The organism is uncultured Shewanella sp. (assembly GCF_947495455.1).
Taxonomy (GTDB): domain Bacteria; phylum Pseudomonadota; class Gammaproteobacteria; order Enterobacterales; family Shewanellaceae; genus Shewanella.
Window position 1 is genome coordinate 1 of the sequence record NZ_CANLZC010000006.1, and the last position, 57671, is coordinate 57671.

Annotated in this window: 62 protein-coding genes, 1 pseudogene and 1 other annotated feature (1 of these 64 running past the window's edge); of the genes and pseudogenes, 50 read left to right on the forward strand and 13 right to left on the reverse strand. The window is 39.8% G+C overall.

What is annotated here, in order from left to right:
- Positions 1–50 precede the first annotated feature (50 nt).
- From Q0791_RS03010 to gltB, 5 genes and pseudogenes are all read right to left on the reverse strand, one after another.
- Positions 51–317: pseudogene (locus tag Q0791_RS03010) on the reverse strand (DUF2721 domain-containing protein); the annotation flags it as partial.
- An 80-nt stretch (positions 318–397) separates the two neighbouring features.
- Positions 398–1390, reverse strand: coding sequence for a cobalamin biosynthesis protein (locus Q0791_RS03015; protein WP_299002708.1), 993 nt, complete (start codon positions 1388–1390; stop codon positions 398–400).
- On the reverse strand, positions 1390–2088 hold the full coding sequence (locus Q0791_RS03020) for a 5'-methylthioadenosine/adenosylhomocysteine nucleosidase (protein WP_299002583.1): 699 nt from the start codon (positions 2086–2088) through the stop codon (positions 1390–1392). The genes Q0791_RS03015 and Q0791_RS03020 overlap by 1 nt, the downstream gene beginning before the upstream one ends.
- A gap of 187 nt (positions 2089–2275) precedes the next feature.
- Positions 2276–3685 carry an FAD-dependent oxidoreductase gene (locus Q0791_RS03025; protein ID WP_299002585.1) on the reverse strand — a complete coding sequence of 470 codons (1410 nt, stop codon included), beginning with the start codon at positions 3683–3685 and terminating at the stop codon, positions 2276–2278.
- Between the two features lie 6 nt (positions 3686–3691).
- Complete coding sequence (gene gltB, locus Q0791_RS03030) at positions 3692–8140, reverse strand: glutamate synthase large subunit (RefSeq protein WP_299002588.1); 4449 nt, start codon at positions 8138–8140, stop codon at positions 3692–3694.
- 1091 nt (positions 8141–9231) lie between these two features.
- Between gltB and Q0791_RS03035 the strand changes: the two genes are divergently transcribed.
- Positions 9232–9597 carry an Hpt domain-containing protein gene (locus Q0791_RS03035; RefSeq protein WP_299002590.1) on the forward strand — a complete coding sequence of 122 codons (366 nt, stop codon included), beginning with the start codon at positions 9232–9234 and terminating at the stop codon, positions 9595–9597.
- Positions 9598–9899: 302 nt separating this feature from the next.
- Complete coding sequence (gene oxyR, locus Q0791_RS03040) at positions 9900–10814, forward strand: hydrogen peroxide-inducible genes transcriptional activator OxyR (RefSeq protein WP_299002592.1); 915 nt, start codon at positions 9900–9902, stop codon at positions 10812–10814.
- 25 nt (positions 10815–10839) lie between these two features.
- On the opposite strand, the gene Q0791_RS03045 is transcribed toward oxyR, so the two are convergent.
- Together Q0791_RS03045 and mutH are read right to left on the reverse strand one after the other, a co-directional pair.
- The gene (locus tag Q0791_RS03045) at positions 10840–11904 is read right to left on the reverse strand and encodes an adenylate/guanylate cyclase domain-containing protein (protein ID WP_299002593.1); all 1065 of its coding nucleotides are present in this window, start codon (positions 11902–11904) and stop codon (positions 10840–10842) included.
- A 112-nt stretch (positions 11905–12016) separates the two neighbouring features.
- Complete coding sequence (gene mutH / locus Q0791_RS03050) at positions 12017–12688, reverse strand: DNA mismatch repair endonuclease MutH (protein WP_299002594.1); 672 nt, start codon at positions 12686–12688, stop codon at positions 12017–12019.
- 677 nt (positions 12689–13365) lie between these two features.
- On the opposite strand from mutH, the gene rppH reads away from it, so the two are divergent.
- The 10 genes from rppH to Q0791_RS03100 all read left to right on the forward strand — a co-directional run bounded on the left by rppH (position 13366) and on the right by Q0791_RS03100 (position 22163).
- On the forward strand, positions 13366–13905 hold the full coding sequence (gene rppH, locus Q0791_RS03055; protein ID WP_299002595.1) for an RNA pyrophosphohydrolase: 540 nt from the start codon (positions 13366–13368) through the stop codon (positions 13903–13905).
- A 5-nt stretch (positions 13906–13910) separates the two neighbouring features.
- Positions 13911–16148, forward strand: coding sequence for a phosphoenolpyruvate--protein phosphotransferase (gene ptsP, locus Q0791_RS03060; protein ID WP_299002596.1), 2238 nt, complete (start codon positions 13911–13913; stop codon positions 16146–16148).
- A gap of 45 nt (positions 16149–16193) precedes the next feature.
- On the forward strand, positions 16194–16997 hold the full coding sequence (locus Q0791_RS03065) for a sulfite exporter TauE/SafE family protein (protein WP_299002597.1): 804 nt from the start codon (positions 16194–16196) through the stop codon (positions 16995–16997).
- Positions 16998–17033: 36 nt separating this feature from the next.
- Positions 17034–17855, forward strand: a complete 822-nt coding sequence (lgt, locus tag Q0791_RS03070; RefSeq protein ID WP_299002598.1) for a prolipoprotein diacylglyceryl transferase — start codon at positions 17034–17036, stop codon at positions 17853–17855.
- Positions 17855–18706 carry a thymidylate synthase gene (locus tag Q0791_RS03075; RefSeq protein WP_299002599.1) on the forward strand — a complete coding sequence of 284 codons (852 nt, stop codon included), beginning with the start codon at positions 17855–17857 and terminating at the stop codon, positions 18704–18706. The genes lgt and Q0791_RS03075 overlap by 1 nt, the downstream gene beginning before the upstream one ends.
- Positions 18707–18909: 203 nt before the next feature.
- A complete protein-coding gene (gene nhaA / locus Q0791_RS03080) occupies positions 18910–20079 on the forward strand; it encodes a Na+/H+ antiporter NhaA (RefSeq protein ID WP_299002601.1) in 1170 nt (389 codons plus the stop codon).
- 2 nt (positions 20080–20081) lie between these two features.
- A complete protein-coding gene (locus Q0791_RS03085) occupies positions 20082–20465 on the forward strand; it encodes a hypothetical protein (RefSeq protein WP_299002602.1) in 384 nt (127 codons plus the stop codon).
- A 57-nt stretch (positions 20466–20522) separates the two neighbouring features.
- Entirely contained in the window at positions 20523–21416 is an 894-nt protein-coding gene (gene nhaR, locus Q0791_RS03090; protein ID WP_299002603.1) for a transcriptional activator NhaR, read from the forward strand.
- A 113-nt stretch (positions 21417–21529) separates the two neighbouring features.
- Positions 21530–21769: a succinate dehydrogenase assembly factor 2 gene (locus tag Q0791_RS03095; RefSeq protein WP_299002709.1), complete on the forward strand. Its 240-nt coding sequence runs from the start codon at positions 21530–21532 to the stop codon at positions 21767–21769.
- Entirely contained in the window at positions 21750–22163 is a 414-nt protein-coding gene (locus tag Q0791_RS03100; RefSeq protein WP_299002604.1) for a protein YgfX, read from the forward strand. The genes Q0791_RS03095 and Q0791_RS03100 overlap by 20 nt, the downstream gene beginning before the upstream one ends.
- Positions 22164–22171: 8 nt before the next feature.
- Here Q0791_RS03100 and nadB read toward each other — a convergent pair whose 3' ends face one another.
- Complete coding sequence (gene nadB / locus Q0791_RS03105) at positions 22172–23794, reverse strand: L-aspartate oxidase (RefSeq protein ID WP_299002606.1); 1623 nt, start codon at positions 23792–23794, stop codon at positions 22172–22174.
- 198 nt (positions 23795–23992) lie between these two features.
- Here nadB and rpoE point away from each other — a divergent pair, with 198 nt between their 5' ends.
- From rpoE to Q0791_RS03170, 13 genes are all read left to right on the forward strand, one after another.
- Positions 23993–24571, forward strand: a complete 579-nt coding sequence (gene rpoE / locus Q0791_RS03110) for an RNA polymerase sigma factor RpoE (RefSeq protein WP_299002607.1) — start codon at positions 23993–23995, stop codon at positions 24569–24571.
- Between the two features lie 25 nt (positions 24572–24596).
- Positions 24597–25226 carry an RseA family anti-sigma factor gene (locus tag Q0791_RS03115; RefSeq protein ID WP_299002609.1) on the forward strand — a complete coding sequence of 210 codons (630 nt, stop codon included), beginning with the start codon at positions 24597–24599 and terminating at the stop codon, positions 25224–25226.
- A gap of 33 nt (positions 25227–25259) precedes the next feature.
- Positions 25260–26198, forward strand: a complete 939-nt coding sequence (locus tag Q0791_RS03120) for a MucB/RseB C-terminal domain-containing protein (RefSeq protein WP_299002710.1) — start codon at positions 25260–25262, stop codon at positions 26196–26198.
- Positions 26199–26208: 10 nt separating this feature from the next.
- Positions 26209–26652, forward strand: a complete 444-nt coding sequence (locus tag Q0791_RS03125) for a SoxR reducing system RseC family protein (RefSeq protein WP_299002610.1) — start codon at positions 26209–26211, stop codon at positions 26650–26652.
- Positions 26653–26857: 205 nt separating this feature from the next.
- Positions 26858–28648, forward strand: a complete 1791-nt coding sequence (gene lepA / locus Q0791_RS03130; protein WP_299002612.1) for a translation elongation factor 4 — start codon at positions 26858–26860, stop codon at positions 28646–28648.
- Positions 28649–28933: 285 nt separating this feature from the next.
- Positions 28934–29851, forward strand: coding sequence for a signal peptidase I (gene lepB, locus Q0791_RS03135; protein WP_299002613.1), 918 nt, complete (start codon positions 28934–28936; stop codon positions 29849–29851).
- 2 nt (positions 29852–29853) lie between these two features.
- Positions 29854–30531: a ribonuclease III gene (rnc, locus tag Q0791_RS03140; RefSeq protein WP_299002614.1), complete on the forward strand. Its 678-nt coding sequence runs from the start codon at positions 29854–29856 to the stop codon at positions 30529–30531.
- Positions 30528–31523, forward strand: a complete 996-nt coding sequence (gene era, locus Q0791_RS03145; protein ID WP_299002616.1) for a GTPase Era — start codon at positions 30528–30530, stop codon at positions 31521–31523. The genes rnc and era overlap by 4 nt, the downstream gene beginning before the upstream one ends.
- Before the next feature lie 46 nt (positions 31524–31569).
- Entirely contained in the window at positions 31570–32268 is a 699-nt protein-coding gene (gene recO, locus Q0791_RS03150) for a DNA repair protein RecO (RefSeq protein ID WP_299002617.1), read from the forward strand.
- Between the two features lie 76 nt (positions 32269–32344).
- On the forward strand, positions 32345–33082 hold the full coding sequence (gene pdxJ, locus Q0791_RS03155) for a pyridoxine 5'-phosphate synthase (protein ID WP_299002618.1): 738 nt from the start codon (positions 32345–32347) through the stop codon (positions 33080–33082).
- A 43-nt stretch (positions 33083–33125) separates the two neighbouring features.
- Positions 33126–33506: a holo-ACP synthase gene (acpS, locus tag Q0791_RS03160; protein ID WP_299002620.1), complete on the forward strand. Its 381-nt coding sequence runs from the start codon at positions 33126–33128 to the stop codon at positions 33504–33506.
- Between the two features lie 162 nt (positions 33507–33668).
- Positions 33669–34190, forward strand: coding sequence for an Mpo1-like protein (locus Q0791_RS03165; RefSeq protein ID WP_299002622.1), 522 nt, complete (start codon positions 33669–33671; stop codon positions 34188–34190).
- A 172-nt stretch (positions 34191–34362) separates the two neighbouring features.
- A complete protein-coding gene (locus tag Q0791_RS03170; protein WP_299002624.1) occupies positions 34363–34713 on the forward strand; it encodes a RidA family protein in 351 nt (116 codons plus the stop codon).
- Positions 34714–34761: 48 nt separating this feature from the next.
- On the opposite strand, the gene Q0791_RS03175 is transcribed toward Q0791_RS03170, so the two are convergent.
- Positions 34762–35478 (reverse strand): phytochelatin synthase family protein, encoded by a 717-nt coding sequence (locus Q0791_RS03175; RefSeq protein ID WP_299002626.1) that lies wholly within the window; start codon positions 35476–35478, stop codon positions 34762–34764.
- A gap of 451 nt (positions 35479–35929) precedes the next feature.
- Between Q0791_RS03175 and Q0791_RS03180 the strand changes: the two genes are divergently transcribed.
- The 15 genes from Q0791_RS03180 to Q0791_RS03250 all read left to right on the forward strand — a co-directional run bounded on the left by Q0791_RS03180 (position 35930) and on the right by Q0791_RS03250 (position 43152).
- A complete protein-coding gene (locus tag Q0791_RS03180) occupies positions 35930–36370 on the forward strand; it encodes a hypothetical protein (RefSeq protein WP_299002627.1) in 441 nt (146 codons plus the stop codon).
- A 196-nt stretch (positions 36371–36566) separates the two neighbouring features.
- The gene (locus tag Q0791_RS03185) at positions 36567–36983 is read left to right on the forward strand and encodes a hypothetical protein (protein WP_299002629.1); all 417 of its coding nucleotides are present in this window, start codon (positions 36567–36569) and stop codon (positions 36981–36983) included.
- Positions 36984–37045: 62 nt separating this feature from the next.
- A complete protein-coding gene (locus tag Q0791_RS03190; RefSeq protein ID WP_299002631.1) occupies positions 37046–37480 on the forward strand; it encodes a hypothetical protein in 435 nt (144 codons plus the stop codon).
- Positions 37481–37532: 52 nt separating this feature from the next.
- Positions 37533–37976 (forward strand): hypothetical protein, encoded by a 444-nt coding sequence (locus Q0791_RS03195; RefSeq protein ID WP_299002633.1) that lies wholly within the window; start codon positions 37533–37535, stop codon positions 37974–37976.
- A gap of 23 nt (positions 37977–37999) precedes the next feature.
- The gene (locus tag Q0791_RS03200) at positions 38000–38428 is read left to right on the forward strand and encodes a hypothetical protein (protein WP_299002634.1); all 429 of its coding nucleotides are present in this window, start codon (positions 38000–38002) and stop codon (positions 38426–38428) included.
- The gene (locus Q0791_RS03205) at positions 38421–38867 is read left to right on the forward strand and encodes a hypothetical protein (protein ID WP_299002635.1); all 447 of its coding nucleotides are present in this window, start codon (positions 38421–38423) and stop codon (positions 38865–38867) included. The genes Q0791_RS03200 and Q0791_RS03205 overlap by 8 nt, the downstream gene beginning before the upstream one ends.
- A gap of 70 nt (positions 38868–38937) precedes the next feature.
- Positions 38938–39330: a hypothetical protein gene (locus tag Q0791_RS03210; protein WP_299002636.1), complete on the forward strand. Its 393-nt coding sequence runs from the start codon at positions 38938–38940 to the stop codon at positions 39328–39330.
- 53 nt (positions 39331–39383) lie between these two features.
- A complete protein-coding gene (locus Q0791_RS03215) occupies positions 39384–39818 on the forward strand; it encodes a hypothetical protein (RefSeq protein WP_299002638.1) in 435 nt (144 codons plus the stop codon).
- 49 nt (positions 39819–39867) lie between these two features.
- Positions 39868–40293, forward strand: coding sequence for a hypothetical protein (locus tag Q0791_RS03220; protein WP_299002639.1), 426 nt, complete (start codon positions 39868–39870; stop codon positions 40291–40293).
- A 73-nt stretch (positions 40294–40366) separates the two neighbouring features.
- A complete protein-coding gene (locus Q0791_RS03225) occupies positions 40367–40828 on the forward strand; it encodes a hypothetical protein (RefSeq protein WP_299002641.1) in 462 nt (153 codons plus the stop codon).
- A complete protein-coding gene (locus tag Q0791_RS03230) occupies positions 40825–41241 on the forward strand; it encodes a hypothetical protein (protein WP_299002643.1) in 417 nt (138 codons plus the stop codon). The genes Q0791_RS03225 and Q0791_RS03230 overlap by 4 nt, the downstream gene beginning before the upstream one ends.
- A 13-nt stretch (positions 41242–41254) precedes the next feature.
- A complete protein-coding gene (locus tag Q0791_RS03235) occupies positions 41255–41698 on the forward strand; it encodes a hypothetical protein (RefSeq protein ID WP_299002645.1) in 444 nt (147 codons plus the stop codon).
- Between the two features lie 103 nt (positions 41699–41801).
- Positions 41802–42218, forward strand: a complete 417-nt coding sequence (locus tag Q0791_RS03240; protein WP_299002646.1) for a hypothetical protein — start codon at positions 41802–41804, stop codon at positions 42216–42218.
- Between the two features lie 2 nt (positions 42219–42220).
- Entirely contained in the window at positions 42221–42682 is a 462-nt protein-coding gene (locus tag Q0791_RS03245) for a hypothetical protein (protein ID WP_299002648.1), read from the forward strand.
- Between the two features lie 26 nt (positions 42683–42708).
- Positions 42709–43152, forward strand: coding sequence for a hypothetical protein (locus tag Q0791_RS03250; RefSeq protein WP_299002650.1), 444 nt, complete (start codon positions 42709–42711; stop codon positions 43150–43152).
- Positions 43153–43174: 22 nt separating this feature from the next.
- Here Q0791_RS03250 and Q0791_RS03255 read toward each other — a convergent pair whose 3' ends face one another.
- Together Q0791_RS03255 and ccsA are read right to left on the reverse strand one after the other, a co-directional pair.
- On the reverse strand, positions 43175–44443 hold the full coding sequence (locus Q0791_RS03255) for a CNNM domain-containing protein (protein WP_299002652.1): 1269 nt from the start codon (positions 44441–44443) through the stop codon (positions 43175–43177).
- Positions 44444–44560: 117 nt separating this feature from the next.
- A complete protein-coding gene (ccsA, locus tag Q0791_RS03260; protein ID WP_299002654.1) occupies positions 44561–45349 on the reverse strand; it encodes a cytochrome c biogenesis protein CcsA in 789 nt (262 codons plus the stop codon).
- Positions 45350–45690: 341 nt separating this feature from the next.
- On the opposite strand from ccsA, the gene ffh reads away from it, so the two are divergent.
- From ffh to Q0791_RS03305, 9 genes are all read left to right on the forward strand, one after another.
- Complete coding sequence (gene ffh / locus Q0791_RS03265) at positions 45691–47064, forward strand: signal recognition particle protein (RefSeq protein ID WP_299002656.1); 1374 nt, start codon at positions 45691–45693, stop codon at positions 47062–47064.
- A 608-nt stretch (positions 47065–47672) separates the two neighbouring features.
- Positions 47673–47924 (forward strand): 30S ribosomal protein S16, encoded by a 252-nt coding sequence (gene rpsP / locus Q0791_RS03270; protein ID WP_248938369.1) that lies wholly within the window; start codon positions 47673–47675, stop codon positions 47922–47924.
- Positions 47925–47943: 19 nt separating this feature from the next.
- Positions 47944–48474, forward strand: a complete 531-nt coding sequence (rimM, locus tag Q0791_RS03275; protein WP_299002713.1) for a ribosome maturation factor RimM — start codon at positions 47944–47946, stop codon at positions 48472–48474.
- A 15-nt stretch (positions 48475–48489) separates the two neighbouring features.
- The gene (gene trmD, locus Q0791_RS03280; RefSeq protein ID WP_299002658.1) at positions 48490–49236 is read left to right on the forward strand and encodes a tRNA (guanosine(37)-N1)-methyltransferase TrmD; all 747 of its coding nucleotides are present in this window, start codon (positions 48490–48492) and stop codon (positions 49234–49236) included.
- 33 nt (positions 49237–49269) lie between these two features.
- The gene (rplS, locus tag Q0791_RS03285) at positions 49270–49623 is read left to right on the forward strand and encodes a 50S ribosomal protein L19 (RefSeq protein WP_299002660.1); all 354 of its coding nucleotides are present in this window, start codon (positions 49270–49272) and stop codon (positions 49621–49623) included.
- Positions 49624–49836: 213 nt separating this feature from the next.
- Positions 49837–50913 (forward strand): 3-deoxy-7-phosphoheptulonate synthase, encoded by a 1077-nt coding sequence (locus tag Q0791_RS03290; protein WP_299002661.1) that lies wholly within the window; start codon positions 49837–49839, stop codon positions 50911–50913.
- Positions 50914–50935: 22 nt separating this feature from the next.
- A complete protein-coding gene (tyrA, locus tag Q0791_RS03295) occupies positions 50936–52075 on the forward strand; it encodes a bifunctional chorismate mutase/prephenate dehydrogenase (RefSeq protein WP_299002663.1) in 1140 nt (379 codons plus the stop codon).
- A 200-nt stretch (positions 52076–52275) separates the two neighbouring features.
- The gene (locus Q0791_RS03300) at positions 52276–52626 is read left to right on the forward strand and encodes a hypothetical protein (RefSeq protein WP_299002665.1); all 351 of its coding nucleotides are present in this window, start codon (positions 52276–52278) and stop codon (positions 52624–52626) included.
- 469 nt (positions 52627–53095) lie between these two features.
- Positions 53096–54055 carry a hypothetical protein gene (locus Q0791_RS03305; RefSeq protein ID WP_299002667.1) on the forward strand — a complete coding sequence of 320 codons (960 nt, stop codon included), beginning with the start codon at positions 53096–53098 and terminating at the stop codon, positions 54053–54055.
- Positions 54056–54255: 200 nt separating this feature from the next.
- Here Q0791_RS03305 and Q0791_RS03310 read toward each other — a convergent pair whose 3' ends face one another.
- Complete coding sequence (locus Q0791_RS03310) at positions 54256–56232, reverse strand: chorismate mutase (protein ID WP_299002668.1); 1977 nt, start codon at positions 56230–56232, stop codon at positions 54256–54258.
- 36 nt (positions 56233–56268) lie between these two features.
- Positions 56269–56390: a sequence feature (Phe leader region), on the reverse strand.
- Between the two features lie 121 nt (positions 56391–56511).
- Positions 56512–56874, reverse strand: a complete 363-nt coding sequence (raiA, locus tag Q0791_RS03315) for a ribosome-associated translation inhibitor RaiA (protein WP_299002670.1) — start codon at positions 56872–56874, stop codon at positions 56512–56514.
- 299 nt (positions 56875–57173) lie between these two features.
- On the opposite strand from raiA, the gene Q0791_RS03320 reads away from it, so the two are divergent.
- Positions 57174–57671, forward strand: partial view of a cytochrome b/b6 domain-containing protein gene (locus Q0791_RS03320; RefSeq protein WP_299002672.1) — the 5' portion only. It continues 174 nt past the right edge of the window; the window shows 498 of its 672 coding nt (coding positions 1–498); it begins with the start codon at positions 57174–57176; its stop codon lies beyond the right edge, outside the window.

The following is a 57671-nucleotide window of genomic DNA, read 5'->3' on the forward strand; positions in this document are numbered from 1 at the left end:
CGTTATATGAAGAACCATCTTATTTATCGCAATGTCTTCGGGATTATTTAGAATAAAAATATGAGGGGATCTTTAAGGCATAAAACACAAAAAGCAAAACTCAGTACTCCTGCTTCTTGCATTCTTCTGATAATACTAATGCGACGATGTAAATTCTTTAATTGTTGACCATTAACGGGCGTGACTTCGCTACTTAGTGTTCGTATGAGTGCGGCTAATGCGAAAAAACGATTAGTGTATGCAAGGAGTAATAATGATATTGCTGGAAATAATAATGCAGGTGTTGTTAACGATATTTGGATATTGTCGAGGGCCATATTAACATTTGGATGGCTACTGATGAGTGTCTTTGATAATAACAAGTCCTTGGAAGATGTTCAAAATAAATTATTGTCGGTTATCGTAAATAGAGAATTAATGCCCAAATACTTGGAATGATAAATAAGCTTAATATCCAAAAGGTGAATGCTGTTGAAGTGAGTAAGATAGCTTTTTTAATATCGTGGTGATCAGGCGTAGGGCCGTACTTTATTTTAGGTAAGGCGATGCAGTTATCGCCAAATGTCATCGGGCCACTGAGTTCTATACGGAGGACTTTTGCGCCAATTTCACAAACATAAATATAACCTCGTGGAACCCCTTTTACTCGTGGCCTGAGAAAGGTTAACAAACTTTGAGGCCCGCCTTGTATGGCGAGACTAAAACTCCATAGCAAAGTCGGGATGAAAAAGATAATATTGCTTACTAAGTAACTCGATCTGCCAAAATATTGATATTTAGGATTAAAGCAGGGCCAAGAGAGTTCAAGTTGTTTAATCATTCGAGCAAGTAATACCAATGGGGCACCGCCTAAGCTGTAAAAAACAATGGTGCCAACAACACCATAAACAGGGGCGGTAATGAGTTTTTCGATTGTCGCCTTGCTCAGGCTGCTAAATGATAATACGAAGGTATTACGTGTTAACCAAGGGTGCAGTAAAGCACGAGCTCTTAATTTATCTTGCTGGGCGATAGAGACACAGACTTCTTCGGCAACGAGTTTGAAATTGGCATCATTTAGACAAATATAGAGAATGATAAACTCAAAAATCCAAGGAAAGATAGTACTGTGAGTGAAAAAGAAAGCGACTCCAAACAAGGGAAGCAACAAGGCTAAACTGGATATGAGCCCCATAATAGCCTGTCTAAAAGGACGATGATGAGTGTTATTGGCGTATTTACTGAGCTTTTTAGCAAGCAGCCCAAACCAAACAATAGGCTGCATGTTTCTAGGGAGTGGTGCAATTCTGGCTAATAACAGTGAGATGATTAATATTACTGCTCCTTGAAATATACCTCTATCGAGATTCAAAGAGGAAATGAGTTCTGGAGTAATAATATCAAAGTTCATCACAATGATAACGTCTTCAACAAGGCGATGACCATCAGAGCTGAATGGTGTCCTGCTTTGACCAGGTAAGTATCAAAATCAACAGGTGAATCATTATTCGCATTGTCAGATAAAGAGCGGATCACAACAAAGGGGATAGCAAACTGATGACAGACTTGGCCGATAGCTGCGCCTTCCATTTCACAGGCAGCCATGGATGGAAAATGAGAGAGCATTTGCTTTGTTCGAATAGGATCGCAGATAAAACTGTCTCCTGTGCAGATAAGTCCTTCAATAGCGTTGACTTCGCCTATTTGTGAAATCGCTTTTTTTGCCGCATCGACAAGCTGACTATCACAAATAAAAGCAGCGGGTTGCTGTGCCATTTGACCAATTTCATAACCAAATGCTGTGACATCGACATCGTGGTGACGTACTTCTGAAGCAATGACAATATCACCTATTTTCAGCTCAGGAGAAAATCCACCTGCTGAGCCCGTATTAATAATGGCATCTGGCGCATACTTTTCAATTAAAAGCGTGGTTGCCATACTGGCTGCAACTTTACCAATACCTGAGCGGGTCACAATAATGTCTTTATCCGCTAATTGACCGGAGACGAATTCGATACCTGCAATTGTTTGTGATGTTTTTGAGCTCATAGACTCAATGAGGTGAGCAACTTCTGGCTCCATTGCACCGATAATACCGACTTTCATGAAATAACCTTATTCGTATGAATGATAAATACGTTGCTAATATAGCATAATGCAATGCATTTGGCGTTAAGTTAGCGGGTGAAGCGACGCGGTATGTGAAGAAAGACTGAAGAGTGTAATAAAGAGGTATATAAGAAGTTGAAAAAGTCAATAAGTGCCTCTTGTTTGAAAGGCACTTATGTGGCGTTTATTGCGCTAAATAATTTAAAATGCCAAGGGCTGCATCACGTCCTTCAGCTATGGCTGTGACAACCAGATCTGAGCCTCTGACCATATCACCTCCCGCAAAAACTTTGGGATTACTGGTTTGAAAAGGGTTCTCTGCTGTTTTAGTGGCTTTAACTCGACCTTTTTCGTCAATATCAATTTGGTGTTGATTAAACCAAGAGGCAGGACTCGGCTGGAACCCAAAGGCAATAATAATGGCATCGGCTTCGAACACATGCTCACTATTTTCAATGGGGATAGCGACTTGACGGTCGCGGCAATCACTATTGCTCATTTTAGTGGTTATACATTCAATGCCGACCACTTGTTCATTGTGTGTCTTGATGGCAATGGGTTGCTGATTAAAAATGAATTTAACACCTTCTTCTTTGGCATTTTGCACTTCTTTACGAGAACCTGGCATATTCGCTTCATCACGGCGATATAAACAGCTTACCGATTGGGCTTGTTGCCGAATGGCGGTGCGAACACAATCCATGGCGGTGTCTCCACCTCCGAGTACAATGACGCGTTTATTCTTCAAATTAAGGTAGGGAATATCAGCTTGCTCTGTTCCCATAATATGGTGGGTATTACCAATGAGATAAGGTAGGGCCTGATATACGCCTTGTGCGGTTTCGCCTTCAATTCCAGCTTTAATTGCGGTATAAGTGCCCATGCCAAGAAAAACAGCATCATAGTCACCCAGTAGTGATTCAAAGCTAATATCATCTCCAATGGTGATCCCAAGTTTGAATTCAATCCCCATTTCTTCCATTACGGCTCTCCTTGTTGCCATGACGGATTTTTCTAGTTTAAATGCTGGAATACCATAGGTGAGTAAACCGCCTATTTGAGGATTTTTATCATAAACCACGGCTTTAATGCCATTTCGGCTCAAAATATCTGCACACCCTAAACCAGCAGGCCCAGCGCCAACGATGGCGACGCGCTCCGAGCGTGGCTTGACTTGACTCAGATCTGGACGCCAGCCTTGGGCTATGGCCGTATCTGTGATGTATTTTTCGATATTGCCAATGGTTACCGCTTCAAAATCATCATTAAGGGTACATGCACCTTCACATAACCTGTCTTGAGGGCAAACTCGACCACAAATTTCAGGTAAAGTATTGGTTTCATGAACTAATGTTGCTGCTTCCATTATGCGACCTTGCTTGGCTAAATTAAGCCAATTAGGAATGTAATTATGTAATGGGCACTTCCATTCGCAATAAGGATTGCCACAGTCAAGACAGCGATCAGCTTGTTGGTTAACAGCTTCTTGTTCAAAGGGTTGATAAATCTCGATAAACAGTGTTTTACGAGTCTTTTTGTTTACTTTCTTGGGATCTTGCCTACCCAGATCAATAAATTTAAAGTCATTGCTCATGGTTTTTTACCCCGCTCTGACTGCGAGTGCAGGTTCAGTTTGTTCTAATTTGAGAAGATCGTCCACTTTGACATTTTTGGGTTTGACTAATACAAAGCAATCTAACCAATTCTCAAAGTCATTTAAAATCATTTTGGCATGTTCACTGCCTGTTTCAGTAACATGTTCTTCAATTAATGAGCGTAAGTGTTGCTGATGGATAGGAAGCGTTAGCTTCTGCGTATTGACCATTTCAGGGTTCACACGACGATTGAAGTGACCGTATTGATCAAAGATATAAGCAAAGCCGCCTGTCATCCCTGCACCAAAGTTAACCCCCGTTCTGCCTAGGACTAACACTATCCCGCCTGTCATATATTCACAGCCGTTATCGCCCACACCTTCAACAACAGCGATAGCGCCAGAATTTCTGACAGCAAAGCGTTCCCCGGCTTTACCTGCAGCGAAAAGTTTACCGCCTGTCGCGCCATATAAGCAGGTATTGCCTATGATAGAAGAACGTTCCGATTTAAAAGAGCTTCCTATGGGAGGATGAATGGTGATTTTACCGCCGGACATGCCTTTGGCTACATAGTCATTGGCATCACCGGTTAATGTCAGGTGAACACCTGGAACATTCCATACACCAAAGCTTTGCCCTGCGCTGCCACTAAAGGTTAATGATATGGGGGACTCGAGTCCTGTATTACCGTATTGCTTAGCAATATAACCCGCTAAACTGGCGCCAATAGAACGGTCGGTATTGTTGATGTTCATATTGAGGTGATGAGCTTGCTTTGTATCAATGGCTTCTTGACACTGCATTAATAGTGTTTGGTTGAGTGTTCCTTGGTCAGCGGATTGATTAGTCTCTTTCCAAGTGAGAGCGGATCTTTTAGGCACAGTGGGAGTGAAGAGAATGGGGCTTAAATCCAGTTGAGCTTGTTTTTCTGTTTGTCCTTCTATCGTTGTTAACCATTCACTGTGGCCCACTAAGTCATCAAAGCGAGCAACCCCCAATTTTGCCATGTATTCACGTATTTCTTGCGCCATAAATTCGAAGTAAGTGATCACTCTCTCTGGTAATCCATGGTAATGCTTATCACGTAAAAGAGGGTTTTGTGTCGCAACACCGGTAGCGCAATTATTCAAGTGACAAATGCGTAAGTATTTACAGCCTAGCGCAATCATAGGAACAGTACCAAAACCGAAACTTTCAGCACCTAATAATGCGGCCTTGATGACATCTTTTGCTGTTTTCAAACCGCCATCGACTTGTAAACGAATTTTATGCCGTAAGCCATTTTTCACAAGCGCTTGATGCACTTCGGCTAAACCGAGTTCCCAGGGACTGCCCGCATATTTAACCGAGGTAATGGGACTTGCACCTGTGCCGCCATCATAGCCAGATATGGTGATCATATCAGCATACGCTTTAGCGACTCCGGTTGCGATGGTCCCGACGCCAGGTTCAGAGACTAATTTCACCGACACCAGTGCGTTGGGGTTAATTTGTTTCAGATCAAAGATGAGTTGGGCAAGATCTTCAATGGAATAGATATCATGGTGTGGAGGAGGAGAAATTAAGGTCACACCAGCTTTTGCATGGCGTAAAACGGCAATTTCAGCACTGACTTTGTGTCCCGGTAGTTGACCGCCTTCGCCAGGTTTGGCGCCTTGGGCCACTTTTATTTGTAAGACATCTGCATTAACAAGGTAGTGGGCGGTGACACCGAATCGGCCTGAGGCTATTTGCTTAATGGCTGAATTGCGATTTGATTTAAAACGTCTGGGATCTTCTCCACCTTCTCCAGAGTTTGATCGACCACCGATCTGGTTCATGGCGATAGCTAACGCTTCATGTGCTTCAGGACTCAATGCACCAATACTCATTGCGGCGCTGTCAAAGCGAGGAAATAATTCCTTTGCTTCTTCGACATGCTGAATAGAAATAGGTGCGAGAGGTGAATCAATAGCGATAAGATCCCGCAAGGTTGCAACAGGTCTACTATCAACTAATTCAGTAAATTGCTGATAAATTCTGTAATCTTTTTCCCTAAGAGAAGTTTGCAGTGTGTTGACGACATCGGGGTTAAAGCAATGGTATTCGCCATTCTGAACATATTTCAATAATCCGCCTTGCGGTAAGGGGAGATGAGGTCGAAATGCCGCTTGATGTAATATGGCTTGATCTTGCTCAATGAGGTGGAAGTTCGCACCTTGCAGACGGCTTATTACACCATTAAAACAGAGTGATATGACTTCTTCGTTGAGCCCGATGGCTTCAAATTGTTGGCTACAACGATATGATCCAATGGTGCTTATGCCCATTTTTGACATGATTTTTCTAAGGCCTTTATCAATGCCTTGTCTAAAATTAAGCAATAAAGGACGATGATCGTCTATTTGAAATTGTTTCGCTAAGGCAGAAATACACTCATAGGCCAAATAGGGGTAGATAGCGGTTGCGCCAAAACCCAACAATACTGCGAAGTGATGTGGATCTCGCGCAGAAGCCGTTTCAACAATGATATTTGTGTCACAGCGGAGGTTATTGTTAACCAATACTTGTTGAACAGCCCCTACTGCCATTGCAGCAGGAATAATATATTTTTCTTCTGCAGTCGCTCTATCGGATAAAATTAAGAGTGTTGTGCCTGTTTGCGCCAATTGTATGGCTTGTTCACAAATACGATCTAATGCCGCTTTCAACCCTTCTTCTTGAAGATAGTTTAAACATATTGTATCGGCTTGGTAATACTCTTGATCGAGTGCGAGGAGCTGCATTAGATCCGTATAAAGTAGAATGGGGGAATTGAACATGACACGATAGGCTTGCCCCGTTGTTTCATTAAATAGATTCTGTTCACGTCCAACACAGGTGGCCAAGGACATGACATGCTTTTCTCTTAATGGATCAATAGGGGGATTGGTTACCTGGGCAAACTTTTGTCTAAAATAATCATAAAGACTGCGAGATTTTTTCGACAATACTGCCATAGGCGTATCATCACCCATAGAGCCTGTGGCTTCTTCACCTTTTTGGGCTAATACCCAAATAATTTGCTCCAGCTCTTCTCGTGTATAGCCGAATAGTTTTTGGTATTTCAATAGTGTGGAAGCATCAAATTCATTATTCCCTTGCTCTGTCAGTTCAAAGCTTTCTGCGGGTAATAAAGTAGTGCTGTTTTTAGCCATCCATGCTTTGTAGGGGTGGCGTCTTTTCAAGTCATTATCAATGGCAAAAGAAGAGAATAACTTTCCATTTAACGTATCTAATACTAATAATTCTCCAGGGCCGACTCGACCTTTTTCTGTCACCTCATCGGCTGAGTAATCCCAAATACCGATTTCAGAAGCGAGTGTGAGTATGCGATCTTTAGTGATGACATACCTTGAAGGCCTTAAACCATTTCTATCAACAGCACAGGCTGCGTAACGACCATTGCTCATGACGATACCTGCGGGTCCATCCCATGGTTCCATATGCATTGAATTAAAGTCATAAAATGCCTTGAGTTCATCATCCATTTCAGGATTACTTTGCCATGCAGGTGGAATAAGCAAGCGCATTGCGCGATATAAATCCATTCCTCCGGCAAGTAACATTTCAAGCATATTATCTAAGGCCGACGAGTCAGAACCTGTTTCGTTGACAAAAGGCGCTGCTTGTTGAAGGTCAGCTAATAAAGGTGCGTTAAATTTGTACGCTCTTGCACGAGCCCATTGGCGATTTCCTGTTATGGTATTGATTTCACCATTATGAGCTAAATACCTAAAAGGCTGAGCAAGTGGCCATTTCGGTGAAGTATTGGTTGAGAATCGTTGGTGGAATAAACAGATTGAACTTTGTAATCTGATATCAGCGAGATCAGAATAGAACTTGGGGAGATCGGCGGGCATTAATAAGCCCTTATACACTATGACTTGGCCGGAAAGACTGGAAATGTAGAATTCATCATCGTGGATTAATTGTTGTTCAACACGCCTGCGTGCCATGTAAAGACGTCGCTCTAGATCTTTTTCTCGCCAGCCAATGGGGGCGTTGATTAACACTTGGTATATCTGAGGTTGGCAAGCTTTACCTATAGGGCCTAACACATTTGAATTTGTGGGAACGGCTCTCCAGCCCGCAACACTTAATGTTTCTTTTTCTAATTCTTTTGTTAAGCAAGCTCTGGCGGCATTTGCTAAGTCTTCATTTTGACTTAGAAATAGCATTCCAACAGCAAATTTACGGCTTAAGTGCCATTCATTTTCTAGTGCGATGGCATTAAAAAAAGTGGTAGGTAGTTGCATTAATAAACCACAGCCATCACCGGTTTTACCGTCGGCTGCAATGCCACCCCGATGTTTCATTCTGTCTAGTCCGTGTATAGCGGTTCGAATAATTTTATGGCTTGCTTCACCGTCCATTTGGGCGATAAGTCCGAATCCACAGTTATCACGTTCAAAACTTGGATGATATAAGCTCATTTAAACACTCCCTCAATCGCTTTAAATACAGCTCGAGCACATCATTTTTATTGTTATATATATGCACTCGAACCAACCAACCTAACGCGAGAATCTACAAAGGTCAAATCAAAAATTATGTGTCTCGATAGTGAATAAGTGAATATTTTTAATACAAAAAAATTTCTTACCTTAACGTAAACTGCAGATCTCTTTGTATAATACTATGAATAAATGGGATTTTAACTTTATGAGAATATAATTAAACTCATTTCATACATTTTCATAAAAATGAGGTTCGAATGATTTTTTTTCATAAAAAGGTTAACTGATGAGTATTTTAAATTGATTATTTATGCACTTTTAGTGATTTTGATTCTGTTGGCTATTATTTTAATTTGTCCTTTTATATAGTGTTAATTGAGTGTCACATTGTATCAGTGAAGTGAGCGCATGTTCTATTTAGTGGAGTGGAAATCATTTTAGACCTTACTTTTTAAAAGTGTATGGCGAATGAAATTAATACCAATTCTATTATATAGATGATTAATTCAGAGCTTCTCAGGCTTTTCAATTCAAGGCGCATTTATGCTGTAATGGTGATTCCCTTTCAAATGTATGCAAAGCTGAAGTGGAATGTCTGAGAAGCTCACTGTGTGTGGGTTTCAACATACTTTATGTGACTTAGCTGCTTTCGATATACGACCTCATGGATGAGGGAGGTAGAGCGACGTTTGAACCCAAGCCGAGAATAACTATTAGCTTCAATCATCTGCGACTGCCATGGATGGTGGGACTGTCTGTTAATGCAGGAGCAATTAACGACCTTGCCTACAGCATGTTGAATTCCCGCTGAAAGATCACTTATATAATGGAATTGGTATAATTATGGGTAGAGAGTCTTTCGCACTTTTTTACTTGTATTTCTTGTTATAATAATGTTTTGTTGAAATGCTTTTTAGTACATTTATTGATATTTGGTTAATCAATGGTTATTTCTCATTGGTTTTAACAATGAAGTGCTGCTAGATGTTGCGTAAGCAGTAAGAGTGAGTATTATGTATTAGGTTAGTCTTTTTATACATTTGGCAATATTTGAGAGGTGCCTAAATATGGCAACAGCCGAATTAGAATCAATTTTAGATCTAAATACACTTGAGCAATACTGCCAAGCTATTGGTGCAGGAACATTATTAAAAAGTGTTGTTTTATTTGAACAGCTGATGCCAGAGTATGTTGGTAATCTTGTCAGTGCTGATAAAGCAAATGATAAAGCGACCTTGTGTTCTGAAGCGCATAAGTTTAAAGGTGCTGCTGGATCCGTTGGTTTAAAACGTATTCAACAATATGCTCAGCAGCTGCAACATGGTGAGGAAGCGGCTTGGGCAACAGGGCATTCTGCTTGGTTACAAGGGATTGTGACGCATAGCGAAGGCGATCTGAGCCGGTTAAAAGAATATCTTGAATCTAAGGTATAAGCTTATCGCTTAAGTTAAACTTGTTTATTCTTGAGTCTTAGTGTCAATAAAAGTGAGTAGGATCTTAGTGATCTATACCAAACTTAGTTGATAAGCCATATTAACAGTTCATTTTATATGAGCTGTTTTTTTTACTTAATTAACGCTTAAATATGGTAGAAGTTGATTGTAACTTACTCTATTTCATTGTTATTTTATTATTTATTATGTTCTAACTAAAAGGGGGAATAACTCGATACTCCTTGGGAAAGGAGTATGCTAGACTCTAAAAATTATTGACATCCTTATTCGGCCATGTATTTATGAAGCATCTCCCTAGTTTGAAAAACTTATTTTATTTAGTGAACCTGCATCAAGAGCAAAACTTTAATCGTGCCGCTAAATTGTGTCACGTGAGTCAATCAACATTATCCAGTGGAATACAGAACCTAGAGCAACAATTGGGGCACCAGTTAATCGAACGGGATCATAAGTCATTTATTTTTACAGCGGTAGGTGAAGAAGTGGTTCATCGGGCTGAAGAGATCCTGACCGATGTTGATGAATTGGTCGAGCTGGTTAAAAACCAAGGCGAGCCAATGAGCGGCGAATTGCGTATTGGCTGTATTCCAACCATTGCGCCTTTTTTGTTAAGCCGAGTCGTTCAGCATTGTAAAACCGTTTATCCAAAATTGAATTTATTTTTAAAAGAAGAAACGACAGATAGGTTATTGAGTGCATTAGGGAAAGGAGAATTAGATTTGTTATTGCTCGCTCTTCCTGTTGACACCAGTGGCTATCACAGTATGAAAGTGGGAATCGATCCTTTCAAAATGGTGCTTCATAAAGATTTGTCCCATCAGTTCCATGAGCCTATTGATTATCATAGGTTACCAGATGAAAGTATCTTTTTATTAGAAGCGGAGCATTGTATTACTGGTCATGCTATCAGTGCTTGCCAATTGGAAGAAAGTACCAAAATTAACCCCTTTTCTGCGACGAGCTTACATACATTAGTGCAAATGGTGAACTGTAAACTTGGCACGACTTTTTTGCCTCAAATGGCAATTGATGCTGGTATTTTGGATAATACCGATTTGGTCAGTATGCTGCCATCGGGTGAAAGCCCTTATCGCGATATAGGTTTGGTCTGGCGTCAAACATCAAGTCGACTATTGACGTTCCGGAACTTAGGCTTAGAGATCCAAAAATTACTCAAACAAGACATTGAGAAGTGAACTTGAGTGCTTAAACTGGTTGATATTACTTAGGGCTAACACTGAAAACTTCTATCGAGTGTTGTTTACCTTTTAACTTTATTGGCCCTAAATTATTGATTTGATAACAAGGTGATAAATTTAAACGTGATGCTAATTCACCTGAGATAAGCATTTTTTGTTTTAGCGGGTTGCATTGATCTTGCAGTCTTGCAAGGGTATTTAATACATCGCTAAAAAAACCTATTTCTTGCTTGTGTACTCCAACAACGGCCGCAACAACTTGTCCACAGTGGGCAGCGGCTTTAAATTGTGGCACAAAACCATATTGCTCAATAAAATAATGTCGTTGCCAATTAAGTGATTGAGCAAATTCATGATAAATATTTAAGCATCTATCATTGATGATACCATCTTTTAATGGCCAATGAATAATGACAGCATCGCCAACATAACGATAGATCTCTGCTTCATTATTACTGACAGGATCGGCAAGTAAACTAAAGCTATCTTGGATAAGTCGACTAAATTGGTAGTCACCTAGTGATTCGGCATGAGCGGTAGACGATGCCATGTCTAAATATAAAAATAAACGTTGTTCATATCGGGGTTTATGGTATTTACCTAAACCAATATTCATGAGGACTCTAGGGCCGACGAGTAAGGCCATTTGTTCAATAAAAGCAAGACTGACACGGACAACAACGAGATAAACAATTAATGCTTGAAAAGAAGGGCTGTATAAAATATGTGCGGTCAGCATTTGCCTTAATGTGGTCATGTGGTTTTCGATTGCCCACATATTTAAGTATTGTGTCACATACGCTAAGGTGATGGTGCCAAGCAATAAAAATAGACCTTTAAAGATAACTGAGCATAAATAAGGCAATCTTTGTATGCCGCTAATTTCTGCAATGAGATTTGACATCCAATGTAAGCTGCCAAAAATGATCCCCATGTAAATCGAGAGCGTCGCGAGATCCGCTGATCCAATAGCCCATTGAGGTAAATTAGGGGCTTGGGCGTAGCGAAAAAAAACAAAAGATGCCATTGCAATAGTCCAAGCAAAAATGGCGAACATCAATTTTTTTGCTTGTATAGCGGCTTTCACTGTATTCGTTGTGTCCTAGTGTAACAAGTTCAGGAGGCGCTAGTTTATAGATAATCGCCCTATCATTTCCAGTAATATTTGTGATCTTGATCAAATCAAGTGTATTACAGAGTCAAATAAGTTGAGAGAGGATTTGATGTGTGAAAGCGATTTTTAAGTAAAATCCCCTTGGATTGGTTAATGTTAACCTCCCTTTTTCACCAATACATTGGGTTAATATTTTACTGTTAGCTGCTTTCGGTCTTAATTGTAATACTTCTCCGTGCCTTGCGGTAATACTATCAACTTTGCCCAAGGCAATCAGCTCCATTATTTCTTCCCAGTCTTGTTTTAATAGCTGCATTTCTTTTTTATTAGGCCGCCATAAAATAGGTGTGCCTATTCGCCTATCGGCGACGGGAATATGGCGTTCTCCTTGAACGGGGATCCAGAGTACTTGCCGCAGTTTATGATAAACAACACTGTTTTCCCAGGTGAGTCCTAGAATATTTTGTAAGGGAGCCACAGTGACATAAGTGGTTTCCATAGGCTTACCTTGATGGTTAATCGGGATCGTTTTAAGTTCAATGCCGAGATTGGCAAAGTCTGGTTCAGGTTTTGAACCAGCTATTGCTCCGAGTTCGTGTTCGATTAATTGTCCGACCCAGCCTTTATCTCGCTTAAGGTTTTTTGGCACAGTTATATTGTGAGAATGAGCCAGTAGGCCTAAACTTAACCCAGCCATTGTATTTGCACGTTTCATCAATTCGCAAAGACTTTGTGGTGGTAGTGGTATTGTTTTCATCTGTCAGTTTGAATTGGTTTGGAATATATGGGTGGTCAAAAAATAATCGCATGGGTTAAATGCAGAAAATAATATGATTGGTTTACGGGCAACTTGTTGTTTTATATTTATTAGATAGAAAAAAATTACATCTAGTTCTTAAAGAAATACAGTAATAAGTCGATTTGCGTGGGTTTAACACACACTTATCCACAGATTTATTGGATAAGTATTTAAGCCATTTTTATAATCAATTATTGAAGATTTGTCAATGATACAGCGTCTTAGAATATGGTTTTTTTCCTGTTTCAATGCTTAATTTCACGAAGGAGTGTGTGTATTGACTATAATATAGGTATTACCTTGATACGGTTATTAAATCGCCTAATTTTTTCTTTGAGGGTGAGTATGATATCAAATATAGCTATTTGTCTGTTTTATATATCTTTAATGCCGCGTTCATGAGTGTGCTAAAATGAATATTGAGCATGTATAGGGTGATGAATGGCCTTGGCATAGAGTTTCGAACAGAGATATCCACAGAATTTGTGGATATCTTGTATTGTTTTAAGCTTTTTGTTGATAAATGAATAAATAGGCGGATGTTATCCAATATATGCTTTAATCATATGGATTGCTGCAAGGCTTGGTTTGTGAAACAATCGAGCTATTAAATAGCGAATAAGTTCGGAGTCCATGTGATTGATAGTGACGGCTTTCGGGCAAATGTAGGCATCATTATTTGTAATCGTTTTGGGCAGGTTATGTGGGCACGCCGATTTGGCCAACATTCCTGGCAATTTCCTCAAGGCGGTGTTGATGAGGGTGAATCGATAGATGAAGCTATGTATAGAGAGTTATATGAGGAAGTAGGTTTAAAACCTGAACATGTGAAGTTATTGACGTCTACACGTTCTTGGTTGCGCTATCGACTGCCAAAAAGGCTGATCAGGCAAGATAGTAAACCCGTTTGTATTGGTCAGAAACAAAAATGGTTTTTATTACAGTTAACTTGTAGTGAAAACGTCATTAATCTGAACGCTAGCGGTCATCCTGAATTTGATGATTGGCGTTGGGTCAGCTATTGGTATCCCGTACGCCAAGTTGTTTCTTTTAAGCGTGATGTTTATCGAAAAGTGATGAAGGAATTTGCTTCGACAGCTTTATCATTGCAATTAAAAGAATCAAATCATAAGAGAAAAGGGAGACGTCGTAGTTCGTTTCTTAAGGGAGTTTGAGCCCAGTGCTAAAAACGCTCAGGGATATAACACAAGCCGTTGCTGCGGCTAATGACCTACAATCGGCTTTAGATGTTTTGGTATCGCAAACTAAAGCCATTATGGCAACGGATTCTTGTTCTATTTATTTGGTTGAGCAAGATGTACTGCAATTTTCCGCAACTGATGGGCTAGACAGGCAAGCTGTTGGAAAAGTGCGTATGCCTTTAACGCAAGGCTTAGTGGGGTTAGTGGCTCAAAGAGAGGAGCCCATTAATTTAGCTGATGCCCATATTCATCCACGTTTTAAATTATTACCTGAAGTGGCTGAAGAAGCATATCGTGCTTTTTTAGCCGCTCCCATTATTTATCAAAAGGTGGTTGTTGGGGTTATTGTCATACAGCAAATAGAGCCCAGGCAATTTAGTGAAGGCGAAGAAGCCTTTTTAATGACATTGGCTGCTCAGCTCGCTGTTGCAATAAAAAGCTTAAGGAATAAAGCAACAAGCACTAGTAACATCAGCCAGCAATATTACACAGGAAAAATAGCTGTCAATGGTGTGGCTATTGCTAATGCCTTAGTGTTAGGTGGGCATATCGCTTTATCATTTCCTGATGAAAAAAGTCGAGATTTGCCCGCAGAAGAAGCACGTTTAAAATTAGCGATGATGCGAACAAAGGATTTACTTTCGGCTCTTTCGCAGCGTTTTGATTCAGAGAAGAATGAAGAAGTTGTGTCTATTTTTTCAGCTTTACTGCTCTTGCTGGATAATGCAAGTTTGGGGGGAGAATACATTAAGGAAGTGAGGCAAGGTTGGAGTGCTGAATCGGCTGTATGTCGAGTTTCATTGCGATATATTAAACAATTTACCGAAATGAAAGATCTCTATTTGAAGGAGCGTGCAGGTGATATTCGTGATTTAGGGCAAAGAGTATTAAGGCAGTTAGTTGAACCTGGGCGCATAGAGTTTGAACCTGACACTCCGGTGATTTTAATTGCTAAAGAAGCGAATGCAACCTTGGTTGCTGAGTTTCCCAGACAAAAACTAGCTGGCATTGTGACTGAATTAGGGGGGGTGAACTCCCATGCAGCGATTTTAGCTCGCGCTTTAGGTGTTCCTGCACTCATCGGGGTTTCTAATATTCTCAATGAGGATATAGATAAAAAATTGGTCATTTTAAATGCCAGTCGTGGTCAGTTGCTTGTTTCTCCTCGGCCCAGTGTCATCACTGAGTTTAGAAGTTTGATGTCAATGGGTAAAGCGTTGCAAGAACGCTATACACAAGATTTATCTTTGCCGACGATTACCACTGATGGTATCAGAATTTCGTTGAAATTGAATGCAGGATTGCTCGCAAGTTTAGAATCTGATATTGCCACAGGTGCTGATGGCGTTGGGCTTTATCGCACCGAAATCCCTTTTATGTTACAAAATCGCTTTCCCAGTGAATCTGAGCAAATTAAAGTTTATAAACAGGTTCTTGAGGCTGCTGCAGGTAAACCTGTTGTCATGAGAACGTTAGATGTGGGTGGGGATAAACCCCTAACCTATTTCCCAATCAATGAAGAGAATCCTTTTTTAGGCTGGCGAGGGATCCGCTTATCACTGGATCACCCTGAATTGTTTTTAGTCCAATTAAGGGCAATGTTACAGGCAGGAGAAGGGAGTGAACAGCTCAGTATTTTATTGCCAATGGTTAGCTGTATCGATGAAATAGATCAAGCGATCGCTTATTTAGATCAAGCTTATTTTGAGCTCAGCACTGAAATGGGCATGGATATTGTTAAGCCTAAAGTGGGTATTATGCTTGAAGTACCTGTGCTGCTCTATCAATTACCTGACGTCGTTCGACGAGTGGACTTTATTTCAGTAGGCTCAAATGATTTAACGCAATATTTACTTGCAGTCGATAGGAACAACCCTAGAGTGAGTTCGCTTTATGACTGTTATCATCCTGGAATTTTACGTGCTTTAAAAAAGGTGTGTGAAGATTGCAAAGCGCATAATTTACCTGTAAGTGTGTGTGGTGAACTTGCTGGAGAGCCTATAGGTGTTTTATTGCTCGTTTCTATGGGGTACACCCATCTTAGTATGAACCAAGGGAGTTTAGGGCGAATAAATTATTTATTACGGCGAGTTTCTTTTTCCGATCTTAATCATTTATTGGATAAAGTATTACGCTTAGGCAGTGGCCAAGAAGTCAGAGTCTTATTAGCCGAATATCTAGAAACGATAGGCTTGGTAGAGCTATTGAGTTTATAACAAACAATCATTTGCTACATTTTAAAAGACATTCGTGAGTGTGTTATGGATTCGATTTTTCAAGTGGTTAGTGTCTGTTTGTTGTTAGGGGCTTTAATTGGTTTTTTAGCCGGTTTATTAGGGATTGGTGGTGGCTTGCTAGCCGTGCCTGCTTTATTGAGTATTTTACCTATAGTGGGCTTCCCCCATGATTTTCTACCCCATGTTGCTATTGCTACGTCACTTGCAGCTATTATATTGACTGGCCTTTCTTCAGCAAGATCTCATCAAAAACGCGAAAATATTCCTTGGTTTTTATTTAAACCTATGTTGCCTGGTTTTGTTATTGGTGCTTTGTGTTCAGGCTTTATTTCTGAAAAAATCAGTGCCGATGCTTTAAAACACACTTTTGCCATTTTTGTGTTATTAATGGCAGCTAAAATGGCCTTTCCATTTGACACGGAATCCCAGAGAAAATTACCCCACTTTTTTGTTTTATTGTTTGCAGCTATTTTGGTGTCGATTATTGCAGGACTAATGGGAATAGGGGGGAGTGTACTGCTGGTGCCATTTTTAACTTTTTTTGGACTTCAAATGCGCTATGCAATTGGGTTTTCTGCTGCAAGTGGGCTAGTCATTGCGCTCTTTGGTAGTGTAGGGTATGTTTTAGCGGGGTGGGATGTGTATGGATTACCACAATTCACCTTGGGTTATATTTACATCCCAGCATTGCTTGGTATAGTAAGCACCTCTGTGTTGTTTGCTCCTTTGGGAGCAAAGGCTGCAAGTACATGGCGAACAGATATTTTAAAAAGACTTTTTGCACTGCTATTGGTTATTATCGGGCTGAAACTCGTGCTCGTTGGATAACTGTTGTTATCACATTAAATTGTTATTGGAAGAAATATGGCGTTAAATTTTCCACATATTGATCCTATTATTGTGTCATTTGGCCCATTTCACCTCTTTGGGCAAACATTTGAACCTGCTCTAAGATGGTATGGATTTATGTATTTATTGGGCTTTATAGCCGCAATGTTTTTACTTAATCGTCAAGCTGACCGTTCTAAAGGGTTATGGAATAGAGAAGAAGTCTCGGATTTGCTTTTTTATAGTTTCTTAGGGGTGATATTAGGTGGACGAGTTGGCTATGTGATTTTTTATCACTTTGACTTATTTTTAGCAAACCCCCTGTATTTATTTAAAATAACAGAAGGTGGAATGTCTTTTCATGGCGGATTAATGGGGGTGATTTTAGCCATGCTTTATATTGCTCGAAAGCAGAAAAGAACTTTTTTTGCGGTTGCAGATATGGTAGCTCCAGTTGTGCCTATTGGCCTTGGTGCTGGGCGTATCGGTAATTTTATTAATGGTGAGCTTTGGGGAAGAGTCACCGATGTGCCTTGGGGAATGGTATTTCCAGGTGCAGGGCCTTTACCTCGTCATCCATCTCAACTCTATCAATTTGCGCTTGAAGGTGTTGCACTCTTTTTATTACTGTTTTGGTTTAGTCGTAAAACGAATAAAAGCGGCGCCGTTTCAGGCATGTTCTTATTAGGGTACGGCTGTTTTAGAGTGATTGTTGAAACGGTTCGTCAGCCCGATGCACAGTTAGGACTTTATTTTGGTTTTATGACAATGGGACAAATATTATCCATTCCAATGATATTGTTTGGTTTATATCTATTATTACGCCAAGCTCCGAATAATGGGAAAGGAAAGAAGTAATGCAGCAGTATTTAGATTTATGTCAGCGTATTATTAATGACGGTACTTGGGTTGAAAACGAGCGGACGGGAAAACGCTGTTTAACCGTTATTAATGCTGACCTTGTTTATGATGTGCAAAATAATCAGTTTCCTTTGATCACGACCAGAAAAAGTTTCTGGAAGGCTGCGATAGCCGAATTACTGGGTTATATTCGTGGTTACGATAATGCTGCTGATTTTCGTGCTCTGGGGGCGAAAACTTGGGATGCAAATGCTAACGAGAATAAAGAGTGGCTTGAAAATCCTTATCGTAAAGGCCCCGATGATATGGGGCGGGTTTATGGTGTTCAAGGTCGCAGTTGGAGTCAACCTGATGGCGGAAATATAGATCAATTAGCGAAAATTATTGATGATCTATCCCGAGGTGTGGACGATAGGGGGGAAATTTTAAGTTTTTATAATCCTGGAGAGTTCCATATGGGGTGTTTACGACCTTGTATGCATACTCATAACTTCTCTTTATTAGGCGATACGCTGCATTTAACCAGTTTTCAACGCTCTTGTGATGTGCCTTTAGGGCTTAATTTTAATCAAGTTCAAGTTTTTACATTGTTGGCTCTTGTTGCTCAAATTACCGGTAAAAAGCCTGGAATGGCTTATCATAAAATAGTTAATGCACATATTTATGAAGATCAATTACCGTTAATGCGAGATGTTCAGTTAAAACGTCAGCCTTTTGATTCACCACAACTTGTGATTAATCCAAAAATTAACTCATTGAAAGATTTAGAAACTTGGGTAACATTAGCTGACTTTGATGTTGTCGGTTATGAGCATCATGACGCCATTCAGTATCCTTTTTCTGTTTAATTATTAAAGGGACTTTACGCTAGAAAAACCCTTACGCTTGTCGTTAAGGGTTTTTTTGTATTGGTTAAAATGAAGTTTCAATTCTTGTTTATTATATTATAACTCGAAAATATCGAGCTTTAACATTGAATCAATCGATTATTCATACTATATTCATTGAGCTACACTGAAAATCTCGTGTAAGGGCTTAAAAAGGAAGAAATATGGAACGAGTGATTAAAAATTTTCTCAATAAGGGTTCCGCTGGCGGTATTTTATTAATGTTGGCAGTGATCTTGGCGCTTCTTCTGGCTAATTCTCCTCTCTCATGGCTATACCAAGGTTTCTTGCATACAGAGATGCAAATTCGTGTTGGTAGTCTTGATTTAGACAAGTCATTGTTACATTGGATTAATGATGGTTTGATGGCCATTTTCTTTCTATTAATTGGATTAGAGGTTAAGCGTGAGTTGCTAGAGGGCGCATTGTCGACGCCTGCTCAAGCTTCATTACCCACTTTTGCAGCCATTGGTGGAATGATCTTTCCGGCAGCCATTTATTTATTATTTAATTTTTCCGATCCTATTGCGCAGTCGGCTTGGGCGATCCCTGCGGCAACGGATATTGCGTTTGCATTAGGTATTATTGCCTTGCTAGGTAGTCGAGTCCCTGTATCATTAAAAGTCTTTTTATTAGCCTTGGCGATTATTGATGATTTAGGTGTCGTGATTATTATTGCGATTTTCTACAGTACAGATTTATCTATGCTCAGCATGATCATTGCCGCTTTTGCGATTATGGGGCTGGTTAGCTTAAACCTTAAAGGGGTGACGGCATTGGCGCCCTATGCTGTCATTGGGGGGATTTTGTGGATTGCGGTTTTAAAATCGGGCGTCCATGCAACATTGGCTGGTGTGATTATTGCTTTTTGTATTCCATTAAGGGCAAAAGATGGAAGTTCACCGTCTGAAAAATTAGAGCATGATTTACATCCTTGGAGTACCTTCTTGATTTTACCCGTGTTTGCTTTTGCCAATGCCGGTGTTGATTTATCAGGCATGAGTATGAGTTACTTAGTGTCACCATTACCGATTGGTATTGCGCTTGGGTTATTTTTAGGTAAGCCCATTGGCGTCATGTTATTCAGTTACCTTGCGGTAAAATTAAAATTTGCAGTCTTGCCTGATGGAATTGGTTGGAAACAGATTGCGCCAGTGGCTGTGATGTGTGGTATAGGTTTTACCATGTCAATGTTTATTAGCTCATTAGCCTTTATTGGTGTTGATCCACTTTATGGGGATTTAGCACGCTTAGGGATTTTAATGGGGTCGATTGCCTCCGCCATAGTCGGTTATTTCTGGTTATCTAGTGTATTAGATAAAAAGGGAGAATAAAGATGAAAACAAAGCTATTTATCGGCTTGTTGTCCATCCTAGTTGCGGGCCAAGCAAGCGCAACTCAAATTGCCGCTTGTAATAAAAATGTCAGTAGTGCAGCTTGCCAAGATTATTTACAAGGTGTGGTCGATGGTGCACTCATGCATCGAATGGACAGTTCACAGCAAGATATTGTGCCTGATTCTTATGCAAAAAGGGCATTAAAATATCGAACTGGTCAGCGCTTCAAAGAAGCGAATCGTATGTATTGTCAGGGAAGGGTTCCTGATAGAGAGTCATTAGTTTCAGGGCTTGGAGAGGCATTTATCACCAGTGAGATTAATGATGTGACAGCATTAAAAGGCGTCATGCTCAATTTAATGGATTGTAATCGACATCAATAATGCATAATTAACGTATTGTCATTGACAGAACCTCAGTGAAATAGAGATGTAAACTGAATGATTAATTTGAATTATAACCATCTGTATTATTTTTGGATGATCCAAAAGAAAGGTTCTGTTGCCAAAGCGGCTGAAACATTATGCCTGACGCCACAAACCATTACGGGGCAAATTAAGGTACTTGAAGCGCGTTTAAATGGTCGGCTGTTTATTCGTGAAGGGAGACAGTTAGCGCCAACAGAATTGGGTAAGTTGGTTTATCGTTATGCTGATAAAATGTTTAGCTTAAGCTATGAAATGCTTGATATTATTAATTATCAGAAAGATAAAAAAACACTCTTTGAAGTGGGGATTGCTGATGTATTATCCAAGGAGTTAGTCGGTGATATTTTATTATCTGTGATGTCAGATGACGATAGTTTGCACTTGGCTTGTTTTGAATCGACCCATGATGACTTAATGGCGAGATTGCGCGATCATAAATTGGATATTATTTTGTCTGATTGTGCTGGCGGCTCACTTAAATATCCTGAAATTTTATCAAAAAAATTAGGGGAGAGTGGCGTGGCTTTTTTTTCGCATAAGCCACTTTCAAATGCTTTTCCTTTATGTCTTGAAGAAGAAAAGTTGCTTATTCCAGGCAGGCATACTTCGTTAGGGCAGCAGCTAGTGCATTGGTTTGATGAAAAATTACTTAAAATCAAGGTATTAGGTGAGTTTGATGATTCAGCCATGATGAGTGCGTTTGGCTTTTCAGAACAAGGTATTTTTGTTGCGCCCAGTATTTATAAACAATCAGTGATGAAACGTGGTATGTATTTACTTGGGGAAACTACTGAAGTAAAAGAGTATTATCATATGATGTTTGCTGAACGCATGATCCAGCATCCAGCAGTAAAGCGTTTACTTGAGATGGATTTTACCGCATTTTTTTCTCCTAAGACTGAGTGAGTAGGATAAGGGGGAAAGGGATGTCGACACTGAGCGCCAAGGACTGATAAACTAGTGATTAAAGCATGTGTGGACGATGAACCTATTCGAGGAGCAAGAGCTTGTCTGAGCCAATGAAGATCGCAAGAGTAAGGTGGGCGTGCCGTAGAGGTATGTTAGAGCTGGATGTGTTGTTTCAGCCATTTGTAGAAAAGCATTATGAACAACTGAGTAATGAAGATAAATTAACTTTTGTTCGATTGTTGGAGTGTGAAGATCCTGAGTTATTTGCTTGGTTTATGGGGCATAAAACTTGCGAAGTTCCCGAACTTGCTGACATGATAGTAAAAGTGCGTGGCCGATCAGCACCTTAGTTTTTCACTCACATCCTCTTTTGACCAGCGTTTAACTCTGGTCATATCGTATCTGGTTTTTCTTTCCTCTTTTTTGTTTTGGCCTCAAAGCAATAGCAGCATTATTTTATGGATTAAAATAGGCTTGTTGAGCGCACTGACAGTCTTTTTTATTTGGCAGGGATGGCGCTTAAGTCATTGGCAATGTGAGTTTCGTTTATCGACGTCGGGCTCCGGCTCTTTTTCAAATGGGCAAGGATTTATACTGGTAAAAAAAGCGTTTATTAGTGCTTTTGTTGTGGTCTTTTACTATCAGTGTGTCAATGACAATAAAAGTAAAATGATGGTTGTTTGGAGCGATATGTTAACCGACACAAATTATCGGCATTTGTGTCGGTTATTATGCCAGCAATAAAAGTGCTTTTATATTGTTGATTCCGGACGAAGAACCGTTGGGCCTGCATGTGGCAATTTTTGCGGATGATCAATGTTATAGTGTAAACCTCGGCTTTCTTCTCTATCCATTGCACAACGTATGATGAGTTCGGCAACTTGGACTAAATTTCTGAGTTCTAATAAGTGATTGGATACTCTAAAGTGTTGATAATACTCTTCAATTTCTTGTTGCAGTAATAAGCAGCGTCTTAATGCTCTTTCTAAACGTTTATCTGAACGGACAATACCGACATAATCCCACATGAAGAGTCTCAGTTCATGCCAGTTATGTGCGATGACGACTTCTTCATCGGAATTTGACACTTGACTATCATCCCAAGGGGGAATGTCATTGGGCATACGGACCTTGTTAAGTTGGTTTTCGATATCTTCGCTAGCTGCTCGAGCAAAGACTAGACACTCTAACAAGGAATTACTTGCTAGGCGATTGGCACCGTGCAAACCGGTATAAGCCACTTCGCCGATAGCATAGAGTCCATTGATGTCAGTTTGTCCGTGTAAGTCGGCCATGACCCCCCCACAAGTGTAATGCGCTGCTGGCACAACTGGAATAGGATCTTTTGTAATATTAATACCCAGTTCAAGACATCGCTGATAAATGGTGGGAAAGTGTTTAATGATAAAGTCTGCCGGTTTATGGGTAATATCTAAATAGACACAGTCCGCTCCGAGCCTTTTCATTTCAAAGTCAATGGCTCGAGCAACAATATCCCGAGGCGCTAATTCGGCGCGTTCATCAAAATCAGGCATAAAACGGCTGCCATCAGGCCGACGTAGATAGGCTCCTTCTCCTCGTAAGGCTTCAGTAAGCAAGAAATTACGTGCGTCGGCATGATAGAGGCAAGTGGGATGAAATTGATTAAATTCCATATTGGCGACTCGGCAGCCAGCGCGCCAAGCCATTGCAATGCCATCACCAGACGCGACATCTGGATTTGACGTATATTGGTATACTTTTGAACTGCCACCAGTGGCAAGGGCAACAAAGCGAGCTTTGATGGTTTCAACTTGTTCTATTTGTCTGTTCCAAACATAAGCGCCTTGTACACGGTTGCCTGGACGATTCAACTTGCGTGTGGTGATAAGATCAATGGCGTTGTATTTTTCAAAAACACGTATATTAGGGTGTTTTTTTACACATTCTTGTAAAGTCACTTGGACTTCTTTACCTGTAGCGTCGGCAGCATGTAAAATGCGTCTGTGGCTGTGACCACCCTCACGGGTTAAATGATAAGCTGCGTCAGCAGGAATGTGACCGTCTTCGTTTTCTTCTTTATCAAAGGCTACTCCACATTGAATGAGCCAGCGAATGGCAGATTGCGCATTTTCAGCTGTAAAGTTTACCACGCTGGGGTCGCAAAGGCCGGCACCTGCGATCAGTGTATCGGATACATGGGACTCAATGGTATCGTCTTCGTCAAATACTGACGCGATGCCACCTTGGGCATAATAAGTGGATCCTTCACTTAGAGGACCTTTTGAAAGTAAAATAACCTTTGACTTTTCAGCAAGGTGTAATGCTAAAGTAAGGCCAGCTGCGCCGCTGCCAATAACCAAAATGTCAGATTGGTGTTCAACTACTTGTTTCATCGGGTATCATAGTATCTTCTGTGGGTCTGGTTATAGTAAACTAAGATGGATATTATGGATACAGGCTGATTGCATGTAGAGTCTATTCATCATTTAAATATTTTTTTAGAACTTTTTTTTCATTTGTGAGTCTACATACTAGATGTATGAATTCGAGCGACTGAGAGATCAGTACAGATTTAGGAGTAGTCGGCTCGAATGAGTGGACAAATAAGTGATCAACAATTAGTTGAGCGTGTACAGCGCGGTGATAAAAATGCCTTTAACCTTTTGGTGTTAAAATACCAAAATAAGGTGGCGAATTTGGTTGTTCGTTATGTACGAAATCAGGCTGATGTGTCCGATATCGTACAAGAAGCTTTTATTAAAGCCTATCGAGCGCTGCCAAACTTTCGTGGTGAAAGTGCTTTTTATACATGGTTGTACCGAATAGCAGTCAATACTGCAAAAAACCATTTGGTTGCACATGGAAGACGTGCGCCAGCCAATGATGTCGATGTTGAAGATGCTGAATACTATGACGGTAGTGATGTGTTAAAGGAGTTTGCTTCTCCCGAGCGCTTATTATTGTCAGATGAAATTCAGAAGGTTGTTTTTGACACGCTAGAGACATTACCACAAGAATTGAAAATGGCTATTTCGTTACGTGAGCTTGATGGAATGAGCTATGAAGATATTGCTAATGTTATGGATTGTCCAGTGGGGACAGTACGATCGCGTATTTTTAGAGCTCGAGAAGCAATCGATAAAAAGCTACAGCCTTTGCTGGAGCGATAGCATTTAAATTGATACAGGTAGAGAAATGGATAAATTAGGTCAGGAATGGGTGTCTGCAGCCGTTGATGGCGAAGTCGATGAAAAGACGTTAGCTGATTTAGCTAATGATCTCGACTTACATGAGCAGTGGCGAGATTACCAAATCATAGGTGATGCGATGCGTAATGAATTACCCACAGCATTAAATATTGATCTATCGATGAACATCGCCGAAGCCATTGAGCAGGAGCCTTGTCACAATATGACTCATGCGAATAATCAACAGCATGAGAGCAAAGTATCTGAGGTGGCGCCAAAGCAAAGTCAATCCTCAAAAATCATTCCTTTATTTAAGCAATTTGGGCAATATGCTATTGCGGCGAGTGTGGCTTTAGTGGTAGTGGTCAGTGTTGATAATTACAACAAGGACACCAGTGTTGATACGAGTCCCTTATCTGTGCTCAATACTCGGCCATTAGTGGGTAGTGTGTCGCCGGTGAGTTTGCAAACGGGTGCTGTACAATCGAATTCAGCTTCAAATGCTAAAAATGATCAGCTTGCTGAGCAACGATTACGTATCAATGCCTATATTCAAGATCATCAATTACAACAAAGGTTGAATAATGATATGAATATAGATGACAATAGCCAAATTCAGGCCTTACCGAATCAGTAGATATTTATGTCATCAATTTTTAATAGGGTTAACGTGCGCGTGTTTGGGTTGGCTCTTTTGGCTTTGTCGTGTCCTGTTTGGGCACAAGAAGCCATTTCTGCGAAAGCTTGGCTAGAGAATATGAGTCAGGCCTTACACGAGAAAGAATACAAAGTTTCCGTTATTCAGCTTCAAGCTGAGCATATAAGTCCCCTTGTTTATATTCATGGAAAAGTGGATAGCCAAGAAGTGGCATTTCTTGAATACCTCAACGGTCCACCTCAAAGTGCTGTAAGAGTTGGGGATACAGTGAGTTTCATTGAATATCAACAGGCACCTTATAGCGTAAATGCAAAGCGGATCCCTGGCGTGCTGCCTGTTGGTTTTTCCAGTAATATCGATAGATTAGAGTCAGGCTATCAATTTGTGCTAGGAGGTCGCAGCCGTCTGGCTGGACGACCAAGTCAATTGGTGCGTTTAATTCCAAAAGATGATTTTCGATACGGTTATCAAGTTTGGCTAGATCTAGAAACCGCATTACCTTTGCGATACGATTTATTAACTAAAGATAAACAGCTACTTGAGCAATTATTAGTGGTGGAGTTATTAGTGTTAGATAAAGCGCCTGCTATTTTAATTGAAGCTAAGAAACAAGAGTGGCCTTCCGTTGTGGTACAAGCTTCTAGCTCTAAAAAAGAGCAATGGCACTTTAGCTGGTTACCTCAAGGTTTTACGGTACAGACAAATGATCAACATCGATTGATAGGTAATAATGAATCGGTTGAATACATAGCATTAAGTGACGGTTTGGCCAATATATCAGTTTATATTTCTAAAGTGGGGGAAAGTCCTTTGCCTGAAGGTTTAGTGACGCGTAATGGTTTGGGGTTGTCGGCTGTAGTCGTGGGGGATCGTGAGGTGGTTGCTGTGGGTAAAGTGCCCAGTGAAACCTTAACGCGCATTGCGAAAAGTCTTGTTATTGGTGCCCATTGAGGATTATCTTATGATGGAAGAAATGGCCAAGGTGGTTGCATGCGATGAAACTGGCTGGATAAGAGTGGAAGTTAAGATCAAAAGTGCCTGTAATCATTGCGATAATAGTGAGTCTTGCGGAACTTCTGCTGTTTCTCAAGCTTTTTCTTCAAAGTCACAAGAGTTTTCAATTCTCAGTGATCAATCTTACCCTGTTGGTGAGTGGTTAAAAATTGGTTTACCAGAAAGTGTGATTTTAAAAGCGGCGGCTTTAGTTTACTTGTTTCCTATTCTTGGCTTTTTTCTGGGGGCGTTTTTTGCGACGCGTATTTTTGCGTTTTCAGACTTATTTACATTTATATTGGGCATCCTTGGAGCAAGTTTGGCCTGGGGATTTGCTCGAGCAAAAGCATCGAGAATGGAGGAAGCGGCTCGGCCTGTTATTTTAGCGCATATTGGACAGCGAATTAATTAAAGCGTTTGATCCTAGAATCTATTATTGTATTTAATTAACTGTTTGAAATTAATGAGTTATTTAATTTCTATGGGCTTTTATAGGTGGCCTTTTTCGTTTTTTTTGTTATTATGTTACCAATCAAGATTGGTATTGTCTGTTTGATAAGGTACAATTCCGCACTTTTAGAATTCTTTTCAACTTCGAGTTTAGTCATCCCAGCATAATGAAGCATATAAGAAACTTTTCAATTATTGCCCATATCGACCATGGCAAGTCGACTCTATCAGACCGCCTTATTCAAGATTGTGGAGGTTTGTCTGATCGTGAAATGGCTGCGCAAGTTCTAGACTCAATGGAGCTGGAACGTGAGCGTGGCATTACTATTAAAGCACAGAGTGTCACTTTAGATTATAAAGCTGATGACGGTGAAACTTACCAATTAAACTTTATTGATACGCCAGGTCATGTTGATTTCTCTTATGAGGTTTCTCGCTCTTTAGCGGCATGTGAAGGCGCATTGTTAGTCGTTGATGCAGGTCAAGGTGTTGAAGCGCAAACGCTGGCAAACTGTTATACCGCATTAGAAATGGATCTTGATGTGGTACCGGTTTTGAATAAAATCGATTTACCTCAGGCCGATCCTGAACGTGTTGCTGATGAAATTGAAGATATTGTGGGAATTGAAGCTGCTGACGCGGTGAGATGCTCTGCAAAAACAGGCTTAGGCATCAAAGCGGTATTAGAAGATATCGTCTCTAAAATTCCACCGCCAGAAGGGGATCCCGATGGACCGCTTCAAGCACTGATCATTGATTCTTGGTTTGATAGCTATCTAGGTGTTGTATCCTTAGTTCGAATCAAAAATGGTGTATTGCGTAAAGGTGATAAATTTAAAGTCATGTCAACAGGTCAGACACACAATGCTGATCGCGTCGGTATTTTTACGCCTAAGCAAACCGATACCAAAGAGCTGAGTACGGGTGAGGTCGGTTATGTGATTGCTGGCATTAAAGAGATCCATGGCGCCCCAGTTGGGGATACATTGACACTGGCTAAACACGGTGCTGAGTTACCTTTGCCTGGCTTTAAAAAAGTCAAGCCGCAGGTCTATGCGGGTGTATTCCCGGTTTCGACTGATGATTATGAAAGCTTTCGTGAAGCGTTAAACAAGCTGAGTTTAAACGATGCATCACTTTTCTTTGAGCCTGAGACTTCTTCGGCGTTAGGCTTTGGTTTTCGAATTGGTTTCCTCGGCTTGCTGCACATGGAAATTATTCAAGAGCGATTAGAGCGAGAATATAATCTTGATTTAATTACCACAGCGCCAACGGTTGTGTATGAGATCCTTGGGACCAATGGTCAGGTTCTCTACGTTGATAATCCGTCTGATTTGCCCGCGGTGAATAATATCGAAGAAATGCGCGAGCCTATTGTAGAGACAAATATCTTAGTGCCTAAGGATTATTTAGGTAATGTGATCACTTTATGTGTTGAAAAACGTGGCGTACAAACCAATATGGTGTATCACGGCAATCAAGTGGCGATTACCTATGATATGCCGATGGCTGAAGTCGTCATGGATTTCTTTGATCGCTTAAAATCAACCAGTCGCGGTTACGCTTCTTTAGAATATAATTTCAGACGTTTTGAGCAAGCGGATATGGTTAGACTGGATATTTTAATTAACGGCGATCGTGTGGATGCGCTAGCAATGATTATTCATAAATCTAACGTACGTTATCGTGGGTTAGCCTTAGTGAATAAAATGAAAGAACTTATTCCACGGCAAATGTTTGATATTGCTGTGCAGGCGGCCATCGGCAGTCAAATTATCGCGCGCTCTTCCATTAAAGCGTTACGTAAAGATGTTACCGCTAAATGTTATGGTGGTGATGTATCTCGTAAGAAGAAATTACTGCAAAAGCAGAAAGAAGGTAAAAAGCGCATGAAGCAAGTGGGTAACGTTGAAGTACCACAAGAGGCCTTTTTAGCTGCGCTTAAGTTGAATGATTAATGACAACTTGCTGAATCGAGATGAGTAAGCTCAGTTGCGCCGCAGTTTTATGCGGCGCTTTTATTCATTATCGCTAGGAATGTGTGTCATTATTCAATGGATAAGTTTGCTTTAATTGATGATTTATTAATAATTTAAAGCAGTGTGTTATGGTATAAAATAGGATGAGCAATCATTGATTACCGATATCTATTGTATGTCGCTGATTTTTGATTGAATAATTAATGATTACTATTGCTTTGATAGTGATTGACTTAACTTAAAAGTGGCAGGAGTGCGTTAACTATGGCAGCTTATTTTTCTCTCATTTTAGTTCTTGTAACGCTGTTTAGTGGCCTAATATGGTTGGTCGATGCACGTTTATTTGCTCCAAAACGTCGAGAAAAGTTGGCGTTGGCACAAGCCGCGACAGCGGAGTTGAGTGAAGAGAGTGCGGCGAAAATCATTCGAGAGCCTTCTATTGTCGAAACAGCGCGTTCTATCTTTCCCGTTATTGCGTTTGTTTTGGTATTACGTTCTTTTATTTATGAGCCTTTTCAAATTCCATCAGGTTCGATGATGCCCACATTGCTTGTTGGGGATTTTATTTTAGTTGAGAAGTTTAGCTATGGATTAAAAGATCCTGTTTGGCGTAAGAAGTTAATTGAAACTGGAGAGCCAAAACGGGGTGACGTTGCTGTCTTTAAATATCCTGAAAATCCTAAAATCGATTATATTAAGCGGGTTATTGGCTTGCCCGGTGACACCATTATATATCGAAACAAACAGTTGTATATAAAACCGGCTTGTATGCAAGGACGTATTGATTGTCCAGCTGCTGAGCAAGTGAAACGGGTTGAAATCAATAGTGGTGAGTTTTTTCAAGATGGTACGCCTTTAATTCGTTATAAAGAGCAGTTAGGCGATGTGAGCCATGATATCCTCATTAATCCAGCTAGACCTGATATGATTAATTATTATTTTAGACAGCCCAATTTACCTGTTGGTGAGTTTATTGTTCCACAAGGCCATTATTTTATGATGGGCGACAACCGAGATAATAGTACTGACAGTCGATATTGGGGTTTTGTACCAGAGGCCAATTTGGTTGGAAAAGCCGTTGCGATTTGGATGAGTTTTGAATTTGACCGTAAACCTTCAGACTTTTTACCTACTTGGATCCCAACTGGTGTACGCTTTAACCGTGTAGGCGGAATTCAATAACTATGGAACCGATTAAAAATATCCCAAGACTTTGTCGTACTTTGGGTTATGAATTTATTGATGTGACTTTGCTTGAGCAAGCGTTAACACATCGTAGCGCTGCAAGTAAGCATAATGAACGATTAGAGTTTTTAGGTGATTCAGTCTTATCTATTGTGATCTCTGATGCGCTTTATCATCAATTTCCAAAAGCGAAAGAAGGTGATTTAAGTCGCATGAGAGCCACATTAGTGTGTGGCAAAATGTTGGCTGAGATTGCGCTGGAATTTAAGCTGGGGGATTATTTAAAACTCGGCCCCGGTGAGCTTAAAAGTGGTGGCTTTAGGCGAGAGTCTATTTTAGCGGATGCCGTAGAAGCCATTATTGGTGCGGTTTATCTTGATAAGGGGATTGAGCCCTGCCGAAAGTTAGTATTGACTTGGTATCAAAGCCGCTTAAAAACGATAAAGCCTGTGGATCAAAAAGATCCTAAGACATTATTGCAAGAACACTTACAAGGGTTTAAGAAGCCTTTGCCTGTTTATACTGTGGTTAAAACCGTCGGTGAAGCACACAATCAAACATTTACTGTTGAATGCATGGTGAAAGATCTGAGTGAGCCGATTGTTGGCGTTGCCAGTTCTCGACGTAAAGCAGAACAAATTGCCGCGGCCCAAGTGCTGGAGTTAATCAAGAAATGAGTGACAAAAAAGAAGAAGCACAAGGGAGTGTCGACCCCAGCTTAGATGAGCTACTTGCTCGTATGAATCAACCGAGTCAACAGGCCCAATATGATGTGACTTATTGTGGTATGGTGGCGATTGTAGGACGGCCAAATGTGGGCAAGTCGACGCTGCTGAATAAAATATTAGGGCAGAAAGTCAGTATTACTTCTAAGAAGCCACAAACTACTCGTCACCGTATTATGGGGATCCATACCGAAGGCCCTAAACAAGTGGTGTTTGTTGATACGCCCGGGTTGCATATTGAAGAGCGTCGTGCCATTAACCGTTTAATGAATCGTGCAGCTTCAAGCTCTTTAGCCGATGTGGCCTTAGTGGTCTTTGTGGTTGACGGCATGAATTGGACGGCCGATGATGAGATGGTGTTAAAGAAATTACACCATAATGATGATGGCCGAAAAATTGTATTAGCCATTAATAAAGTTGATAACATTAAAGATAAAGAAGCTTTATTTCCTTATTTAGAGCAAATGGCCACGAAATTTCCTTTTGATGAGATTTTGCCTATTTCTGCGACCCAAGGAACCAATATTCAACGCATATTAGATTTATCCTTAGCTGTGTTGCCTGAGTCACCTCATTATTTTCCTGAAGATTATGTGACAGATCGTTCTCAGCGTTTTATGGCATCTGAAATTGTTCGAGAAAAACTCATGCGTTTTCTCGGCGATGAATTACCCTATGACGCGACGGTTGAAATTGAGCAATTTTCTATGATGGAGAATGGCGTTTATCAAATTAATGCGCTTATTTTAGTTGAGCGTAGTGGCCAAAAACGTATGGTAATTGGTAAAAAAGGTGAACGTATTCGAACGATTGCCACTCAAGCACGCCTTGATATGGAAACTTTATTTGATAATAAAGTCTTTTTAGAAATTTGGGTTAAAGTCAAGTCTGGCTGGGCCGATGATGAGCGCGCGCTAAGAAGTTTAGGCTACGGAGAAGAATAAGCAGCATGACGGGTGAAGAGTAGGTATTGTTAAGCGGTAATATTTTATGTTACGTGGATATGTATTACACACTCGCCCTTATCGTGATAATCGCGTTATTGTCAACTTATTGGTTGATAATCAAGGGCGTGTCGACGCTATTGCGCGTTTAGGTGGTAAGAAAAATGCGACTCGCAGTATACTTCAACCTTTTCAGCCCTTGATCTTTGCTTTTTCAGGCGCAGGTTCACTTAAAAATTTAACTCAATTAGAAGCCGCCAGTCCAGCTGTGCCACTTGTTGGTAATGATTTGTATACTGGCCTTTACCTTAATGAGCTATTGATGCGTTGTTTGACTGTTGAGCACCAGGCTGAAGGGATCTTCCTTCATTATCACCAGACATTACTGTCTTTGGCTTTAGGGTTTAAAGAGCAAGATTTACGCTATTTTGAATTATCCTTATTGGAAGAGTTAGGTATTATGCCTTCTTTGACGATAGATCCATTAGACAACCCTATTCATGGTGACGGCTTTTATCGCTTACAGCCAGATAGTGGCTTTATACCTGTGTATCCAACAGCCTTTACGCAGCATAAATTCTTTCAAGGCAGTATGTTGTCTGCTTTAGCTCATCGCCAGTTATCAGAGTGTCACTTATTGGCGGCAAAAAAGCTTATGCGGCAACTTTTAGCACGTATTTTAGGCAATAAACCATTGTATGCAAGGGCGTTGTTTAAGCCGCGCCAACCTAATAGGCCACAATAGCCTGTGTGACACAGTCATTTATTGAAGTGTGAAGCGTTGTTGTTGTGTGTTAGCTAATTAACCAAAGGACATTTTCATGAGCCAGATTTTACTGGGCGTTAATATCGATCATATTGCCACTTTACGACAAGCTCGTGGTACAAATTACCCTGATCCTGTGCATGCTGCGGCAGTGGCTGAGCATGCCGGCGCTGATGGAATAACGGTGCACCTTCGTGAGGATAGACGGCATATCATAGATAGGGATATTCAAGTATTAGCGCGAACATTAAAGACACGCATGAATTTTGAAATGGCAGTAACAGATGAAATGCTGGATATTGCTTGCGAGATAAAGCCTCACTATGTGTGTTTAGTGCCTGAAAAAAGAGAAGAGCTGACCACAGAAGGCGGTTTGGATGTTGCTGGGCAAATGAGTAAAATATCAAGTGCAGTGCAACGTTTGAGTGAAAAAGGGATTCAAGTTTCACTTTTTATTGATGCTGATAAAGCACAAATTGATGCCGCTGTTGAAGTTGGCGCACCAGTGATTGAAATACATACTGGTGGTTATGCGGATGCACAGACTGAGATAGAAGCGAACAATGAGCTTATGCGCATTAAGAATATGGCAAAGTATGCTCATGCTAAGGGATTGATTGTTAATGCAGGGCATGGATTGCATTACCATAACGTGAAGCCTATCGCGGCGATCCCTGAATTGTATGAGCTTAATATTGGCCATGCTATTATTGCAAGGGCTGCCATTGATGGTTTAGCGACGGCAGTTAAAGACATGAAACGGCTAATGCAAGAAGGGCGTCGTGGTGAGTAGGTTTCTTGCCATACTATTGTGATGTTATGTAAAGAGGCGGTTTATGGCCATTGTGGGTTTAGGTACTGATGTTGTTGAAATTGAAAGGATCCATAAATTAGTGCAAAGTTCGCCATTAAAGCTTGCTAAAAGAGTGTTAACTTTAAATGAGCTGAAGCATTTTCAATCTGTGAATCAACCTGCTCGCTTCTTAGCAAAACGTTTTGCGGCAAAAGAGGCCGCAGCTAAAGCACTAGGAACAGGCATTGGACGTGGTGTATCTTTTCAACATATTGAAATCAAAAACGATGATTATGGTGCGCCGCATATTTCTTTTAGTCAAGGTGCTGCGGATAGGCTGGCTTTTTTAAAGGGAACTTCTGCTCATGTGACTATTGCAGATGAGTTACATTATGCCGTTGCTACCGTGATTGTAGAATCTTAAGTACAGTTTAATGGTATAAAAAATCCCACAATGAAATCATCATTGTGGGATTTTTTGTGGAAAATAGATTGTTAATAAAAGACTGCCTGCGCTGGTATTTGCATCTATTTTGAGTATATTAGAGTAAGCTGTGTTACCGTTATTTTGAAAGGAAGCCCATTAATGAGAAATGCCGTAGAGCGATTATCCACTTATAAAAGTGTTCATTTAAATAGGAATAATGTGAAGACACACTTCATTGGTGTACCTTTGATTGTCTTATCAGTGTTTATTTTATTAGCGTTAACACCCGTTGCGATATTGTTTGGCGATTATCGATTACCAATAGACAAACTGGCTGTGATTGTTCTATCTATTTATTACCTAATGTTGAATATCCGTTTGGCTTTAGGTTTGATACTTGTCATGCTCATTACTCTGCTTATTGCCAATATCATTGCTGATTGGACGGGAGCCATTTGGTTGGCAATAGGGTTATTTGTTATCGGATGGGTTATCCAATTTTTGGGGCATTATTTTGAAAAAGCCAAACCTGCTTTTATTGACGATTTAGATCAGTTATTGATAGGTCCTTTCTTTTTAATGGCAGAAGGATATTTTCATTTTGGTTGGCTATCGTCTCTTGAAGAAGAAATAACGGCTATCGCAATGGAAAAACGTCAGAAAATGAATAGTAAAAAGTGAAAGATTTGTTTGCGATGATGTAATTATATTTTTGGAAAATTATTATTATTTTTAACGTAATAGAGGTCATTTTTTGCATTTTGTTCCAATTTTTCATCGAGGTTAGCCTTTTCTTTTTTATGCCGTTAACATGGATGAGAATTAAAGTGCTAAGGATTTAAAGGTTGCAGCAATGAGCATAGAGAGAATACAAACGAAAGCGAGAATGAGCCGAATTGTAAAACATAATGGCGTCATTTATTTATGTGGTCAGGTTTGCCAAGATGCCACACAAAATATCACAGTGCAAACACAAACAATGCTGGATAAAGTGGATGATTTATTAGCCGAAGCCGGTAGCGATAAAGCTCATATTTTATCAGCAACTATTTATATCAAAGATATGAAGTATTTCAGTGAGATGAATGCCGTTTGGGATGCTTGGGTTCCAGAAGGGCATGCACCGGCTAGAGCGTGCGTAGAAGCTAAAATGGCAAGAGAGGCATTATTGGTTGAGATTTCTGTTATTGCTGCACAGAAGTGACCATTCATTGAGTGGATGAGAGTGCATCCGTGCTCTCATTCTTGTCGATTATTCCGTTATCATTAAATACCCTCTGCTTAATCCTTCATTGAGATCGGCATTACTGATAATCGCTTGGTACAAGTCAGTTGTTTTTACCCAAATGGCAGGATATTTGAAACGAGATACATCCAATAATAAAAAGCGATCACTTTTTTTATCATAGGCCGCTAAAGGAGAGAAGTGACCTGATCCGATTTGTTTCAATGCTTGTCTATGATAATTAACAATGATGAATTGTGTATCAGAGCTGACCGCATTAATTGCATCTTGCCGAAACTTGTTTTCGCTTATTTGTGTTCCACGATGAAGCTGAACATTTAATTTAAATGTCTTGATGGCATTGGATAATTCATCGATTGTCATTCCCCCCATGCTGACTTTAGCTGGTGTAGTAATATTGAGGACTTCTGGGGTAAAAAAATTATCTTGTTCAAAAAGTTGGTAAGGGGCCAATAATAAAGAAGTGGGGCGTTGAAGGTTTGATGCATTTAATACCATAGATGCACTTGTGGGTCCGCAATAGGTCAATGTTTGCTGAGTCGCGAAATAAGGCATGAGATTAAAAACATCATTTTTATGCTGGCTTCGCTGTAAAAGATCCTTCCCTTCTATGGAGTTGAATGGAATGAGAGAATCATCAAGTGTTAGATCTGGCAGTGTTGCCGCTTGCAATGTCAGAGTCAGTAGAGATAAAAAAATAATAAGGGAAAATCTTAAACGCATGTTGAACCTTGTTATTGAGTAAAAACTAATGTAATAGCAGACCATATTCGTCTGTAGGAAGTTTAGGTATTAGACTTTTGTCGTGGGCCTGATTAAGTGCTCTATGGGGTGAGATTAGCCAGAGTCTTTTCTATTTTATGAGAGAAAAGTGTTAACTTTAAACAAATACTTTACTTCATTACTGTCTAATTTTTATGTTTTTTTTGGTTTTTGGTGATAGTTTGTTTTTAACGGTCTTTTTTTGTTGGTATTTATCCTTCTTTTTTAAATTTTTTCAAATAAATTTGAGTGTGTGGAAGGTAATCACCATGATGCTTGTTTGTTGTTTATTTTTGTTATTTACTTTTCTCTAATGTTTTTATATTGATAAAATAGACTTAGCTTTTTCATAGAGTATAGCGTTTTTCTTTTCTACACTTAATATCATTCACTGTTTAGGGGAAGGGTGAGAATGACGTCAATTTATCAATTTATTTTTCATTTATTGTTATTGATGAATCTACAACTGTTCAGCTTTGTATTGCAAGCGAAAGATTGCCAGCTACCCAATAGTATGAACGGGTTGACTATGATCCTATCTGCTGGTGAAGAATATAGTGATATTCCTCCTTTTGAAAATGATGTGGTTGAAATGACGTTTTCTAAAAAAAGTTACCAAGGGGTTGGTTTAAAAAAGAATCGACACTTTATCGGTGAGTATGTTTATCGTCGATTAGCTAATAATGTTGCTCAGGTTAGAACAAGAGAACTATTTGGCGCTGATATATTACAATACAGTTTAAACTTAGTTTGCCAGAGTGACTTCGAAGGCTATTATATTTATGCTCCGAGTTCAGGAGAAACAGGCCCTCAGCTAGGCATTTTGATAGATCGTTATCTTATTGTTCAGTGATTATGTCGATAACCTAAGAAGTATGTCTTTAAACTGCTCTTGTAGGTTGTTTTTGCTAGGCGGCATTAAAGGAAAAATTTAGCCTTTGAATGTGCTCAATGTGTTCTGGTGGGCTGAAGAGAAAAAATACTGAATGAGTTAATTTCATCTACACTATTCTTAGCGTACTAAATTGTTTTAGTGATAAGGGTATAACATGAAGCAATTGTTTAGCTTATTTTTATTGTTTTATATAGGACAAGCTGTTGCAGATTCCTGTTCTATGCCAAAAAGTTTTGCTGGCTTGACTCTTTTAATCCGCGTGAATGGCAATTATTCTCCTGAAAATCCAATGGCAGGGACGTTACAAGAAATGACATTTAGTCGTTTGAATTTTAAAAGCACAATAATGAATACACGTGAGAGTGTTGAAGGATCCTATCGGTATACTCGTTTAGATACCAATTTAGCTCAAGTCAGTATTCGGCAGGGCACTGGAGATCAGTTATCTTTATATACAGAAACCTTTGTGTGTGAAACTAATACGACGGGATATTTTATTTTTAGCCAGACACAGGGGACAATTAAACCTGATATTCGCCAAAATACAGGGATTTATATTATTCGAAAATAATTATTGAGCTGCTCGGGAGTAAAGTCATTTTGAGTGCTTATAAACTGAGGTGGATTCGTTTGATGGTGTTTAAAAAAATGGTATTTAAAAAAATAGCGTTAATCAGTCTATGTTTGTTGTCTAGTATTGTGATTGCTGATGATTGTATCTTGCCTGATAATCTTAACAAAAAACAAATATTATTTTTAGTCAGTGAGGTATACACACCGACAAACCCCGATGCTGGCAGTGTGATACAACTTAATTTTACGGATAAGAAAATCGTATCAACAAAATTAATTAAAGGGATTTTGAGTCAAGGTCAGTATGAGTATGAAATTATTGCACCTGGAGTGGCTTTATTGTCAGTTAAGTTGACTGAGGGGGATGATAGGGCACATTTTAGAACTGTGATGATGTGTGAAAATGATTACAGCGGCATGTATATTTTTAGTCAATCTGAAGGGATCATTGAGCCAAGTAAAAGACAAAACACAGGGAGCTATATTATTGAATAAGATAAATGATCTTAGGTTATGCCAGTATGCGTCGCGTTAGGGGGGTTATGGTATGCGCCAAATACGAGTGGCCATCGGCATGATGATGTGTGTTTTTATTGCTTTTAATGGAAAAGCTTTACCCTTGACAAGTCCTAGTTGCACTGTACCTGAGCAGCTGCCAAAAAAGAAACTAGTCCTTGCTATAGATGAAGAATACTCGGCCTATACCCCTGAAGTGATTGGTTTAATGCAACTCACTTTTGATAAAGAGACATTTGTTAATTACGTCATACAGAATAATTATTTTTTTCCGGGAAAATACACTTATCAAGTTATACACCCCGATTTGGCCATTGTCACGCTGACTGAAGTTGTGGGTGCGTTAGTGTCAAAGTACCAATTATTGCTGGTATGTATCTCAGATATCGAAGGTTATTTTGTTTATCATTTAGAATATGGGGAAAGATTACCTAGAATGGAACATAATACTGGATTTTATGTATTGCGTGAGTAAGTGGACGAATGTAGAGGAAGGTAATGCGGCTATTGTTAATGTTGTTCACGGTTGTCATGTTGATGGGGCAAGGTAGAGCGAATACATGTGCATTGCCAACGAGTATCGTAGGAAAGACCATTCTGATTCGAGCAAATGGTGTGTATTCACCATTAAATACATTGGCAGACTCTATAATAGAATACGTATTTAAAGAGAAGACCTATGAGGTAACCATATTAAATAGTCGAAAAATGAATTCGGGTACGTATTTTTATCGAAGACTTAATCCAATGTTAGCACGTTTTAGTGTGATTTCGGGTTCTGGAGAGTCATTAACCTTATATTCTCAAACCTTTGTGTGTGAAACCAATAACATAGGTTATTCAATCTTTAGCCAAACAAAAGGTTTATATAAACCTGATATTAAGCAAAATTTTGGTATATTCATTATTCAGGATCAAGATGAGTAAATTGAGTCAGTTAGTTTTATTTTTATGTTGGTTTACAAGTTGCTTCTATGGGCAAGCCGAGAGTAAACCGTGCGAATTACCGTTAACCTTATTTGGATATGATCTTTTTGCAAAAATAAGTGGGATGGATTATAAAACAGATTTAAATGCTATGTCTTTTAGAAAATTATCCTTTTCTAATAAAAAGTTATATAATCAAAGTCTCATTTCAGGTGAGATGTTTTCAGCATTTTATACTTATCATCGTTTCTATAACAATATCGCGATGATTAAAGTGTATCAAGATCCTAGGTTAACACGGCTTCTATATTTTGATTTGTTATTTTGTGAAACCGATTTAGTGGGTAAACTTATTTTTACACCGAGTAGTATTATTCCTTTTGACAATTTTGGTGACAAACAATTAACTGCTAAGTATGTCCTAAGGTCAGATGGTTAAATAAGTTAATGTGAGTGATAAATGGCAAGGATGAAAAGTGATATCTAGATTGGTAATTATGCTAATATTGATGATAAATTTTTTTTATGAGCGAGCATTAGCGTGTGAGTTGCCTAGTTCATTAGCAGGGAAAAAAATCATTTTTAGTATCTCAAATTACTATACTCCTAATAACCCCATGGCTGGCACATTACTTTTATCAGAATTTAAAGCTAAAACGTACCAATTGGTCGTGTTAGATACTGATACTTCATATAGTGGTGCTTATTCTTATCAAAAGATAACACCTAATTTTGCACGTTTTACTGTTATAGAAAGGCAAAATGTTGATATGACATCATATCGCTATTCAAAAACACTCACTTGCCAAACAGATAGGATGGGGTTTGTCATATTTAAATTTATTGGAGGGGTGGATCTAGATGCCCCCCATCACGATATCGGCACTTATTTTATTCAGTAGCTAGCAATGTTATATGATGTTTAGCTACGTTCAATATTACCTAGGAGGTGACATTGAAGTGTATTTTATGGTTAATATTACTAATAAATATGTTTCACATAGCAATACTAAAAGCATGTCAGTTGCCTGAAAGTTTGGTGGGAAAAAGAATTTTATTACACGTTTATGGTTTGGCTGCTGAAACTAATCCTCTTGCGGATAATATAGTGATGATGCATTTTAATCAGAGGGACTATCAAGTAATGATTTTGGATACGGGGAAAAAATCGGTCGGTACTTATTCTTATCAACGATATGAGTTTGATCTGGCTGAATTAAGGATAAAAGAGAATGTGTCTTCTGAAGGCAAAACGGTTATGGCTGATTATACTAATACTTTTGTTTGTCAGAGCGATACATCAGGTTTATATATTTTTAATGGTATTGAAGGGACTGCCTATCCACAATATTGGCAACATTCTGGTCGATATTTTATTCAAAGTCATTAGACGCTGCTTGATGAATACAGTATGGAATAATAGAAAGGAGAGGAGAACGATGATTAAATTATTATTAGTATGTTTAATCGCATGTCCTTTCATTGTAGTACAAGCGTGCCAATTGCCGAGTACATTAGCCGAGCGGCAGCTCTATATTGTCGTTGATCAGTTTTATACGCCAGACAATCCTAAAGCAGGCAAGGTGACATTATTGCAATTTTTCAAAAATGGTATTGAACAGATCACATTAATGAATAATCAAGTTAGTGAAGGGACATACCAGTATGAATTACTAGCTTCTAATGTTGCGTTATTAAGTTATCAACTTACTCATGGAGCTGAATGGACAATATCAAAATTGCTGCTTGCTTGTGATACATCGATAAAAGGGAAATTTATTTATAGTCAAACTAAAGGTTCGGTGAAACCCAATATTCGACAAAATACCGGAAGTTTTATCATGTTAAAGCAACCCAAATTTTGAACTATAGTTATAATAAGTGAAGTGACTTTTTGCCTGTAGAATATACGATAATGAGGGGAAGATAATACTTGATATGTATCGATTGACTGGGCAGGTATTATCCTTTTTTATTTTCTTGATAAGCTCTTTGGCTTATGCAGCAGATGATACAGATTGCCATGTACCTGAAAAAATTGATCAATCAACATTGCTTTTTACCGTCGATGAAGAGTATTCCATTTTTAGTCCAGAGACTGTGGGCTTAATAGAGGTCGTGTTTAATCAAGGCAGTCTTGAGACTAGGATTATACAAGAGCGCCTGACATTTGTCGGTCGATATGTTTATCAAGTACTTGAAAAAGATTTTAGCATGATCAAAGTCAGCGAGTTAGACGCGAATACCGTATCGAATTATTATCTTTTGCTAGTGTGTAGCAGTGATATTGAAGGCTATTATATTTACCGTTTACAGGGGGGGGAAGACATGCCAGGTGTGAGTCATTGGACTGGGCGATATATTATTCGTCTGCCACAAAAGCCCTTAGGTGAAGAATGAGACGTGCGGCTGTATTGCTCATGCTTGTGCTTATCGTTAAACACAGTTGGGCTGAAGAATGCCATCTACCCAATAACTTATTGGGGTTAACCTTATTGCTTCGAGTGAATAGAATACATACACCTGATAACCCTATGGCGGGTATGGTGCATGAGTGGTTTTTTGGAAAAAAACATTATCAAATCACCCTATTGAATACAAGGAAGACAGCTAAAGGCACCTATCAATACACGCGCTTTACTGAGCAACTTGCACGCCTGAGTGTGCAAGAAGGCCCAATTGATGAGCGTTCTGTCTATTCTATTACCTTTGTTTGTGAGACTGAGTACATTGGCTATTATATTTTTAGTCAAACAATAGGCGATTCTCAACGTGATGTGCGCCAAAATACCGGAGTGTATATTATTCAGTAAACGGAAGGGCATTATGCGTACTGTTATCGTATTACTGGTTTTAATGGGGATGTTGTTTTCTTTTAAAGTGAGCAGTCAGTCATGTCAGGTACCTGCTCATTTAAATGGAAAAAGTGTATTGCAGGAGATCACTGGCATGGATGCTAGAATTAACCCTGAAGCGGATAGCTTGCGCTCATACGTCTTTTTGAATGATAAAATAAACGATGTTAGTTTGATCACAGGAAAGAAGATCAATGCTAACTATCATTACCAAGTATTGGCACCCAATATCGCGCAGTTAGAGGTGTACAGTTTTAAAGATAAGCAAAATTTGTTGTATCGAGCTATTTGGGTGTGTACCACCAATACAGTTGGTTATTTTATTTACACCCTCATTAACGGCGAGTATTCAGTCAATGTTACCCCGCATCAAGCTTCTGGCGTGTATATCATTCAACAAAGTCAATCTGATTGATTGGGTCGCTGTATGGGTTGGGTATTGAGTTTATTTAGAGTGGGTTTAGAGTGGAATTAAGGGCCATGTTATGGGGCATCTATTTGTTCTAATAAGTCATACTATGCTGTTTTTTAGCCTTTCTTGGCCTGTTTTGGGCAGTGATTGTACATTACCTAAAAGTTTAAATGGCGTGACATTCTTATTTAAAATCAGTGAGAGTTACACTCCCATGAATGTGATGCCGGGCAATCTCCTTGAGTCGAGGTTTTCTGAGCGGCATTATACAACAGAAATATTAAATACTGGGGAGAAAGTGAGGGGAGTATATACTTATCAGCGTTATCACTCTCAGTTTGGCCGTTTTCATGCTAGTGAGGGGACTGGGGAGCAATTAACTCAGTACGCTAAGACATTAGTGTGTAAAACAGACAAGGTAGGTTATGTCATTTTTAGTCAAAGTATAGGAGTGATTAAGCCTAATGTTCGCCAAGATACTGGTACCTATGTCATCACATCTTTACCAGCTAGGAATCAATAAGAATGAATAAACACTATGGTAGTCATCGGGGTCGTCATCAGAAGAGCTCACTGAGATTATTTGGTGTTAGTCTTGTTCTTTTGTGTTTTTCTAGTGTGAGTATGGCTTGTGAATTGCCTGAATCATTATCGGGTAGACAACTTTTGTTACGTATTTATGGATTAGTGTCTGCTACCAATCCGTTTGCTGAGAGTGTATTGGAAGTGACTTTTAGTGAAACGACATATGTACTTAAAGACTTAAAAACTGGTCAAGGCTATGAAGGGCAGTATCGTTATCGACGTTTTGAGAAAGATTTGGCGCAATTGACAGGGTTAGAAAAAGTCGGAAAAAGCAAAATGCAATATACGGAAACTTATGTGTGCGAAACCAATAAAACGGGTTATTACATTTTTAGTGTGAAGCAAGAAGGGATTGGCCCTAAGGTTCGCCAAAATACTGGGCGGTATATTTTTCAGCAGTAATGTAAAGGTAAAAATAGGGAAAACGTATGATTAAGTTGACTGGGGTCATGCTGAGTTTTTTGTTGTTTTTTGGGTTTTCCCATGTCATAGCGAAAGAGTGCCATTTACCTGAAGTCCTATCAAATAAACGTATTTTGTTGGAAGTTGATCTATTTTATCAGCCGTCTAATCCCGATGCTGGTGGGTTAAAAGCACTGACATTTTCAGGGAACATTATCAGTGATATCACCTTAGAAACAGGGGAGAATAATCAAGGGACGTTTCAGTATACTCGGCTCAAGCCTTATGTTGCTGTGCTAAAGGTGGCATTGAACCAAGGCCCTAAGATGAGTGAGTCGGAAATCACGCTTGTGTGTGATACGCCCTTAACTGGATTGTATATTTACACTCAAGTTAAAGGCTCAATTAAGCCAGATCTACGTCATAACTTAGGAAGCTATATGATAACGAACAAGATCGATAAGCCTTAAAAACACTCAATCATTTTTGTTATCATGGTTTTTTATAATGTTGAGGGATCACTCTGACGGTTTTAACGCGATTATCACCAATATCAACCACTTCAATAGGGTATCCTGCAATGCGCATGCTGGTATTGGTTTGAGGTATTTCTTCCATATATTCCACCACTAAGCCGCTTAAGGTTTTGGGGCCGTTAGTGGGAAAGTGCCAGCTCATTTCTTTATTAAGCTCTCGAATATTAATTGTCGCTTCAATGAGATAACTGCCATCTTGTTGCTTTTTAATTTCTTCACTGGGTGCGGGCATCATTGAGGTGGTAAAATCGCCGACAATCTCCTCAAGAATATCTTCAAGTGTCACTAGACCTTGAATATCACCGTACTCGTCGACAACCATACCAATTCTTTCTTTATTTTCTTGGAAATTAGCTAATTGGACGTTAAGGGGCGTTGCTTCAGGAATAAAATACAGCTCTTTTACAGCCCTTAGTAGTGACGATTTACTAAATTGCTCTTTTGCCTGTAATCGCAGGGCATCGCGAATGTGCACAAAACCGACGGCATCATCAATATTATCTCTATATAACAGAATACGTGTATGGGGACTTTGAATGACCTGTTTGTTGATGAGCTTAAAGTCTGAGTTGATATTAATGGCGTAGAGTTCAGCTCTTGGGATCATGATGTCTTCTACAGTGACTTTTTCAAGATCTAAAATAGACAATAACATCTCTTGATGTCGCTGTGGGATCAATGCGCCGGCTTCATTGACGACAGTGCGAAGCTCTTCTTGACTTAAGGCATCACTGCTTTGTTGCGTATGGACACGCATTAAACGTAAAAAGCCAGAGGTGATCAGGTTGACTACCTTGACGAGAGGGGAAAGTATGGTTAACAGAAGTTGTATGATAATACTTGAAGGAAAAGCGATACGTTCGGGATGTAATGCTGCCAGGGTTTTAGGCGTAACTTCGGCAAAAACCAGTACGACTAGCGTTAATGCGCCTGTGGCGATGGCGACACCCACATCACCGTATAAACGTATACCTATAATAGTGGCAATGGCTGAAGCCAAAATATTAACTAAGTTGTTACCAATTAAAATAAGGCCAATGAGTCGATCTGGACGTTCTAACAGCTTAATTGCTCGTAATGCGCCTTTATGCCCACTTGAGGCTAAATGACGAAGTCGATAACGATTTAACGTCATCATGGCAGTTTCTGTGCCAGAAAAGTAGGCTGACAGTATGATTAGCACAATAAGAATAATAAAAAGTGCACTGGTATGTATCGCGTCCAAAAAGGGCTCCGTTTTAAGAGTGATAAATAATCAATAACTGAATCATGTCAATGATTGTTATGTTTTTACTCTGTGATAAATGTTAATACTATCGAATGACAGTGACGAGAATTAATCTTATTGTAAAATAAGCTCTTTGACAATACGCGCTCCGAAATAGGCAAGTGATAACAAAGTGGCACCAGAAAGTGTATAAATCACGGCGGTTCTTATTTTACACCCGACCCAATACTGCTGAGCTAACATGGCAATATACACTAGCCATGCCAACATGGATAACACGGTTTTGTGTCCTTTTCCGTCGGCAAACATATCATCTAAGAAAATAAATCCAGTGGCTAATGCTAAGCTGAGTAAAATGACACCAATTACCACTAAGTGGTAAAGCTGTTTTTCGACTGTCATCAATGGAGGAATTGAAGGGCTTAAAATGAGTTGTTTGCTTTTTAGTTTGTGTTGAATGATGGCGAGCTGAATGGCGTATAAAGCTGCGATCATCAAGGCACTATAAGCCATTAATGATAAAATAACGTGAGCGAGCACTTCAGGGTAAAGCTCAAAATGAATGATAAGTTTTGGCGGTAATAACCAAAGTAAGGCAACTGATAAGAGAGAGCAGGCATAAACCACAGGTAACACCATGATGACTTTGACTCTGAAGATGAGTAAGGTAAAACTAAAGGCAATAATCCAATTGACCAAAGAAATCACATTAGTCAAACTGAAATTTTGTCCATTATCAATGAAAATGGCTTCCGATAGTGCTGCTGCATGTAATCCCACGGCAATGGCTGCAAAGATAGCCACAACTTGACGGTTTGGCCCTTCGTTATGAAAGAGTTTGCTTGCGATGAGCACCAATGCAAAAAAATAAAATAAGATGGCGGAAGCTGAAAAAATAATCATTAAGTATTAGCCTATGACTTTGTTGATATTAACGAACGATAACATCCAATAATGGGTATGTCTTTTAGTCTTTCTATTTCTGGAACGGTATTGGGTTTTGAATGATTGTCACTCGATTGTGCTGTATCTCATTTTTATTATCTTTAAGGATAACATGAGCAGGATACTGTTAGGCAATAATAATACGCGTAAAATTGCGTTTAACTTTGGTGTGAGTTCTCATTTTTTACAAATGATGTGACCGACTTTTTAGGATAATCAAAGTGAGCAGTAGCATAATATTCGGGCATCGCTATAATACTTACCTATCTATAGCAAAATGAAACGGTAAGAACTGGATAATGTTTGAGAACTTAACTGACAGATTATCACGGACTCTGAAGAATATCAGTGGCCGCGGTCGCTTAACAGAAGACAATGTTAAGGATACACTTCGCGAAGTCCGAATGGCTTTGCTTGAGGCCGATGTTGCCTTGCCTGTGGTACGAGCGTTTGTTAATAGCGTTAAAGAACGTGCTGTTGGACAAGAAGTCTCAAAAAGTTTAAGTCCGGGTCAGGCGTTTATTAAAATAGTTCAAAGCGAATTAGAACATGCGATGGGGGAGGCGAATGAAGCCTTAGACCTATCCATGCAACCTCCTGCCGTTATCATGATGGCAGGTCTTCAAGGGGCAGGTAAAACCACCAGTGTGGCTAAACTGTCAAAGTTCTTGCGTGAGCGGGAAAAAAAATCGGTTTTAGTGGTCAGTGCCGATGTTTATCGTCCAGCGGCGATTAAACAACTTGAGACCTTAGCATCAGAGGTTGAGGTTGAGTTTTTTCCATCCGATGTGAGCCAAAAACCCATTGATATTGCCAATGCGGCTATTGCGCATGCGAAACTTAAATTTATCGATGTGGTGATCCTCGATACTGCGGGCCGTTTGCATGTCGATGATGCCATGATGGACGAAATTAAAGATTTGCATGCCGCGGTTAATCCAGTAGAAACCTTGTTTGTTGTTGACGCTATGACAGGTCAAGATGCGGCCAATACGGCCAAAGCCTTTAATGAAGCCCTGCCGTTAACTGGGGTGGTATTGACTAAGGTGGATGGTGACGCTCGAGGCGGCGCCGCTTTATCAATACGCCATATCACAGGCAAACCGATTAAGTTCTTAGGGGTCGGTGAGAAGACGGATGCACTGGAAGCCTTCCATCCGGATCGTATTGCCTCACGTATTTTGGGTATGGGAGATGTGCTCTCGCTGATTGAAGATGTTGAGCGAGGGGTTGATCAAGACAAGGCGATGAAGTTAGCCGCTAAAGTGAAAAAAGGTGGCAACTTTGACTTAGAGGATTTTCGTGAACAGCTCTCCCAAATGCAAAATATGGGTGGAATGATGAACATGATAGAAAAATTGCCTGGTGTGGGGCAATTACCTCCAGAAGCCTTAGCACAAGTGCAAAATGGCAAAATGACAGGGCAAATGGAAGCCATCATTAATTCGATGACAGTGGCTGAGCGTCAGCGTCCAGATATCATTAAAGGGTCCCGTAAAAGGAGAATTGCGGCAGGCTCTGGTACGCAAATTCAAGATGTGAATCGTTTATTAAAGCAATTTTCGCAAATGCAAAAAATGATGAAAAAGATGTCTTCAAAAGGCGGCATGAAAAAAATGATGCGCGGTATGAGTGGCATGCTTCCACCGGGCATGAAAATGCCTGGCCGTTAACGCCTTAGGCTTGTTTTATTTGAGATATTTGACAAAAGCACATCATTGGGTGTGCTTTTTTGTTTTTTCGATTAGCGTCGAAGGATTAGGACAGGGTTTGGAGTGAAGGCTTGTTATACCAATCTTAGTAAATAAGTGGCCATTCAGCGAGAATTAAAAATGCGGTAGGCAAGGTCGTTAATCGCTCCTGCATTAACAGACAGTCCCACCATCCGTGGTGGTCGCAGCTATTTGAAGCTAATAGTCACTCTATATCAAAAATAGATAACGTAGCATAACGCTTTTTTAAACTCGCACAGAGTGAGCCGCTCAGGCATTCCACTTCTGTGTTGCATTCATTTGAAAGGGATCACCATTACTTCATAAATGCGCCTTGAAATGAAACGCCTGAGCGACTCTGAATTGATTATTTATTTACTTCGATTGGTATCTATCTTTTGAAGGATGGATTAATTTAAATGATATGCACTAAAAACGTCTAATTTTGTTGCATTCGCCGTGAAGTAAGGTAAAATCTTCCGGCTTTCTATCTGGTACTCTTCGCGAACACGGAGGACCAGTTTTTATTTTTGCTTTTAAAGAAGCAAATCATTAGAGGAATAAAACGCATGGTTACCATTCGTTTAGCTCGTGGTGGCGCAAAAAAGCGTCCATTTTATAATATCGTAGTTGCTGATAGCCGTAATGCTCGTGATGGTCGTTTCATCGAGCGTGTTGGCTTTTTTAACCCATTAGCCCGTGGCCAAGAAGAAACGTTACGTTTAGATCTTGACCGTGTTGAGCATTGGGTTGCTAACGGTGCTGGCACTTCAGACCGTGTAGCAAAACTGATCAAAGACGCACAAAAAGCTGCGGCTTAATGGCGTTAAGGTATAGATGATGAGCAGTAAACAAGAACCCGTTGTGTTAGGGAAGTTAGGTTCCTGTCACGGCATTAAAGGTTGGTTGAAGATCACTACCTATACCGATTCTGTTGAAGGTATTTTTGACTATTCACCTTGGTTGATTAAAGAGCAAGGGGAATGGCGCGAAGTGAAAGTCACTCAGTGGCGTTTTCAAGGAAAAGCGGTTATTGCTGAACTTGAAGGTGTGACTACGCGGGAACAAGCGCAAATGCTCACTAATTGTGAGATTGCCATTCCTGCTGAAGACATGTTGGATCTGCCTGTAGATGAATTCTATTGGCGTGATCTTATTGGTTGCGAAGTGGTTAACACTAATGGTTATAACATGGGTAAAGTACAACAGATCGTGGAAACAGGATCTAATGATGTACTTCTTGTTAAAGCCAATGCGAAAGATGGCTTTGGCAAAGCGGAACGTATGATCCCCTTTGTCACCGAGCAATTCATTCAATCAGTGGATATTTCGGCAAAACAGATTTTAGTGGATTGGGATCCGGACTTTTAAGTCGAGGTACAGCTGATGTGGTTAGGGGTAGTCACCCTGTTTCCGGAGATGTTTCGTGCCATCACCGATTTTGGAGTAACGGGTCGGGCCGTTAAGAAGGGCCTTTTAGCGTTGCAAACGTGGAATCCAAGAGATTTCACCCATGATAAACATAATACTGTGGATGACAGACCTTATGGTGGTGGTCCCGGTATGTTAATGATGGTGCAACCTTTACGTGATGCTATCCATGCAGCGAAAGCTGCAGCAGGTAAAGATGCAAAGGTGATTTATTTATCTCCTCAAGGACGTAAGCTCACGCAGCAAGGCGTTGAGGAGTTAGCTCAGTCATCGAGTTTGGTATTAGTGTGCGGACGATATGAAGGTATTGATGAGCGCATTATACAAACGGAAGTGGATGAAGAGTGGTCGATTGGTGATTACGTGCTTTCGGGTGGTGAGTTACCTGCGATGACGCTGATTGATTCAGTATCGAGATTGGTACCCGGTGTGCTGGGTAAGCAAGCTTCAGCAGAGCAAGATTCTTTCTCTGATGGTTTACTGGATTGCCCACATTACACGCGTCCTGAATGCTTGGATGGGCATGATGTACCCGCCGTTTTATTAAGCGGTAACCACGAACATATTAGACGCTGGCGTTTACAACAAAGTCTAGGTAAGACTTTGTTGAGACGGCCAGAATTATTTGAAAATCTAGCTCTGACTGACGAACAAACCGAGTTATTAACAGAGTTTGTCGACACCATGAATAAGCATGGTTAGTTAGGTTCAGTTACACTAGAATGGAGTTTATTCATGAACAACATCATTAAAATGCTCAACGATGAGCAAATGAAAACTGACGTACCAGAATTTGGCGCAGGTGATACTGTCGTTGTTAAAGTACGTGTTAAAGAAGGCGGAAAAGAGCGTTTACAGGCTTTTGAAGGCGTTGTAATCGCAAAGCGTAACCGTGGTCTGCATTCAGCATTCACAGTACGTAAAATCTCTAATGGCGAAGGTGTTGAGCGTGCATTCCAAACGCATAGCCCAATCATCGCAGGCATCGAAGTGAAGCGTCGCGGTCGTGTTCGTCGTGCTAAACTTTACTATTTGCGTGAGCGTTCAGGTAAGTCTGCGCGTATCCGTGAGAAACTGGCTAACAAATAAACTTTTATTTGTTAGAAAAACGATGCAGTGTTCGCACAAAAAACCGCCCTTGAGGCGGTTTTTTGTGTCTTAACGCCATGAGACATATTGGTTTAATGATAAACTAATACCTCATTTCTAAAAGTGTGAGTTTGGCTTGTTTACAGTGAGGTTGTAATGATGTAATATTGCGCCATTACAGTATTGGTTATATATACAGCCTTAGGTGAAAACATGCAGCAAGACACTATTAACAATATCCATATTACTTCTGAAGAGGTACTTATCAGCCCTAAAGCGCTTAAGCAGGCCTTACCTTTATCTGAGCGTGGCAGTCAATTTGTGTTAAATGCACGTCAGACAGTGTCAAATATTGTGCATAAACGTGATAACCGAGTCCTTATCATTACAGGCCCTTGTTCTATTCACGATCTGGATGCGGCTAAAGAGTATGCATTAAAGCTTAAAAAGCTACATGATGAATTGAGTGACGAATTTTTTATTTTGATGCGAGTGTATTTTGAAAAACCTCGAACCACAGTGGGTTGGAAAGGCATGATTAACGACCCCGATATGGATGAGTCATTCAATGTTGATAAAGGGCTTCGTCAGGCAAGAGAGCTGATGATTTGGTTGGCAGAGTTAGAGTTACCTGTGGCAACAGAAGCCTTAGATCCTATCAGTCCTCAGTATATGTCTGAGTTAGTGACTTGGTCAGCCATTGGTGCACGAACAACAGAATCGCAAACTCACAGAGAAATGGCATCGGGACTGTCTATGCCTGTTGGGTTTAAGAATGGTACTGATGGTAAATTGCAAGTGGCAATTAATGCATTGGAATCTGCTGCCAGTGGCCATCGTTTCATGGGGATCAACCAAGAAGGTCAAGTGGCGTTGCTTAAAACCGAAGGTAACCCTGATGGCCATGTTATTTTAAGGGGAGGCAAAAAACCTAACTATGATGCACAAAGTGTCGCAGAGTGTGAAGAGCAATTACATGCTGCAAAGTTAAATGCCAGATTAGTGATTGATTGCAGTCATGGTAACTCTTCTAAAGATCATGCTAAGCAGCCTTTAGTGTGTCATGATGTTTTTGAGCAAATTCGTAATGGCAATAAATCTATTATAGGGGTGATGTTAGAAAGTCATTTAAATGAAGGGAATCAAAGCAGTAATAAGCCCATGAGTGAACTCACTTATGGCGTATCAGTAACAGATGCTTGTATTAATTGGCAAACGACTGAAGTACTATTGAGAAACGGCGCTGAAAGTTTATCATCTATACTACCTCATCGCTTTGATAAGCCTTAATTAGGGAATGGAAACAAAACCCATGAATGAAAGAACAACGGCTGATCTTGAGAATTTAAGAGGCTTAATTGATGGTGTGGATCAACAATTAATTCACTTATTAAGAAAACGTTTGGATTTGGTGGCTCAAGTTGGAGCGGTAAAACACAGTGCTGGGTTGCCTATTTATGCCCCTCAACGGGAAGCTAATATGCTGGCAAAGCGCCGCAGAGAGGCTGAAAGTATGAATGTCTCTCCTCAATTAATTGAGGATATATTGCGGCGCTTGATGAGGGAGTCCTATCAAAATGAGAAAGACGTGGGCTTTAAGCAAGTTAAGCCTGATTTAGGCCATGTTGTCGTCGTCGGGGGCCAAGGTAAGTTGGGCGGCTTGTTTTCACAAATGTTGACATTATCTGGCTATGAGGTGAGATCCTTAGATAAAGATGATTGGCATAAAGCGGACAGTTTGTTTGAGGGAGCAGGCCTAGTGATTGTCACTGTCCCTATTCAAATGACCTGTGAATTAATCGCGACTCAGTTGACCCAACTGCCTAAAGATTGTGTCTTGGCGGATTTGACGTCAATAAAATCAGAGCCGATAGAGGCGATGCTTAATGCCCATGAGGGACCTGTGATAGGTTTACATCCCATGTTTGGTCCTGACGTTGGCAGTTTAGCAAAACAAGTCGTGGTAGTGTGTCACGGAAGGCAACCAGAAACTTACGAATGGTTACTGGAACAGATTAGGATTTGGGGAGCGAGGCTTGTTGAAGCTGAGCCTAAAGCCCATGATAAGTCAATGCAATTGGTACAAGCCATGCGCCATTTTTCTTCTTTTGTCTATGGATTGAACCTTTGTAACGAGTCGGCGGATATTGAAACTTTACTGCAATTTAGTTCGCCTATTTATCGACTTGAATTAGCCATGGTGGGAAGATTATTTGCACAAAGCCCAGAACTTTATGCTGATATTATTTTCTCTCAGCCTGAAAGCTTGAATGTCATTAGTGATTATTTAAAAAACTATACTCAAGCGCTGGCATTGCTGCAACAAGGTGACAAAGCAGGCTTTATTGAGCAATTTAAAGCTGTTTCTACTTGGTTTGGCGATTTTGCTTCGCAATTTCAAAAAGAAAGCCGTGTGATGTTGCAATCGGTTAATGACATGAAATCAGATTAGCAAAAGCACAGCGATGTTCAAAGGTGTGTTGAGTAAAAAGTAAAAGGCGTAGAGCAAGGCGGGAAAGGCTAATCTCATCAGTGAGTTGATCCTTTTGTTACATTCTTAATGTTGCAGAATTGTCTATTTGACAGTAAAGTTAGTATTGGGATACGAATGGATTTGCTCCTGATCGGTCTTTTATTTTATGGAGTAAATTTATGGGTTTTATGACTTCAACTTCTAATCTTTCATCAAATCAATGCCGAGAAGATGTGAGTCTCGGCCATTTATTATATGGCTTGCTTGCCGCTTTTCCCTTATTGCTTATTCCTGCCTTATTTAGCCTTATCATCAATATGTTACAACGTGAAAGTCATATGGGTGATATGCTTAAGTCCCACTTAAGTTGGCAACGTCGCTCTATATTTGGTTTGTTATTTGTTTTGTTGATTGGCTATGGATTCCATCCTTCATGGGTGAGTATGTTACTTTATTTATTTGGTACTTTCTGGTTTACTAGTCGCATTGTTAAAGGCTGGTTATGTTTGCTGGATGGGCGGGGGATATAATACCAATTCCATTATATAGATGATCAATTCAGAACTTCTCAGGCTTTTCAATTCAAGGCGCATTTATGCTGTAATGGTAATTCCCTTTCAAATGAATGCAACGCAGAAGTGGAGTGTCTGAGAAGCTCACCTTGTGCGGGTTTCAACATACTTTATGCTACGTTAGATGCTTTCGATATAGAATCACTATTAGCTTCAATCATCCGCCTTGCCTACAGCATGTTGAACTCCCGCTGAAAGATCACTTATATAATGGAATTGGTATAAAGTGTTTGAAAGGTTTTTGATTCGAGGCATATAATATCTTACTCGTTTAAATATTTTTTTGATATGTTTTTTTATTCTTGAATGTTAATCCATTAATTTTTTTGTTTTCTACAAATTTTTATTTTTTTAGAAGTTTTATCCTTTAAATCCGATTAAAAAGTAAGTTATTCATGTGTTGCTAATTTACTGTGTAGGGTTTTATATGGATCTCATCAATAATACTTATATTTCTGCTGCCGAAATTAATCGTGCTAATCATGCTGATAATCTGAGTGAACAAATATTGGCCCAATTTGAGCATGTTTGGGATCGGATCAGTGATACCTTTCTTGGAACAAATCGCGTGGAAGCAAAAGCATTAGTGAAGGTGTTTTATATTGCTCAACATGGATCTGGGCCATTGATGGAGCATAAAGATGAATTGCTAAAAGAGACGCAATTAGCTCAATCCGCGGATAAAATTAACAATAGAGTAGATTTGCTTTTATCATGTTATGAGAGGTTAGATGCATTATTAGAAGAGCCTGATTCTGGTTATCAGACTGAGCTTAGTTATAATCATCGTAAAGGGGAAATTAGTTTTCGACCCTATAGCTCTAATCGCGATGAGATAGTTGTTCCAATACTAATTAGTAGTCCTGCGCAACTCGGGCGGCATAGTGAGTTTACTTTAAATAATTTAGATGAATTAGGGGCGTCTCAGGGAAAGTTTGGACTTAATCGACATTGTGATGCGCTTGCTCAAATTGCCAACGCATTAAAATTTAAAGTTGAGCATGTAGATTTATCCCTTTCCGATGAGGCTTATAGACAGTTTAAAGTTGATACATTTACCCCTTTATTCAGTCTTTTTTCCAATCAAGGCGCGTTAGACATTAAAGGTTTAAATAATGCTATCAAGGACGTGAATACTTTTATTCAACCTCAGTTACATCTAACGCTTGAGCAAGAGCAGCATAAAGATGAAAAAAGTAACATACAAGTTAACGTTAACGTGCTGGCTTTATATGAATATGATGCTGAGACATTGCAGGCTGCAAAAGAAAGAAGTGGCGTTGATGAATTAGAAGATTTGCCCGGGCGCTTTGGCAATGTAACTTATGAGGCACTCAAAGCTCAGCAGAGCCCCAAACATCTTGATTGTCTTTGTTTAACGGTTTAAAGAAGCGTTTTTAAAGGGGCTCTATGAAGCACAAGACCCATAGGCTTATAATATTGAAGCGGATGGATGAAAACGATACGTAGAATTTAAGCTTTAACATTTATAATCATGAATTATGGTATACCAAGAATGCTGCATTTTGCGGCATTCTTGGTATATGTTTTTTACAGCATTAATATATTGAGTATTAAGTTGTCAATTTAGCGATAAAGTGCGTGTAAATTTTCATTGAGTTGATTGATTTCATTTTGAGCAATAGCTTGTGTTGATGGGGATAAGTGAAGCACGACTCCGTCCGCCTGTAGTTTTTTCATGGCGGGGATATAGGCGTTGATTTGCGGCATTTCAACGGCATAACAAGGGTTAACAATAACGGGTAAATGTGTGGTACTTTTTAAATAAACCAGTCCAGCTAAATCCAGTGAAATGTCTTGGCTATTATTCACTTTGATACCGGACTCACATAAAATCACTTGTTGGTTTCCTTGACTTAATACGGTATTACTGGCATTTAACAGTGCGTTAGTGCTTGCTGTGTTATTTCGTTCAATAATAACGGGAAGTAATAATGTGCCGAGTGTCGTCAGAATGGATTGATTGAACATTTGTGCACCGTCGAGAAATAACATATCGGCATGTTGTGCCGCGAGTGGTAAATCTGTTTCATGCTCAATGGTAATAATGCAGGCAAGATTAAAATGTGTCAGTGTTTTTTTCAATTGAATAAGCGTGTTATCTAGGTTGGGCTGTAAGTGTAACCCTCTGAGTTGTATCCCTTGAAAGCCTAATTCTTTTAAGGCCTTAACTTGTTGCTCAAATATATTTGTTTCAATGGGAAGCTGGAGTTCAATTATCGCGCCTGGTTGCTGCGCATTAAACTCCAATTGTTCGCATTTGATTTGAGTCGGACTCGTTTTATAGGTCTTGCTATATCGTTGAGGTTCAGGCTGGTGTAGTGTCTGCTCTGTTTTGTTGTCTGCTTCCTTTGAACTGCTCTCTACCATGAGTTGCTGATGGGCTAAATGGGTCGGTTTGACTGACTCACTGGGGTAGCAGCCTAGCACTTTGATAAAACGAGTAATCTTTTCTAATTCTTTTAAAGCCATTTTCATTGCACTTGATGATAGGTTTGCCTCAATATCGAGGTAAAACATCTCTTCCCAAGGTGTGCCTGCAATGGGTCTTGATTCGAGTTTACACATGTTTAAATGATGCTTTTTAAGTACTGATAATGCATCAACTAATGCGCCAGGTTTTTGTCCTGTCGCCATGATCAGGGTTGATTTTGCTGGTAACTGCTCTGGAACATCAACGGGTTGTTGGGCGACAACAATAAAACGACTTTGATTAATTTTTTGGTTGGCGAGTCCTTTTTCGATAGCCTCAAGTTGATATAAGGCGCCACCTTCAGCACTGCCAATGGCTGCAACATTTGAAGTACTGCTCTGTTTGACTTTTTCCATGGCTTCTGCACTACTTGAGCAGTATTCTAATTTAAATTCACCATGGATCCCCAGATAGCGGCTACATTGACTAATAGGCTGAGGATGAGCATACACTGTTTTAATGTGATTGATGTTGCTGCCTGATTGTGCCAGTAGACAATGCTCTACTTCGATGGTGGTTTCACCGACAATAGCAAGACGGGTATGTTGCAGGACATCGTAAACTTCATTAATGGATCCTGATGATGTATTTTCAATGGGGAGAAAACCATAATCAGCTTGACCCGATTCGACTGCTTGAATGATAGCGTCAAAACTCTGGCAACCGAGTTCTTGCATATCGACTTGTCTGCGTGCGCAGTATCGAGTGGCTGCTAAGTAAGAGTATGAGCCTTTTGCACCTAAGTAAGCAGCGATATATTGAGGCTTTTGTGTTTCAGGGTTGGCTCGTCCGTGCAAAAAAGCTTGTTGGTTTAGCACTGAGTCTTCAATAATACTTTGGTAAAGAGAAATGATGTAATGGGCATCGAGTCCTTTTTCGCGACCTTGTTTAACTAATCTTGCTAAAAGATCTTTTTCACGTTCAGTATCACGAATGGGGCGAACATCGACTTCTTTGCTGCGGGCGACATCTAAGCTTAATTCACGCCGTTTAGCCAATAAACTGAGTAATTCATTATCCAGTGCAGTAATTTGCTCTCGAGTTTGGTTTAAAGGGGTGGGTTTACTCATTTAGGCCTCTACATCTTTATTTTATATCGCATTAGAAACAAAAAAGCCTCCATTTTAGGAGGCTTTGGAATTTTCACTTTCGTTTATACACCGAAAATCCGCCTCCGAGTGGTGGAGGTGTAAAAAAGAAAGTAAATAGACCGTGATAGTGTATATTCATAGCTTAAAAGTAATAGGCTATAGAGTGAGTGTCAATGAAAAAGTCACATTATGAGTTGATTTATGCTTAGAAAGTAAAAAGCGCATCGGAAGATGCGCTTTTAAGTAAGTAAAATGTAATCAAGCTGCGTATTCCTCCTCATCATCATAGATAAAATCTTTGTCTCGAACATCATCTTCTAAAGTAAGTGTGGCTCGGCGCTGACTTTCGGGTTTATGGACTTGGCGATTAAGTTGTTTTTCCAGTTTTTGCCCCATTGCGTTGATGGCAGCATAAAGGTCTTCATTTTTCGCCTGTGCAAAGAGTCTCGCATTAGGAATGCCAACAGAAGCTTCGATTTTAAAGATTTGTTTCTCCTGTACAATGATAACATGCGGATTAAGGAACTGGACATCATGCCTTGAAAGCTTAGCAATTCTGCTTTCAATACGTTCACGGATAGAGTCAGTTACGTCAAATTGCTTACTAGTAATCTTTATCATATGTCGAACCTTCTGTTGTTTCCTTGAGTTCAGACTACCAACCTTTAGGGAAAAAGTCGTGACTTAAATCACATTTTTTCCCCCTTTTTTAATTGTTCGCATTTTATTTGATCACTTAGACAAAAATTAAAAATTATCTTAGTGATCATCTTGAAACTTAATATAAACCCGTGCATATTTGATGGGATAACTTCAACTGCAGTGTGGCTATTCAGCTTATTTTTGCATATTCTCGTCATCTTTATGTATTGAAAGACGCCTTTCAAATTGCATCATTTATTAGTTAAGAGTAAAGCAGTATGGATAACATTAAATTGAATATTCGAGTATGGGATTTTCCAATCCGCTTTTTTCATTGGTCCATGGTCGGGTTACTCGCAGGATTATGGTGGACAGCGTCTATGGGAGAGATGCAATGGCATCAATTGCTGGGTTATGTGTTGTTAAATTTGATCTTGTGTCGATTCATATGGGGGTGGATAGGCAGTGACACCGCGCGTTTTTCTTTTTTTTTGGTGTCGCCTAAAAAAGTGTTACAGCATTTGCAGCCTAAGAAAAGAGAGGTGCCTTCTTTAGGGCATAATCCTATTGGCGGGTATATGGTGATCTTACTCTTGTTGTTATTGAGCATTCAATTAATCAGTGGGTTATTTGCAACAGATGATATCTTCACCGAAGGACCACTTTTTCATTATGTCAGCTCAGATACTGCCGCTTGGTTCACTTGGTTACATAAAAACACTTTTAATGTCATATTGACATTTGCTGGAGTACACATTCTTGCAGTGTTTGTGCAT

What these genes read in the sequence shown, in the direction of transcription:
- Q0791_RS03085 (WP_299002602.1), top strand. Translation starts at nt 20,082, where the DNA reads ATGAAAACAAAGCTATTTATCGGCTTGTTGTCCATCCTAGTTGCGGGC.
- mutH (WP_299002594.1), bottom strand. Translation starts at nt 12,688, where the DNA reads ATGAAAACAATACCACTACCACCACAAAGTCTTTGCGAATTGATGAAA.
- lgt (WP_299002598.1), top strand. Translation starts at nt 17,034, where the DNA reads ATGGCGTTAAATTTTCCACATATTGATCCTATTATTGTGTCATTTGGC.
- Q0791_RS03240 (WP_299002646.1), top strand. Translation starts at nt 41,802, where the DNA reads ATGCTGTTTTTTAGCCTTTCTTGGCCTGTTTTGGGCAGTGATTGTACA.
- Q0791_RS03245 (WP_299002648.1), top strand. Translation starts at nt 42,221, where the DNA reads ATGAATAAACACTATGGTAGTCATCGGGGTCGTCATCAGAAGAGCTCA.
- Q0791_RS03170 (WP_299002624.1), top strand. Translation starts at nt 34,363, where the DNA reads ATGAGCATAGAGAGAATACAAACGAAAGCGAGAATGAGCCGAATTGTA.
- ccsA (WP_299002654.1), bottom strand. Translation starts at nt 45,349, where the DNA reads ATGATTATTTTTTCAGCTTCCGCCATCTTATTTTATTTTTTTGCATTG.
- Q0791_RS03180 (WP_299002627.1), top strand. Translation starts at nt 35,930, where the DNA reads ATGACGTCAATTTATCAATTTATTTTTCATTTATTGTTATTGATGAAT.
- Q0791_RS03175 (WP_299002626.1), bottom strand. Translation starts at nt 35,478, where the DNA reads ATGCGTTTAAGATTTTCCCTTATTATTTTTTTATCTCTACTGACTCTG.
- Q0791_RS03065 (WP_299002597.1), top strand. Translation starts at nt 16,194, where the DNA reads ATGGATTCGATTTTTCAAGTGGTTAGTGTCTGTTTGTTGTTAGGGGCT.
- tyrA (WP_299002663.1), top strand. Translation starts at nt 50,936, where the DNA reads ATGAATGAAAGAACAACGGCTGATCTTGAGAATTTAAGAGGCTTAATT.
- Q0791_RS03115 (WP_299002609.1), top strand. Translation starts at nt 24,597, where the DNA reads ATGGATAAATTAGGTCAGGAATGGGTGTCTGCAGCCGTTGATGGCGAA.
- nadB (WP_299002606.1), bottom strand. Translation starts at nt 23,794, where the DNA reads ATGAAACAAGTAGTTGAACACCAATCTGACATTTTGGTTATTGGCAGC.
- lepB (WP_299002613.1), top strand. Translation starts at nt 28,934, where the DNA reads ATGGCAGCTTATTTTTCTCTCATTTTAGTTCTTGTAACGCTGTTTAGT.
- Q0791_RS03200 (WP_299002634.1), top strand. Translation starts at nt 38,000, where the DNA reads ATGCGGCTATTGTTAATGTTGTTCACGGTTGTCATGTTGATGGGGCAA.
- acpS (WP_299002620.1), top strand. Translation starts at nt 33,126, where the DNA reads ATGGCCATTGTGGGTTTAGGTACTGATGTTGTTGAAATTGAAAGGATC.
- Q0791_RS03250 (WP_299002650.1), top strand. Translation starts at nt 42,709, where the DNA reads ATGATTAAGTTGACTGGGGTCATGCTGAGTTTTTTGTTGTTTTTTGGG.
- era (WP_299002616.1), top strand. Translation starts at nt 30,528, where the DNA reads ATGAGTGACAAAAAAGAAGAAGCACAAGGGAGTGTCGACCCCAGCTTA.
- rpsP (WP_248938369.1), top strand. Translation starts at nt 47,673, where the DNA reads ATGGTTACCATTCGTTTAGCTCGTGGTGGCGCAAAAAAGCGTCCATTT.
- pdxJ (WP_299002618.1), top strand. Translation starts at nt 32,345, where the DNA reads ATGAGCCAGATTTTACTGGGCGTTAATATCGATCATATTGCCACTTTA.
- rimM (WP_299002713.1), top strand. Translation starts at nt 47,944, where the DNA reads ATGAGCAGTAAACAAGAACCCGTTGTGTTAGGGAAGTTAGGTTCCTGT.
- Q0791_RS03210 (WP_299002636.1), top strand. Translation starts at nt 38,938, where the DNA reads ATGATAAATTTTTTTTATGAGCGAGCATTAGCGTGTGAGTTGCCTAGT.
- nhaR (WP_299002603.1), top strand. Translation starts at nt 20,523, where the DNA reads ATGATTAATTTGAATTATAACCATCTGTATTATTTTTGGATGATCCAA.
- oxyR (WP_299002592.1), top strand. Translation starts at nt 9,900, where the DNA reads ATGAAGCATCTCCCTAGTTTGAAAAACTTATTTTATTTAGTGAACCTG.
- Q0791_RS03035 (WP_299002590.1), top strand. Translation starts at nt 9,232, where the DNA reads ATGGCAACAGCCGAATTAGAATCAATTTTAGATCTAAATACACTTGAG.
- Q0791_RS03125 (WP_299002610.1), top strand. Translation starts at nt 26,209, where the DNA reads ATGATGGAAGAAATGGCCAAGGTGGTTGCATGCGATGAAACTGGCTGG.
- rplS (WP_299002660.1), top strand. Translation starts at nt 49,270, where the DNA reads ATGAACAACATCATTAAAATGCTCAACGATGAGCAAATGAAAACTGAC.
- trmD (WP_299002658.1), top strand. Translation starts at nt 48,490, where the DNA reads ATGTGGTTAGGGGTAGTCACCCTGTTTCCGGAGATGTTTCGTGCCATC.
- Q0791_RS03165 (WP_299002622.1), top strand. Translation starts at nt 33,669, where the DNA reads ATGAGAAATGCCGTAGAGCGATTATCCACTTATAAAAGTGTTCATTTA.
- raiA (WP_299002670.1), bottom strand. Translation starts at nt 56,874, where the DNA reads ATGATAAAGATTACTAGTAAGCAATTTGACGTAACTGACTCTATCCGT.
- nhaA (WP_299002601.1), top strand. Translation starts at nt 18,910, where the DNA reads ATGGAACGAGTGATTAAAAATTTTCTCAATAAGGGTTCCGCTGGCGGT.
- Q0791_RS03220 (WP_299002639.1), top strand. Translation starts at nt 39,868, where the DNA reads ATGATTAAATTATTATTAGTATGTTTAATCGCATGTCCTTTCATTGTA.
- Q0791_RS03230 (WP_299002643.1), top strand. Translation starts at nt 40,825, where the DNA reads ATGAGACGTGCGGCTGTATTGCTCATGCTTGTGCTTATCGTTAAACAC.
- gltB (WP_299002588.1), bottom strand. Translation starts at nt 8,140, where the DNA reads ATGAGCTTATATCATCCAAGTTTTGAACGTGATAACTGTGGATTCGGA.
- Q0791_RS03310 (WP_299002668.1), bottom strand. Translation starts at nt 56,232, where the DNA reads ATGAGTAAACCCACCCCTTTAAACCAAACTCGAGAGCAAATTACTGCA.
- recO (WP_299002617.1), top strand. Translation starts at nt 31,570, where the DNA reads ATGTTACGTGGATATGTATTACACACTCGCCCTTATCGTGATAATCGC.
- Q0791_RS03095 (WP_299002709.1), top strand. Translation starts at nt 21,530, where the DNA reads ATGAAGATCGCAAGAGTAAGGTGGGCGTGCCGTAGAGGTATGTTAGAG.
- ffh (WP_299002656.1), top strand. Translation starts at nt 45,691, where the DNA reads ATGTTTGAGAACTTAACTGACAGATTATCACGGACTCTGAAGAATATC.
- Q0791_RS03205 (WP_299002635.1), top strand. Translation starts at nt 38,421, where the DNA reads ATGAGTAAATTGAGTCAGTTAGTTTTATTTTTATGTTGGTTTACAAGT.
- Q0791_RS03025 (WP_299002585.1), bottom strand. Translation starts at nt 3,685, where the DNA reads ATGAGCAATGACTTTAAATTTATTGATCTGGGTAGGCAAGATCCCAAG.
- Q0791_RS03075 (WP_299002599.1), top strand. Translation starts at nt 17,855, where the DNA reads ATGCAGCAGTATTTAGATTTATGTCAGCGTATTATTAATGACGGTACT.
- lepA (WP_299002612.1), top strand. Translation starts at nt 26,858, where the DNA reads ATGAAGCATATAAGAAACTTTTCAATTATTGCCCATATCGACCATGGC.
- Q0791_RS03020 (WP_299002583.1), bottom strand. Translation starts at nt 2,088, where the DNA reads ATGAAAGTCGGTATTATCGGTGCAATGGAGCCAGAAGTTGCTCACCTC.
- Q0791_RS03185 (WP_299002629.1), top strand. Translation starts at nt 36,567, where the DNA reads ATGAAGCAATTGTTTAGCTTATTTTTATTGTTTTATATAGGACAAGCT.
- rpoE (WP_299002607.1), top strand. Translation starts at nt 23,993, where the DNA reads ATGAGTGGACAAATAAGTGATCAACAATTAGTTGAGCGTGTACAGCGC.
- Q0791_RS03190 (WP_299002631.1), top strand. Translation starts at nt 37,046, where the DNA reads ATGGTGTTTAAAAAAATGGTATTTAAAAAAATAGCGTTAATCAGTCTA.
- Q0791_RS03015 (WP_299002708.1), bottom strand. Translation starts at nt 1,390, where the DNA reads ATGAACTTTGATATTATTACTCCAGAACTCATTTCCTCTTTGAATCTC.
- Q0791_RS03305 (WP_299002667.1), top strand. Translation starts at nt 53,096, where the DNA reads ATGGATCTCATCAATAATACTTATATTTCTGCTGCCGAAATTAATCGT.
- Q0791_RS03290 (WP_299002661.1), top strand. Translation starts at nt 49,837, where the DNA reads ATGCAGCAAGACACTATTAACAATATCCATATTACTTCTGAAGAGGTA.
- Q0791_RS03225 (WP_299002641.1), top strand. Translation starts at nt 40,367, where the DNA reads ATGTATCGATTGACTGGGCAGGTATTATCCTTTTTTATTTTCTTGATA.
- Q0791_RS03195 (WP_299002633.1), top strand. Translation starts at nt 37,533, where the DNA reads ATGCGCCAAATACGAGTGGCCATCGGCATGATGATGTGTGTTTTTATT.
- Q0791_RS03235 (WP_299002645.1), top strand. Translation starts at nt 41,255, where the DNA reads ATGCGTACTGTTATCGTATTACTGGTTTTAATGGGGATGTTGTTTTCT.
- rnc (WP_299002614.1), top strand. Translation starts at nt 29,854, where the DNA reads ATGGAACCGATTAAAAATATCCCAAGACTTTGTCGTACTTTGGGTTAT.
- Q0791_RS03300 (WP_299002665.1), top strand. Translation starts at nt 52,276, where the DNA reads ATGGGTTTTATGACTTCAACTTCTAATCTTTCATCAAATCAATGCCGA.